The organism is Bradyrhizobium sp. SZCCHNR1002 (assembly GCF_032381435.1).
GTDB classification, from domain to species: Bacteria; Pseudomonadota; Alphaproteobacteria; order Rhizobiales; family Xanthobacteraceae; genus Bradyrhizobium; species Bradyrhizobium aeschynomenes.
Genome location: NZ_JAUHIS010000004.1, coordinates 517,806 through 574,605, shown reverse-complemented (window position 1 = coordinate 574,605; position 56,800 = coordinate 517,806). Strand labels below are relative to the sequence as shown.

Genomic DNA, 56,800 nt, shown 5'->3' with positions numbered 1-56,800 from the left:
TTCTCCATTGTCTCGACAATTCTCCCGAACCCGCTGACGAGTGGCAAACCATGCTCGTCGGCTGGGCCGCGGTGAACATGGGCTGGAACATCAAGCGGCAGCGCCCGGGCGCGTCATTGGTTCTTTCACCCTCGCGCCGGAGCCCGCTGGAGTCCTGGGTGTTCGACTGCGTCGAGGCGCCGGCGCTGGTGGCCGAACCGATCGAAGCCCGGCCGTTGCGGCGGCCGGACATCTGGCTCAATCCGCCGCGCGCGGCCTGATCGAGGAGGAGCTTTTTGCGGGAGCGGCGCGAGTTGGGTAAGGTCCTCACGTGAAAGCCGAACGAGGACTGCCGATGTATTACACCCCGCCCCCGCGCGATCCCAAGGCGCCGCCCTTGCGCGTCAATCTTCTGTCCGACACGCAGACGCGTCCCACGGCCGCGATGCGCGAGGCGATGGCGCGGGCCGAGGTCGGCGACGAGCAGATCGGCGACGATCCGACCGTGCACGAGCTGACCGCCCGCGTCGCTGCGCTGCTCGGCAAGGAGGCGGCGGTGCTGATGCCGTCGGGCACGATGTGCAACGTCGCGGCCACCTTGGTGCACTGTCGCCCCGGCGACGAGATCCTGGCGCACGAGACCGCGCACATCATCTCGCGCGAGGGTGGCGCACATGCCGCGCTCGGCGGCTTCCAGGTGACGCAGCTGAAGGGCCCCGACGGCCAGTTCACGCCGGAGACGTTCCGCGCCGCGCTGCATCCGCGCTCCCGCTATCAGCCGCCTCAGACCGTCGTCAGCGTCGAGCAGACCGCCAATATCGGCGGCGGCACGATCTGGAAGAAGGCCGATCTCGACGCAATCGTTGCGATCGCCAAGGCGAACGGCATGGCGACGCATATGGACGGCGCGCGGCTGCTCAATGCCACCGTCGCCACTGGCATTTCGGCTGCCGGCATGACCGCCGGCTGGGATTCGGCCTGGATCGATTTCTCCAAGGGTCTGGGCGCGCCGATCGGCGGCGTGCTCGCCGGCAGCGCGGCCTTCATCGACGAGGTCTGGCGCTGGAAGCAGCGCCTCGGCGGCGCGATGCGTCAGGCCGGCGTGGTGGCGGCCGCCTGCATCTACGCGCTCGATCATCACGTCGACCGGCTGGCCGAGGATCACGCCAATGCGCGCGCGCTGGCCCGAGGGCTGTCACAGATTCAGGGCGTCGAGGTGCAGGAGCCCGAGACCAATCTGGTGTTCTTCAAGCCGGACGGTACAGGCGTCTCCGGCGACAAGATGGTGAGTGAACTCCGCAAACGCGGTGTGCTGCTGGCGATGATGGATGGCCGCATCCGCGCCTGCACGCATCTCGATGTGTCAGCCGCGATGATCGAGGAAACGATCGGACATGTCAGGGAGATCGTGCGCGGCGCATGAGGATCAAGGCACGAGCGCCTCTAGATCAATCGGTGCACATCGCTCGCGACGCGCGCCGAGCTCGGCGGCCGTCTGCTGAGCAATGACCAGTTCACGGCGTTGATGATGGCGTCAACGCCGTGATGTCTGCTGCTGCGGACGGGATAGCTCAGGCGGACGCCGCCGTGCCGACCGGGATGCCCTTGTCGGTGAACAGCTGCTGCAGCTCGCCGCTCTGGAACATCTCGCGGACGATGTCGCAGCCGCCGACGAACTCGCCCTTCACATAGAGCTGGGGGATCGTCGGCCAGTTCGAGAACGTCTTGATGCCGTTGCGCAGCTCCGCGGATTCCAGGACGTTGAGGCCCTTATAGCCGACGCCGACATGGTCGAGGATCTGCACGACCTGGCCGGAAAATCCGCACTGCGGAAACTGCGGCGTCCCCTTCATGAACAGGACGACGTCGTTCGACTTCACTTCGTTGTCAATGAATTGCTCGATGCTCATCTTCGCTTCCTCTAGGGCGCCTCAAGGAACGCCTGGGGCTCGGTGCCGCTCTGATCGCGCCAGGTTGCAGGTCGTCCCGGCTCGACGGGTCACTGTCCTATATGTAGCGCAAACCGTTGTTCAGCCAAAGTAAAATGCCGAGGATCCGCGCGCAGCCCCGCCATCCTGCCGGACGATAGCCTGACGGCAGCAATATTATAGCCGGAACGAGGGTTTCATCCCGTAACCAAGCCCCTATTTAGGACGAACCGTCCAAAGGAACTTGTTCCGCCGAACGTCGTTTTCTGCAGGCATACGGAGACCCTCGTGACCAGTTCAGCCTCCGCCACGGCCCCGCTTTCCATCACAGACGTGCGACAGACCTCCCGCTCGGCCCCCCAGAGCGAGAGCTTGATCGAGGCTTTTCTGGCCGTTCGTGGCGAGACCGAGCGCCGTGCGGCGCCGCTAAGTCCGGAGGATCAGGTCATCCAGTCGATGCCGGATGCCAGTCCGGCCAAATGGCATCGGGCCCATACCACGTGGTTCTTCGAGCAGTTCGTGCTGGGCCAACACTGCCGAGGATACACCCCTTTTCATGCGGATTACGCCTTTCTCTTCAACTCCTACTACGTGAGCGCGGGCCCACGTCACACGCGGGGCGAGCGCGGGCTGATAACCCGACCGGGAGTGGCCGACATCGCCGCCTATCGGCGGCATGTCGATACGGCGATGGTGGACTTCCTGGGCAGCACCGATGCGGCCACATTGGCCGCCATCGCGCCGCTCGTCGAAGTCGGTCTCAATCACGAGCAGCAGCATCAGGAGCTGATGCTGACCGACATCCTGCATGCGTTCGCGCAGAATCCGATCGCCCCCGCCTACGATCCGGCCTGGACATTTCCGACCCCGACGGGCGCCGGCGAGGAGTGGGTCAGTCTCCCCGAAGGCATCCACACGGTGGGGCATGCCGGCGACGGCTACCATTTCGACAATGAACGACCGGCCCACCGGGCGCTCGTCGGCCCGGTCAAGCTGTCGCGCAATCTCGTCACCAACGCCGACTGGCTCGCCTTCATGGCGGACGGCGGCTACGCGACGGCGACGCTCTGGCTCATGGACGGCTTTGCCGCGGCCAGCCGCGAAGGCTGGCAGGCGCCAGGGCACTGGTACAAGGTCGAAGGCGAGTGGCGGATCATGACGCTTGGCGGATTGAAATCCGTCGATCCGAACGCACCCGTCTGCCACGTCAGCTACTACGAGGCCGACGCCTTCGCACGCTGGTCCGGCAGGCACCTGCCGACCGAGATGGAATGGGAGGTCGCCGCGCGCGGCCATCAGCTCAACGACGCCTTCGGCATTGTCTGGCAGTGGACGCGGAGCGCCTACAGCCCCTACCCGGGCTATCGCGCCATCGAAGGCGCGCTCGGCGAGTATAACGGCAAATTCATGGTCAATCAGCTGGTGCTGCGCGGATCGTCGCTCGCAACGCCGGCGGGCCACAGCCGCGTCAGCTACCGCAATTTCTTCTATCCGCACCACCGCTGGCAGTTCACGGGCCTCCGGCTCGCCGACTACGCCTGAACCGCCGGCAGCAAGGCCCGAGAGTCGCGCCTGTGCGCGTCCAGGAGAGTATCATGAACGTGCACGTCAACGCTTTGTCCGACGCCCATCTGCCCGACGACAAGACGTCGGCCTTCGCGCAGGAGGCGGTCGCAGGTCTCACGCAGCAACCCAAGCAGCTGTCGCCGAAATATTTCTATGACGCCGCCGGATCCGACCTGTTCGAGCAGATCACACGGCTGCCGGAGTACTACCCGACGAGGACCGAGCTCGGCATTCTCAGGGATCGCGGCGCCGACATCGCCGGGATCATTCCGGGAGATGCGGCCCTGGTCGAGTTCGGCGCCGGCGCCACCACCAAGGTGCGGCTGCTGCTGGAAAGCTGCCGCTTTGCGGCCTATGTGCCGGTCGACATTTCCGGCGACTTCCTGACGGCACAGGCCGACAGCCTGCGCCGCGATTTCCCCGATCTCGCCGTCCATCCGGTGATCGCCGATTTCACGACGGCGTTCAAATTGCCGGACGCCATCGAAGGCAAGCCGAAGGTCGGCTTCTTTCCGGGATCGACGATCGGAAATTTCGAGCCGCACGAGGCCTGCCGCTTTCTGCGCTCGGCGCGCGAGATCCTGGGCGTCGGGGCGCTGATGATCGTCGGCGTCGACCTCGAGAAGGATGAGCGCGTGCTGCACGCCGCCTATAACGACGCGGCCGGCGTGACGGCGCGATTCAACCTCAATCTGCTGCTGCGGATCAATCGTGAGCTCGGCGGCAATTTCGACCTGTCGGCCTTTGTCCATCGTGCGATCTACAATCGCGAGCAGCACCGCATCGAGATGCATCTCATCGCACGGAAGCCGCAGGCGGTGCGTCTTTTGGGAACGACGATCTCGTTCCGCGCCGGGGAAAGCATTCACACCGAGAACAGCTACAAATACAGCATCGAACGCTTCGGCGCGCTGGCGCGCGGCTCAGGCTGGAAGGTCCAGACGGTGTGGACCGACGCTGAGAAGATGTTCTCGGTTCAGGCGCTCGTCGCCGAGGCGTGAGGCTCTGGCTTGGCGCGAAGCGAGAGCGTTTCCCACACCGCGACGATCGCTAGCAGCGCGCTCGTCAGCGCCGAGAGAACCAGGGGCGACAGCTCGGTCGCGAACCAGCTGAGGCCTGCCAGCGCGAGCAGCCCGGCGCCATGTGACAGTTGAAGAAACCCGCGAACCTCGCGCTTGAACAGGATCGTTCCGACCAGAAAGACGAACGGTCCTCCAATCAGCACCGCGGCCGTCTTGACGTCATTGTGGCCGAGCGGATGTTTGAGCACGATCTCATCGGCCACCGCCGACACGATGATGCCGGCGACGATCGGCATGTGCAGATAGGTGTAGGCCGAGCGCGCGATGAGCCCGGACTGGCTGGAGCGCGAGATCATCTCCGAGCCAGCCTCGGCGCCGCGGTTGAAATACACCGCCCACATCGCGACTGTTCCAACGAAGGCACAGGCAAAGGCTGCGATGTTGGCGCCGGTCCAATCGAGCTCCGCAAAGGTCGCGCCGGTGACGACGATCGATTCGCCGAGCGCGATGATGATGAAAAGCGCACAGCGCTCCGCCATGTGGCCGCCCTCGACCATCCAGTCTTCCGCGGTCGACGCGCCGAGGCCCGGTATCCAGAAGCGCACGGCAGGCGAGATGTATTCGAGCGTGAGCGCGGCGCACCAGAGCGCCATCCGGACCGGCCCTTCGGCAAGTCCGCCGAGCAGCCAGAGCACGGCTGAGGCGCTGAGCCAGGACAGAATGCGAGCGGCGTTGCGGCGGACCGGCGCCCGCTGCGGCGGCGTGACCGTGAACCAGAAGGCGGTCCTGCCGACCTGCATAGCGGCGTAGGCGATCGCGAACCACAGACCGCGGTCCTCGAACGCGCGCGGGATCGACATCGACAGCACGAGGCCCGCCAGCATCAAGGCAAACAACAGGCCTCGCACGAGCGCCTTCTCGGGATCGAGCCAGTTGGTCACCCAGGCGGTGTAGACCCACACCCACCACACCGCGAGAAACAGCACCGCCGTCTGCGCGGCCCCCAGCGGCGTGAAATGGCTGATCAGATGATGCGAGATCTGCGTCACCGCGTAGACGAAGACCAGATCGAAGAACAGCTCGACGAACGTGACCCGGCTGTGCCGATTCGGCTCGAGCACGCGGAACAGCGCACCACGCGGATTGTCCAACGCCATCTCCCCCGGATGCGTGCTGCCGTCTGCGGCCTCGATCAGCGCTGGTCGGGCACCCCTGTCTGAAGCGCAAGCGCATGCAGAACGTCGCCCATCTGGCCGCGCAGCGACTGATAGACGAGCTGGTGCTGCTGCACGCGGGACTTGCCGCGGAAGGCCTCGGAGATCACGGTCGCGGCGTAATGGTCGCCGTCCCCGGCGAGATCACGAATCGTCACCTGGGCGTCGGGGATGGCGGCCTTGATCATCTGTTCGATATCGTGGGCATCCATGGGCATCCCGGTGCATCTCCTTCTGTCGGCGGGCCGCGGCTGCAGCTCCCCTTAGTGGCCCGTCGAACGGTACGAATCAAGGCGTTCTCGCGCGACCGTGATGGCCGAATCTAGCGCGGACGGGTTTCGAGGTCACGTTCGGAACCACTATATACCGGGACCGGCGAACGGACCCGGGACCGGGTGACGCACCCGAGAATGGGATGGCGAAGGGCTATGGCGTCGGCGTTTCGACATTGAGGGGTATGACATGAAGCTTCCAGGGCCGGACCACCCGATCAGCATCGCCCGCAACCCGAAGCGCGTGCGGGTGCTCGCCGATGGCGTCGTCATCGCCGACACCACGGGCGCACTCACGCTGAAGGAAGCGAGCTATCCGGCTGTTCAATATGTCCCGCGGACCGATGCCGCGATGGACGCGCTCAGAAAAACCGATCGCATCACCCATTGCCCGTACAAGGGCGACGCCAGCTATTTCAGCATCGTCGCGGGCGGCAAGACATTGGAGAATGCGATCTGGAGCTACGAGACGCCCTTCCCCGCGATGGCCGAGATTGCAGGCTATCTGGCATTCTACCCCGACAAGGTGCGGATCGAGGAAGTCGCGGTCGAGTGATGCTGAACTGATCGACCGCCGCTGGCCACACCGGTGCAGCGGTCGATCTGGAAATCCAATCCGATGACTTGCTACACCCTGAAGATCGTCAGTCCGAGGATCAGGAGCACGAGGAAGATCACCAGGAAGATGTAGAACAGGATCCGCGCAATGTCCGCGGAAGCTGCCGAAATTCCGGTGAAGCCGAGGATGCCGGCGACCACCGAAATCAAGAAGAACAGCAGCGCCCATTTGAGAAGAGTCACGGTATGGTCCTCCGGTGCAGCGCCGTCCCCGGCGCGTTCGCCTCACTAACGACGCCGCCGGGAACCGGTTCCTTGGGCCATTCAAACCGCCTGGAATTTACGCAACTTCGAGCGGCCCGGTCCGTAACTTCGTAGCCGGTTCGTTCGTATCGAGATCGGGTGTGAATAATCGGCGAAGCTTGAGAAAACGGCTTGCGGGCCGCTGCGCTTGCTGATTTGCAGCACCGACAACGACATCTGGTATTCCGGCGCCGTCATGCGCCTGCTCGGGGCCAACGCTCCAGCGCTGGCGGCGCCAAAATCACACGAGCTGATTCATTTTCGCTCGCGCAGCCTTGGAATCGACGTTCGCATCACGCCTCCGCAGCGAGACGATGCAGGAGTATCATCGGCTAAGCGGGCACGGCAGCAGCGGCGCTGGGGGGTATATGGTCATATCGGTTACGCAATCGGCGGCTGCCGCCAAGGTGGAGCTTCAGGCCCGCCCGCGGGCGCGGGCGCGCAACGCTGCGCTCGACCACGCCCGCACGTTCCTCACGCTGGTGGTGTTGCTGCATCACGCCGTGATTCCCTACACTTATTTCGGGCACACCGATTCGACCTCCTTCCTCGGCTTCGACGGCATCGTGCTGGCCACCGACAGCTTCTTCATGGCCATGTTCTTCTTCCTGTCGGGGCTATTCGTATGGTCGGGGCTTGCTCACAAGTCGATGATGCAGCACCTGCGCGACCGGCTCTTGCGGCTCGGTCTGCCGTTCGCCGTCGCCGCGCTGACAGTCATTCCCCTCGCTTATTATGCGATCGAGCTGCGCGCCAATCCGGAGGCCACCTTCTCCGCCTTCTGGTGGAAGACGGTCACCCAAGGTCCGTGGCCGAGCGGTCCGATCTGGTTCATCTGGGTGCTGCTGGCTTTCGACATATCGGCCGCACTGCTCTACAGACTCTCGCCGCGCCTGCTCGAGCCGATCAACCAGCTGTCGCTGCGGGCCTTCGACCAACCGCGCGATTTCTTCTTCGTCTTCCTGCTGATCACGGGCCTGCTGTACATTCCGTCCCGGCTCTATTTCGGGCCGACCCACTGGTTCGAGGCCGGGCCGTTCTCGGTGCAGGCCAGCCGCATCCTGCTCTATGCTGCCTATTTCTATGTCGGCGCCGGCATCGGCGCGGCAAATTTCGAGCGCGGCCTGCTGGCCGCAGAGGGGCAGATGTCGCAGCGGGGCCTCGGCGCCTGGATCGTGGTCACGATCGTGCCCTACGCGCTGCTGTGGGTGCTGATCACGATCAAGCGTCAGGTGCTGGGCAACCCGCCGGAGCTGCCGCAATGGTACGAAGCCGCCTACGGCTTCTTGTTCGTGATCTTCAGCGCCGCGATGATGTTCGCGATCCTGTCCTACTTCCTCAACCACCGCCGCTCGGAATTCTCCGTGCTCGACCGCATGCAGGCCGATGCCTACGGCATGTTCCTGGTGCACTACCCCATCGTGCTGTGGATCCAGTATTGGCTGTTCGACCTCAATCTACCGGCCGTCGCCAAGGCGACGATCGCATTCGTCGGCAGCGTGCTGCTGAGCTGGGGCGCGACCTGGGTGCTTCGACAGATCCCGGGTGCGAAGAGCGTGCTGTAGGCCCCGACGTCAATTGCGAGGAGCGCAGCGGCAAAGCAATCCAGAAGTCTCGCCTGAGCCCTGGATTGCGTCGCTGCGCTCACAAAGACGAAGGCTGACTACTGCCCGAACGGTGGGCTATGCGGCGCTACCGCCCATGTAGCTCGGCAGCCAGCTCTCGAAGCGGCTCTTCAGCGCGTCGACCTCGACCAAGGCCTCGCCCGCAATGGCCAGCGCTGCCCCGCCCGTCGTGCCGATCCGCGTGCACGGCACGCTGGCGCCGCGCATCTTGGCGAGCACGCGGCCGGCTTCAGTCTCCGGCACCGTCACGAGATAGCGGGCCTGGTCCTCGCCGAACCAATAGGCGTGCGGCACGATGGAAGCTGGTGAAGCCAGAAGCCGCGCGCCGATGCCGGAGGCCATGGCCATCTCTGCCAGCGCGACCAGCAGGCCGCCATCGGACAGGTCATGCGCCGCGGTGGCCGTGCCCGCGTGGATCATGCCGCGGACGACATCGCCGATGCGCTTCTCGGCGGCGAGATCGACCGGCGGCGGGGCGCCCTCCTCGCGGCCACAGACGTCGCGCAGATAGACCGACTGGCCGAGCCAGCCATGGGTCTCGCCGATCAAGAGGATCGCCTCGCCCTCGGCCTTGAAGGCGATGCTCGCCGACTTGGTGAAGTCGTCGAGCAGGCCGACGCCGCCGATCGAGGGCGTCGGCAGGATCGCCCGGCCGTTGGTCTCGTTGTAGAGCGAGACGTTGCCGGACACGACGGGGAAGTCGAGCGCGCGACAGGCCTCCGAGATGCCCTTCAGGCAGCCGACGAACTGGCCCATGATCTCGGGTCGCTCCGGATTGCCGAAATTGAGATTGTCGGTGATGGCGAGCGGCCGGCCGCCGACCGCGGTGATGTTGCGCCAGGCTTCGGCCACCGCCTGCTTGCCGCCCTCGAACGGGTCCGCCTCGCAATAGCGCGGCGTGACGTCCACGGTCAGCGCGAGCCCCTTCGGCCAATCCTGCACGCGCACGACGGCGGCGTCGCCGCCGGGGCGCTGCACGGTGTTGCCGAGAATGACGTGGTCGTACTGCTCCCAGATCCAGCGCTTCGAGCACAGATCCGGCGTCGCGATCAGCTTCTCCAGCGCCGGGACGATGTCCATCGGCGGCTTGACCTCGCGAGCATGGATCACCGGCAGCGCCGGCGAGGCGACATGCGGACGGTCATACAGCGGCGCCTCGTCGCCCAGCTCCTTGATCGGAAGATCCGCCATGACGTCGCCGCCATGCTTGACGACGAAGCGCTTGCTCGGCGTGGTGTAGCCGACGACGGCGAAATCGAGGCCCCATTTGCGGAAGATCGCCTCGGCTTCCTTCTCCTTCTCCGGCTTCAGCACCATGAGCATGCGCTCCTGGCTTTCGGAGAGCATCATCTCATAGGCGCTCATGCCGGCCTCACGGGTCGGCACGCAATTGAGATCGAGGTCGACGCCGAGGTCGCCCTTGGCGCCCATCTCGACCGCCGAGCAGGTCAGGCCTGCCGCGCCCATGTCCTGGATCGCGATCACGCAGTCGGCGGCCATGATCTCAAGGCACGCCTCCAGCAGCAGCTTCTCGGCGAAGGGGTCGCCGACCTGCACCGTCGGGCGCTTCTCCTCCGAGGAGTCGTCGAACTCGGCCGAGGCCATCGAGGCGCCGTGGATGCCGTCGCGGCCGGTCTTGGAGCCGAGATAGACGATCGGCATGTTCACGCCGGAGGCAGCCGCATAGAAGATCTTGTCGGCGTCGGCGAGGCCGACCGCCATGGCGTTGACCAGGATGTTGCCGTCGTAGCGGGTGTGGAAGCGAGTCTGGCCGCCCACCGTCGGCACGCCGAACGAATTGCCGTAGCCGCCGATGCCGGCGACGACGCCCGAAACGAGATGCTTGGTCTTGGGGTGCTCGGGCGCGCCGAACGACAGCGCGTTGAGGCACGCGATCGGGCGTGCGCCCATCGTGAAGACGTCGCGCAGGATACCGCCGACGCCGGTCGTGGCCCCCTGGTACGGCTCGATGTAGCTCGGGTGGTTGTGGCTCTCCATCTTGAACACGACGGCCTGGCCGTCGCCGATGTCGATCACGCCGGCATTCTCGCCCGGGCCCTGGATCACCCATGGCGCCTTGGTCGGCAGCCCGCGCAGATGGATGCGCGACGACTTGTACGAGCAATGCTCGTTCCACATCGCCGAGAAGATGCCCAGCTCGGTGAAGGTCGGCACCCGCCCGATCAGCTTCAGGATGCGCTCATATTCGTCCGGCTTCAGGCCGTGGGCGGCGACGAGCTCGGGGGTGATCTGCGGTTCATTGCGCATGGAGAGATGCCTTTGCCCCGTGGGCCGCTGGTCCCTTGAACCCTGCTTCATAGATACAGAGGCCAAGTGGGAAAAGGCCTTTTACGGCCCTATTCCGCCCTGTCCAGAGCTTTGGCCCGGACCGCCCCGTGGGATATTTGCAGAATGGCGACTGATCGGATTTAAGACGGTAAATCAACAATTAAAGGCCCCCACACGTGCACGACCTGTCCCGTTCCGCCTTCGAGAACCGCCCCGGTATCCACATCGCCACATCAGGCGAGTTCGCCGGCTGGCGCACCTGGATGCGCGACAGCTACGAATCCCACACCGGACCGTTCTGGCACCGGATGGAGGACGACGGCTCGATCCGCTGCGCCTTCCGGGTCGAGAAGAAGCACCTCAACGGCGCCGGCAACGTCCATGGCGGCTGCCTGATGACCTTCGCCGACTACTGCCTGTTCGCCTTTGCCGCGCCGATCCTGCAGGGGCCGGGCGTGACCGTGTCGTTCTCCTCCGAATTCCTCGACGCCGCGCGGGAGGGCGAATTGATCGAAGCCACCGGCGAGGTCACCCGCGCCGGCGCCTCGCTGATCTTCCTGCGCGGCATGCTGCATTCCGGCACCAAGCCGCTGTTCTCGTTCTCCGGCACGATCAAGCGGGTGAAGCGGCGGACGCCGGAGGCGGCGAGCTCGCCGTAGCGGGAGCCAATAGCTCGCCGTCATTCCGGGGCATTCGCGCACAAAATGGCGAAGCCATTTTGAAGCAGCGCGAATGAGCCCGGAATCCATACCCCCGAGCGGTGGTTGGGACGGAGATCGGCGCCACGCGCAGCTCGCGACACATGCCCGTTCGTGAGTATGGATTCCGGGCTCGCGCTGCGCGCGCCCCAGAATGACGCGTGGAGGGAGCGTTCGTCGCCAACCGCCCCCGCTACCCCGCGATCTGCTTTTCGGCGACGGCGATCCACTCGGCCTGGGCCTTGCGGACGTGGCGGGGTGAGCGCTTCATCTGGATCAGGAGCTCCGTGAAGACCACCTTGGCCTCGTCGACGCGACCGACTGATTTGAGCAGCGATCCGTAGCGGGCCTTGGCTTCGCTGCTCGGCGCGTAGTCCAGCAGCGCCTGATATTCCTCGATCGCCTCGTCAGTGCGGCCGGCGTCCTGCAAGGCGCGGGCATAGAGCAGATGCGCGTCGGACGAATTGTAGTCCGGCCAGGTCTTCTGCAGCTCGTCGAGCGTCGCCAGCGCATCCGCGGGACGCCGGCGCGCGAACTGGGCCCTGGCCTTGCCGAGGGCGAACAGCGGCTCGTGGCCCATCGGCAGGCTGAGGATGTGGTCGTAGTGCTGCTCGGCCTCGTCATAGCGACCGACGGCCACGCATTCCTCGGCCAGCGCGGCGCGGTTGGCGATCGTGTCCGTGACAGCGACGCGATCCGACAACTCGCGATAGTATTTTTCGGGATCGAGCTTGTTGGCGACGCGCTTGCGCGCCTTCTGCACGTCGTGACTGCCGAGCCATTCGGGGACCAGCTCGACCACGATGTAGGCCAGCGCGCCGATCATCGGCACCATCAGGATGATGAAGGCCCAGGGCTGCATGCGTCCGGTGCGCGATGCATGGTAGATCAGCGAAATGTCGAGCAGCAGTACGACAAGTGCGACGGGCACGGCAGATCCCCCACTCACGGCTTTACACGCCGACGTTGATAGCGTGGCCGCGCGCGGCCGACAATCCCGCCCTCCGCGCCGATCCGACCGACGATGCCAGTTTGACGCGTCCGGACAACAGAGGGTTCAAACCAAGGACGCGTGGCACGTTCGATGGTCGTACGGAACGCCATCCTTTGTATCAAAAAAGGGCGGAAGCGCGTCGCGCTCCCGCCCTCGAACCCGCGGACTCGCCGCGGGGTGTTACTGCTGCTGGTCGATGACCTGCACCACCTTCTGATCCCGCGGGTCGACCAGAATGACCTGCTCGCCGATCGCCAGATACTGATAGTTCGCGAGCTCCGGATTGGCCCGGGCGAGTTCGTCCGGCACGCGGCGCAGGCTCAGGCAGCTCGAGCCGGACGAGGTGGAAGACGACGATGTCGTCGAGCCCACGGTGCCCGTCTCGGTGGCCGCGCGACGCAGGATCTGGCGCTGATCATCCGACAGCACGATACGGGTCGAGCTCACGCCATAGCCGCCGCGGTCATAGCCCCGGTCGGCACGCACGCCGTTCTGCGGAATCACATCGACGATCTCGCGGCTGCGCGGATCGACGATCGCGATCTCGTCATGCACGACGGTGTACTCGTAGCCGCGATATTCCGGCACGATCGCGATGATGTCGGTCGGAAGCGGACGGGGCCGCACGCGCTCCGGCAGGCGCTCGCCGACATTGATGCGGATGTTGATGTCGGTGCGCGCGCGGTCGAGATCGCGATCACGGCGCAACCGATCGACGACCTGCGTTCGCTGCTGGTCGTTGACCTGAACCTGGGCGTTGGTGCGGTTGCCGTTCGGCTGGGCCTGATTGTTGGCCTGTCCGGTCTGCGGAGCAGCGCCGGCGGGACCGGACTGCTGGTTCTGTTGCGCAGTCGAGCTCTTGGTGTCCGCGCCACCGGGCTGATTGGCCTGCTTGTTGCGGTCGTTGTCCGGCTTGTCGGCCGCCTTGTCCGCAGCCTTGTCGGACGTGCCGGTCTTGCGTTCGTCCTGGCTCTGCCGGGTCTTGTCCTTGTCGGCGCCGTTACGGTCGCTGCGATCCGCTTCGCGGTCGGACTTGCCCCCCGATTTGGATTCTGCGGCACGGTCCTGCTGCGACTTGGACTCTGCCTTGGACTCTGCCTTGGATTCGGCCTTGGTCTTGCCGTCTGCTTGCTTGTCGGCCTGCTTGCTGTCGGTGGCCGACTTCGACTCGGCGCTGTCCTTGGCATCGCGGGCGCGCTCGGCGGCTGCACCGCCCTTGCTCTCGGCGCTTTGCTTGGCGTCATGCGCCGAACGCTCGGACGATCGTTCCTGCGCCTGCTCGCGCCCTGCAGCCGGCGAAGGCTCGCCGCGGCGCTGCTCCTGCGCGCTCTGCTTCGCCTCGGACCCCGCGCGCTCGGCGGCCGCAGCGCCACTCTTCACCTCACCCTTGGCCTCGCCCTTCGCCTCCGCGGCCGGACGCGTCGCCTCGCGCGCCGACGAAGCGGCGGGGCCGCCCTCGCGCTTCATCTCGGATTGGGCCGATGCAGCACCGGATGCCGTGCCGATCGCCAGAATGATTGCGGCCGTTCCCAGCCAATGTTTCGTCGTCATGAGAGAACCTCCTTGGTTCCCTGCCCCATTCGCGGGCGGACAACGCGAACAGCCGCTCGGCGTTGCCGGGCGGCTCAGAAAAATCGCGCGGAACGATTTCGATGAACGGCGCCTTCACCGAAGCCCAGGACCGCGTGCGGGCAAAGATGCGAAGCGTCGCGCTGCGGACCGCTGCGCTTACAGTCACTGCCGCGGCGGCAGCCCGAGCAGAACCAGGACCGGAACGGCAAACTGCGCAAAGTTGGTGGTGCTGCCTTTCTCGCTATCTGCCGAACTGATCAGGCTCGCACTGCCCTTCACCCCGAACAGCACGCCGCTGACCTGATATTCCCGGGTCCCGTCAGGTGCCACCTTCAGGCGCCTGACACGAAACACCCGCGGCACACCGGTGCCCTTGTCGCCATCGACGCCGAGAATCGTGGTGGTCTGGCCGGGCACGCGCCGGTCGAGCAGCTTGACGGTCTGCTCCTGAGACGCGCGGAATTGCTCGATCGTCATGGTCGTGTTGGGCGGGTAGAGCCGATAGCTCACCTTCGAGCCGGGGCCGCATTTGGCGTCCTCGCACAGGAAGAAGGTCACGTCGGCGCCATTCGGCCGCTGCGGTTTCCAGCCGCTCACCGCGAACGGCGCAGCGGCGGCCGCGGGCGCTGCCGCCGGTGTCTCAGCCCGAGCCGCGCCAATGCCGGGGACAACCGAGAGCAACGCGGACAAGAGCAGCCAGCGCAGGGCGCGCCAAGTGAGGGGCAGCGTCGACATCAAGGCACCGTCGGGATCGAGGCAGGGGCGGACGTCATGGACATCCGGGAGATGGAGGAACGTCCCGCAACCTCGATCACCAATCGGTCGTTTGTAGGTCCGGCCGGCGAGCGGCCGAACGACACATGACGGCGTTGCGAGGTGATCAGGCGGCGCGGTCGAGATGCGCGACGAGGCCGGCGAACAGGCCGCGGCCGTCGGTGCAGCCCATGATGTCCTCGACGTGATTCTCGGGATGCGGCATCATGCCGAGCACATTCCCGTTCTCGTTGACGATTCCGGCGATGGAATGCGCCGCGCCGTTGATGTTGCTGAGGTCGCCGACCTCGCCCTCGGCCGAGCAGTAGCGATAGAGCACGCGCCCGTCGCCATTGAGCCGCTTCAAGGTCTCCTCGTCCGCCGCGTAGTTGCCCTCGCCATGGGCGACCGGCACGCGGATCACCTGACCGGCATTGTAGCCGCGGGTGAACGGCGAATCCGAACGCTCGACGCGCAGATGCACGTCCTTGCAGATGAACTTCAGCCGGTCGTTGCGCATCAGCACGCCCGGCAGCAGGCCGGATTCGCACAGGATCTGGAAGCCGTTGCAGACGCCGAGCACGAGGCCACCCTTGGCGGCGTGATCGCGCACCGCATCCATGACCGGCGCCCGCGCCGCGATCGCGCCACAGCGCAGATAGTCGCCATAGGAGAAGCCGCCCGGGACGACGACGAGGTCGGTGCCCTTGGGCAGCGACGTCTCGGCATGCCAGACCATCGCCGGCTCATGGCCGGAGATCATTCGTAGCGCGCGCGCCATGTCGCGTTCGCGATTGATGCCGGGGAAGACGAGGACGGCGGATTTCATAGTGAAGGCACATCGTTGAGTTCGAGCCGCCGCTCGATACGATCGAGACGGCCCTCGTGGCGAACCAAAGTGGCGTGAATGGCAGAGATTTCTTGATATACGCCGGTGATATCTTGCCGAGTGGCATTCTGAGCTGTGCCCAATGCCATCATGCCCTGCTTGAGTTCATCGATCTTGCCGTCCATTTGCGCAAGTCGCGCCTGGATCGACCTCAATATCTCTAGCAGGAGCTCGCTGCTGACCTCGGCCATATCGTCCTACCCCAGCAGCTCCACCCGGTAATTCTCGATCACCGTGTTGGCGAGCAGCTTGTCGGCGGCCGCCTTCAGGGCCGCCTCCGCCTTGGCCTTGTCGGCGCCGGCGAGCTCGATGTCGAACACCTTGCCCTGGCGCACGCTGGCAACGCCGTCGACACCGAGCGATTTGAGGGCGCCCTCGATCGCCTTTCCCTGGGGATCGAGGATGCCGGATTTCAGTGTCACCGTGACACGCGCTTTCACGTCTCTGATTCCTTTAGCTCTTGACCAGAACCGGGCCGGAGCCAGCCGGGCGCTCGTTCTCCATGAGGATGCCGAGCCGCTTGGCGACCTCGGTATAGGCCTCCAGAAGGCCGCCAAGATCACGACGGAAGCGGTCCTTGTCGAGCTTCTCGTTCGACTTGATGTCCCACAACCGGCACGAATCGGGGGAAATCTCGTCGGCGACGATGATCCGCATCATCTCGTTCTCGAACAGCCGGCCGCATTCCATCTTGAAGTCGACCAGGCGGATGCCAATGCCGAGGAAGAGACCGGTCAGGAAGTCGTTGACGCGGATGGCGAGCGCCATGATGTCGTCGATCTCCTGGGGCGTCGCCCAGCCGAACGCAGTGATGTGCTCTTCCGACACCATGGGGTCGTTGAGCTGGTCGTTCTTGTAATAGAATTCGATGATCGAACGCGGCAGCTGGGTGCCCTCCTCGATGCCGAGGCGCTGCGACAGCGAGCCCGCCGCCACGTTGCGCACCACGACCTCGAGCGGAACGATCTCGACCTCGCGAATCAACTGCTCGCGCATGTTGAGACGGCGGATGAAGTGGGTCGGCACCCCGATGTCGTTGAGGTGCTGAAACAGGTACTCCGAGATCCGGTTGTTGAGGACGCCCTTGCCTTCGATCACCTGGTGTTTCTTGGCATTGAAGGCGGTGGCGTCGTCCTTGAAGTGCTGGATCAGGGTGCCCGGCTCGGGACCTTCGTAAAGGACCTTGGCCTTGCCTTCATAAATGCGACGCCGACGGCTCATTGGGATGTACCGTGTTTTGTTGAAATCCATGAAATTGGTGGGCTCCGGATGACTTTGGACAGGACCACGACGGAGCTGCCGCGAGGGCCTGGATCCATAGGAAACAGAACAAGAACCGGGCCTGTGGGAAACCTATCCCATTGGTGTCCCGAGCACAATCGATCCAGACCCCGGAGGAGGAGTTTTACCGCCCTTCCCTGCGGCCTCGTGCCCGTTGTATTGACAAGGTGTTCCAATTATTTAGGCGTGCGGCCACCGCCCCGCAACCGCCTCCGCGGTTAACCCTTTTCGGCAACACTGGAAGTTCCGACCATGACCACGTTCGACAAGCGCGAGGACGCGTTCGAGAAGCAATTCGCCCATGACGAGGAATTGAAGTTCAAGGCGGAAGCCCGCCGCAACAAGCTCCTCGGCCTGTGGGCCGCCGAAAAGCTCGGCAAGTCCGGCGCTGACGCCGATGCCTACGCCAAGGAGGTCGTCGCGTCCGATTTCGAGGAGGCCGGCGACGCCGACGTGCTGCGCAAGGTGCTGGGCGATCTCACCGCCAAGGGCGCGGCCGTCACCGAGGCGGATGTACGCGCGAAGATGAGCGAGCTGCTGGCGACTGCCGTGGCCCAGGTCAAGGCGGGACAGTGAAAGCAGTTGAATAGCGAATGGGCAAGTAGCGAATAGTGGAGAACCCCTATTCGCTACTCCCTATTCGCTACTCGCCCCTCTCCTACTCTTCCTTGAATCCGTATTCCGGCACGTTGCCGCTCGCGCCGTAGTATTTGTACGGCAGGAACTTGCCCGACATCGTGATCTTGACGCGGTCGCCCTTGGCGTTCGGCAGGCGCTCCATCACCATGTCGAAATCGATCGCCGACATGATGCCGTCGCCGAACTCCTCCTGGATCAGCTCCTTCCAGGCCGGACCGTTGATCATCACGAGCTCGTAGAAGCGGTAGATCAAGGGATCGGTCGGCGGCATCTGCACGCCCTCGCCGCGCATCGGCGTCTCGTTCAACATCGAGATTTCGCTCTTGGAGAGACCGAACAGCTCGCCGGCATTGGCGGCCTGCGGCTTGGTCAGCTTCATCTGGCCGAGAATGGCGCCGACGATCAGCACCTCGGAATAGCCGCCGATCTTTTCGCAGATGTATTTCCAGCTCCAGCCCTTCTCGCGCTTGATGTCGAGCAGCTTCTCGGTCAGGTCGGATCGCTTCATGCTTGGTCTCCCTTGATGGGCCTTCGTTGATGGGTTTCTTCTGAGCGTCAGCGCGCCACCGCCTGCGGTGCGTCGCTGTCGGCCGCCTTGGACGCCACGATCGTCGGTTCGGTCCGGCCGATCTTCACCACCGGCACCTTGCGCGGATCGTGGTCCGGCGTCTCCGCGGTGAAGGTCTTGCTGCGGCTGACCAGGAAATCGATGATGTGGTTGCGCAACGAATAATACAGCGGGTGGCGATGCAGATCGCCGCGCAGCCGGTCCTTCGGCAGCGGGTTCTCGACGATCTCGGCCAGCACCGCGCCGGGTCCGTTGGTCATCAGCACGATCTTGTCGGCAAGATAGATGGCCTCGTCCACGTCGTGCGTGATCATGAACACGGTCTGCCCGGTCTCGACGCAGATGCGCCGGACCTCGTCCTGCAGGGTGCCGCGGGTCAGTGCGTCGAGCGCGGAGAATGGCTCGTCCATCAGCATGATCTTCGGCGTGATCGACAATGCGCGAGCGATACCGACGCGCTGCTTCATGCCGCCGGAGAGCTCGGAGGGACGCTTGTGCTCGGAGCCGGCGAGGCCGACCAGCTCGATATATTTGAGCGCATGCGCCTTGACCTTGGCGCGATCCCATTTGCGCCATTTCGAGGAGACCGCATAGGCGACGTTGCCGAGCACCGTCCGCCACGGCAGCAGCGCATGGCTCTGGAAGATGACCGCGCGGTCGAGGCTGGGGCCTTCGATGGCCTGGCCGTCGACGATGACCGCGCCCTCGCTCGGCGCGTCGAGCCCGGCGAGAATATTGAGCACCGTGGTCTTGCCGCAGCCGGAATGCCCGATCACGCAGACGAACTCGCCGCGCGCCATCGCGAGCCAGAGGTTCTCGAAGATCGTCGTGCTCCGCGCCCCGTCGTAGCGCTTGGCGACCCCCTCGATGGAGATGAACTTGTCGGTCATGGCACGCCCTACTCCGGAAACGTCACGAGCCGCGACACGCGGGCGAGGAGCTGGTCCAGCACCATGCCGACGACGCCGATCAGCAGGATCGCGATGATCACGTTGGTGATCGAGAGGTTGTTCCACTCGTTCCAGACGAAGTAGCCGATGCCGGTGCCGCCGACGAGCATCTCGGCCGCGACGATGACCAGCCATGCGATCCCGATCGAGATTCGCATGCCGGTGAGGATCGTCGGCGCCGCCGCCGGCAGGATCACCGTGAAGGCACGTCGGAAATTCCCGACCTCGAGCGTGCGCGCGACGTTGATCCACTCCTTGCGCACGCTGGCGACCCCGAAAGCGGTGTTGATCAGCATCGGCCACACCGAGCAGATGAAGATCACGAAGATCGCCGACAGGCTGGAATCCTTGATGGTGTAGAGTGCCAGCGGCATCCAGGCGAGAGGCGAGATCGGCTTGAGGATCTGGATGAACGGATCGAGCGCCTTGCTCATCAAGGGCGACATGCCGATCAGGAAGCCCAGCGGAATCGCGATGGCGACCGCAATGAGATAGCCGAGCATGACCCGCCCGAGCGAGAAGGCAAGCTGGATGCCGAGCCCCTTGTCGTTCGGGCCATTGTCGTAGAACGGTCGCCGCAGATGCTCCCACAGCTTGGCGCCGATATCGAGCGGTCCAGGCATCGCCGACTTGCCCTGGGTCGCCGTCATGCCCATCAGCTTGGCGTATTCCGGGCTCATGTTGGCGGCCGTCCCGGTGCTGCGCGTGGCAATGTGCCAGGCGCCGAGGAAGACGGCGAGCAAAACGATGGAGACGACCGCGGCGCGGAGGCGGAGTGAGGCGGTCATCAGCAGCCCCACCCACCGCCGTCATCCCGGCGAACGCCGGGATCCATAACCACCGAACTCAGTGGATGGATAAGATTGCCGCTGCCGCCCCTGCCCCAAGCGAGGCCGCGGCGTATGGGTCCCGGCGTTCGCCGGGACGACACCGGTGGCGTGGTCAGCAGGGTGGCGTCCATCATCCCCATCACGACGCCTTCTTGATCTTGAAGCTGGCGACATAGTCGTCCGGCTTGGTCGGATCGAAGCTCTTGCCCATCACCGAGAACGACTTGTAGGAGTCCTTCGGGGGCGAGAGCCCCATGTCGGTCATGACCTTGCGGGTGTCGGTCGCGAGATAGATCTGCTCGGCCACGGCCTTGTAGTCGACGTCGCCCTTGATCTGGCCCCAGCGCTTCATTTGCGTCAGCATCCACACCGCGAAGGACTGCCACGGGAACGGATCGAAATCGACGCGCTTCGGATCGGTCTTCACACCGCCGAGGCCGTCGGCATAGGTGCCGGTCAGCACCTGCTCCAGCACGGTCACCGGCGCGTTGATGTAGTTGGCCGGCGCGATCGCTTCGGCGATCTGCTTGCGGTTCTCGGCCTTGGACGCATAGGCGGTGGCATCGACGATGGCGCGTGTCAGCGCAGCGAAGCTGTTCGGCGCCGTGGTGATGAACTCGCGGCTGGCAGCGAAGCTGCAGCAGGGATGACCGTCCCAGATCTCCTTCGACAGGATGTGGAGATAGCCGACGCCATCATAGATCGCGCGCTGGCAGATGTTGTCGGGCGCGAGGAAGCCGTCGATGTTGTCGGCCCGCAGGTTCGCCACCATTTCCGGCGGCGGCACCGAGCGCAGCTGCACGTCGGTATCGGGATCGATGCCGTGCTCGGCCAGGTAATAGCGCAGCAGGTAATTGTGCATCGAGTAGTCGAACGGAATGGCGAACTTCATGCCCTTCCAGTCCTTCGGATCGCGCTTGTCCTTGTGCTTCATCGACAGCACGATGCCCTGCCCGTTGATGTTCTCGATGGCGGGCACGGTGAACGGGATCGGCTGAGCGCCGAGGCCCAGCGAGATCGCGATCGGCATCGGCGCCAGCATGTGGGCGGCGTCGTATTCCTTGTTGATGGTCTTGTCCCGGATCACGGCCCAGCCGGCGGTCTTGACGACCTCGACGTTCAGCCCGGCCTTGGCATAGAATCCGAGCGGAGCCGCCATGATGATCGGGGTCGCGCAGGTGATCGGGATGAAGCCGACCTTGAGATCCTTCTTCTCCGGTGTGCCGGCCTCTGCGAACGCTTCCGTCGCGGTCTTCAGCGGGAAGAACTGCGAGACCGCAGCCAGCGCCGTGGCGGCGCCGACCGTCTTCAGGAACGCGCGCCGCGTGGCGGCTTCCGGAAACACCGCGCGCAGCACGGCCGATGCGACGACGTTCTCGTAGCGCTTCTCCTGGGAGTCCGCGACCGGCTCGCAGCGCAACGCCAGCATGGCGTGCTCGTGTTCGGCCGGGCTGCGATGCTCGCCGCAAATACAACCGGCATTCACCCGTGAATCGGCATCGAACGGATCATCGAAAATCGACATGTGCTGCGCCCCTTTGTCACACCTGCGCTGTCAGCGCCTCCGAACTGCTCATCCGGCCGCATTTTTCAGCGGCCGGACGTGCATCTCATGCAGCTTCTATGCCGCTTTGCTGGTCATCGCCGGCATCGGGAGACCTTCCTCGATCGGCAGCGACGGGTCGCGCGACCACTCGTTCCACGAGCCGAAATACATCCGCACATCCTTCACGCCGGCGTTCTTCAACGCCAGGAAGGTGTTCGAGGCCCGTGCGCCCTTGAAGCAGTAGAGATAGACAGGTGTGTCGACCGTGATGCCGACGGTGGCGCATTCGGCGAGGATCTCGTCCTTCGACTTGAAGCGCGGGCCTTCCGCGGTCGGCTTCATCATGCGGTACCACTCGAGCCACACCGCACCGGGAATGCGACCTTTGCGCGGGCAGAAGTCCTTGCCATACGGCGAGGACGAATCGCCGATCCACTCGTCGACGTCGCGGACGTCGAGGATCGCGATCGCGGGATTGCCGACCGCGGCCAACATCGCCTTGGCATCGATCAGGATGCTGCCCGCCTCCGGCACGATCGCGAACGACGCCTTGGCCGGCGACGGCACGTCGGTGGTGACGGGCATGCCGGCTCCGACCCAGGCGTCGTAGCCGCCATGCAGCACCTTCACCTTGGGATAGCCGAGCATCGTGAGCAGGAAGTAGCCGCGGCAGGACTGGCCGAAGCCGGAGTTCATCGACTGCTCGTAGACGACCGCGGTCTCGGCGCCCGACAGTCCGGCAGCGCCGAAGGCGTCCGCGAATTTCGTCTTCAGCTCCGCGATGCCTTCCGGCGTCGACGTGGCCAGATAGGTGAAGATCTCGTGGACGTTCACGGCGCCGGGAAGATGTCCCGCAGCGTAGGCATCGGGATTGCGGGTGTCGATCACGACACTCGGCTCGGTCTTGATGAACTCGGCGAGTTCGCCGGCAGTAATCAGAACGTCCGTCATGGCAGGCCTCTCCTGGTTGGGATTTGTTGGTTTGCCGTTCTCGCCGGCGTCAGCCGTCGGCGAGCATCTTGCGGAGCTGCTTGGTCGCGGGAGTTACGATCGCGACGAAATAGGCCTCGCGCAGGCGGCGTTCGGCGCGATTGCCCTTGAGATAGCCGCGTGCTCCGCAATGGAGCATCGCGGCATGAGCCGCAGCGACGCTGGCCTCGCCGGCACGCAGGCGGAGCGCGACGACCTTGCGCCAATAGATCTCGTCGGTGTTGAACGGATCGCTGGCGAGCGCGGAAGTCTCCTTTGCGAGCTCATCGGCGAGCGCATGAAAGTCGACCGGCTGCTGTGGCAGATAGCGGTTGACGTGGCCGAGCGGCGCCTCGACCTCCTGCATGATCTTGATGCAGTCCTTGATCAGCCCGAGCGCCATGCCGGCCTGCAGCAGGATGAAGCCGGCACGGATCTTCCTGACGAAGGGCCCCGCGGGATCGGCGAGGATCAATTCGTCCGGCACGAACAGGTCGCGGAACTGGATGCCGTAGGTGCCGGTGCCGTCCATCGCCAGGAACGGCTGGCACGGCTGTAACGTGACCGCCGCATCGGCGCAGTCGGCCATGAACATCACGATCTCGCCGGGCGCATCCTCACGCTCGAAGATCGTGCCGAACATGTGGTCCGGGCCGAGATTGGAGACCCAGGGCAGCACGCCGCGCACGACATAGCCGCCTTCGACCTTGCGTCCCCTGAGCTTGAGCTTCTCGATGCCGAAGAAGCTCTTCATCGGATTCGAGAGCCCGGTGCCGCCGAGCAGCTTGCCGCTCGCGGCATCGTCGAGCAGCCGATCGACCAGCGCCTTGTTGCCGGAATTGGCGATGTACCAGACCAGCGTGTTCTGGCACCACGCCATGAAGGCGGAGGCGCCGCAGACTTCGCCGATCGCCGCGATCGAGGCGATCGCGCTGTTGAGATCCGCCTTGCCGCCATCGGGCAAATGGCTGCTCCACGCCCCGACCTCGCCGAAGCGGCGGAGCACGTCGGCCGGATACACCGTCCCGGCGTCGATGCCAGAGGCGAGCGGCGCGAGCTCGTTGCGCGCGATCGCCGCCACCTGCTCCACGGTCGACGGCACGGGCATCACGCCCGCCCCATCGACCGCCAGATGCTGTCCGAGTGAACCCATGACGTCCTCCGCTGCTCGGGCGTTCAAGCCGAGATCAGATCCCGACCTCGAGATTGACGGGACGCGTGAAGGTGTTGGCGACCGGCGACCACTTCTTGACGTGATCGATCAGCGCCTTGACCTCCTCCTGCGGGATGCCCTCGCATTCCATGTCGACCTTGACGCGGACATCGGTGAAGCCGACCGGCTTCTCGCTGACGTCGCCGGTGCCCCAGACCGCGGTGATGTTGAGATCGCCCTCGAGCTCCAGCTCGAGCTTGTTGACGATCCAGCCGCGATGCACGGCGTTGGCGTGCAAGCCCACCGCCAGGCAGGATCCGAGCGCGGCGAGCGAGGCTTCCGACGGATTCGGCGCGGTGTCGTCCCCGAGCAGCCCCGGCGGCTCGTCGACGATGTAGGGCGCGAGGTTGCGGATGTAGTTGGCGTGGCGGAACTTGCCCTCCGCCACGGTCTTGCACTTAAGGGTCTTGATGACCTTGGGGTTGGCCTTGCCGTTGACGATGAGCTGTTCGAGCCCGTTCTTGTCGATGGGTGCGAGGCAGCCCGTCAGGGCCGTCTTCTGAACCACAGCCGTCATCTCATTTCTCTCCCTGGGATCGAGGATACCGAACGGTCTGTTTCCTGCACGAAGCGTGCCAGCACCCCAGGAATTCAAAAGGCGGAATGATCCTCGCGGCTTAGGCAATCGTGGCGAAAAGCGCCCACCCCGCGCCTGCCCAAGTGCGATGCAGAATGCTGCCGGCCGCGATCAAATTGCGCGCAACGCTGCCTCGACGGCATCAGCAGTCTTGCTGACTCACGCGCACAGCGACTAAGCTTGCGCACATGGGCAAGTCAGCTGCGGGCAAACAAACCGGCAAGAAGCAGGCGATCGCGCGGACGATCTCCGCCAGCGATGACGAATCCGCGCGGGGCCGGCTGCTCGGTGCAGCGACGCGGCTGTTCTGCAAGAACGGCATCAACGCCACCGGCATCGATGCCATCATCAGCGAGGCGGGCACGGCGAAGACCACGCTCTACAAGCTGTTCGGATCGAAGACCGCGCTCGTCACCGCCGTGCTCGAAAGCGAGGGCAAGCAGTGGCGCGAGTGGTTCATTGCCGAGATGGAGAGCGGCGGCGGTGATGCCGAGACCAAGCTGGCGCGCATCTTCCCGGCGCTGAAGAGCTGGTTCAGCGAGGAACGCTTCTACGGCTGCCCCTTCATCAATGCGGTCGGCGAGCATGACAAGGACCAGAAGCAGTTCCGCACCATCGCGATGCGCCACAAGAAGGTGGTCCTGGCGCATATCGAGAAGCTTGCCCGGGACATGGGAGCCGTGGAGCCCGAAAGCTTCGCCCATCAATTGGCGCTGCTAATCGACGGCGCGATCGTCGCGGCGATGGTATCGCGCAATCCGGAGGTCGCCGACACGGCGGGCCTCGCCGCCAGTGCGCTGTTCGAGCCCGCGAAGCTGAAGACGGGGAAGCGCGGCAGCAAGACGGATTCGCAACTCGCCGCCGTCTGAGCAGACTTGCTCCTGCCTATTTCATCTGCCTATCTCATCGTCGCGCTAGCGGAAGTAGTCGATCACCAGCTTCTGGTCGGCGTGGTCCGCGACGGCGCCATTCAGGCTTGCGTCGATCACGCGCCGGCAGGCTGCGACGGTTGCCTCATCGCCGAGCTCATTGGCCGCTTCGAGCACATGCCAGGCCGCATCGACCGCCGCGCGGTCCGCAGGCGCTTCGCGACGAACGAGCCCTCGCCCACCGCGAGGTTGGAGTCCCATGCCATTCATCCGCGACACCTCGTGCTTGGCTTCCCGGTCAATGCGCGAGCGCGCGCTGCTCGCGTCCGCCCTTGGCGGAGTTCTTGCGCGACTGATAGAAATCGATGACGCTGCGCGACGCCTGCACGTCGAGCCGCGCATAGTCTCGCTCCAGATCCTGCAGCTCGCCCGCCGTGATGCGGTGATCGCGCGCGCCGAGAAAGGCGAGCGCCATCGTCGTATCCCAGCCGAAATGCAACGCCTTGGCCAGCATCAGCAGCATCTCGCGGTTGCGGTCGAACAGAGCCCGCTCGACGACGTCGACCGGAAGGCCCGACAGCAGCGCGAGGCCGATCGTCACCTCCTCGACCTTGTGCGCGGTCGCATAGCCGGCAATGCTGCTCTCGTGCAGATTGCCGAGGCGATGCTGGATCGAGACGGTGCGCTTGGCGACGAAGTAGTTGCGTGAACCCGGGCCGAATTTCGATTGCAGGTCGCCCGCGATGTTGGCCACCGAGCTGTGGATCTCGCCGAGCAGCTCCGGCCGCTCCCCTGCCAGCCGCTTGCCGACGTCGTCCGAGGCCTTGGCGATCAGTTGCTGGAACAGGTGACGCGGGATGTCGAGCCGCCGGCCGAGGTGCTCGGCGAGGATCGAATCGTTCTCTGCCCGCTGGACCATGTGCAGGAATCCGGCGCCGGAAAACTGTGCGCCGTGATTGCGCGCCACGGCCGTGGCGACGTCCCGATTGCCGCGCGTGGCCAGCACGTCGGTGACCGCCGGGCTCAGCGTCTTGCGCTCGGCGATGGCGAGCAGATGCTCCTGGCTCTTGGTGCTGGCGTTCTCGACCAGCGTGGCATCGTCGAGACGTTCGGATTCGCGCAGCACCGGGCCGGCGACCCAGATCTCGTCATCGAAGGCGAGCTTGCGGATGACGCTGGCCGGTGAATATTCGATCTTGGCGAGACGATCAGCGAGTTTGGCACGCGCTTCGACCTCGATCTCGTCGGCCAGCCGGCCGATGACCTCGCCGAAGGTGGCGATCTCCTCCTCGCAGTACCGTCCCGCGATCAGCAGGTCGGTCGCATGCCAGAGCGCGCGCTCCCGGCTGTCGGCGGTCCCCCGCGCGATCGCATCCTCGAGGTCCCGCAACACCGATCTGGTTTCGTTCATGATGAAAGGCCGCACCGCTGCAAAGATGGAAGGGCAATGCGCAGATCATACCGTTCGAACCCGAGCGTTCCGTAACCCGCGCCGTGCGGATTTGACCGGGCATTTTCACTCAAATGCGCACGCGCGCGTTAAGCATGCGGCCGGCAATCAGGTCGCCGCGGGACTTGCCGGGCCTATTGTTCTTCCCGCGCGAGCGACGCATGACGCTTACGGCATGACGCTTACGGTATGACGCGGAGCGCGCGCGTCTCCGCCTCGGCGACCGACCGTTCGCGCGATGTCCAAGGACATTCGGCGACAGCCCGGTCGATCAATTGCATGGCGTCACGCTCGCGACTCTGGTCGAGCATCAGCTCGCCGGCGAAGAAGCTCGCCTCGCAACGCCGTGCCTTGCGCCTGGCAGGAGCACCGCGATCTGCCGCTGCAAGCACAGCCTCTGCCGTCTCCTGCCCGAGGAAGAGACGGACGATCGGTGCCGGCCATTTGCTCATGTCGAGCCGCTTCGCGTGGTCGGCGAGCTCGCTCGGCAGGCCGGCGCGGCGGCGGGCCAGATCCAGCCACAGAGCCGCCTCGGCATTGTTGGGGTCGATCTCGCTGAGCCATCTGAAGTCGTCCTGCGACTGCTCCAGGAGACCTGCCTGGAAGCTTGCGATGCCCAGCGCGCGATAGGCCTTCGCCCGGTAGCCGTTGCGGCCGAATGCCCGCCCGAAACCCGCCCCCGGCTGCGGCTCGCTCTCGCGCAGATCAGGAGCCGCGCGATCGAATGCGGCAAGAAGACCGGCCGAGGACTGCTCGATGACGATCTTGTAGTCGTCGATCGCATGCTCGACATCTCCCTTGCTGAAGTAGGCGCCGGCACGCGCGAAACGGGCTTCGATCACCTGCGGCGTCGCCGGCTTGCCGTGCTCGATCACGACGGTGCAGCCGGCAATGCGCTCGTCGGCGCCGAGATCGGCTGCGGTCGTGCAACGCTTCGCGGCCGCTGCGTGGGTGCTTGCCGACAAGCCGAAGACCGAACCGACGATCAACGCACAACACAAAAACGAATGCCATCGTCGCTTAGCCATGAATGCCCCCTTAGATCTTGCTCTTTGTGCTGCGATCTAATCAGAACCGATCGGATGAGCCACAATCTGCAATTGCGTTCACCAAACATCGTTCAGCCCGTGTAAACGGGATCGCAGACTCGGGCGTGCGGGCGCGAGATGAAGTTGCCGGGGCCGTGTGAGCCACGCGACAACTCAATCGACGATTGCGCGTGATGGACGGACGCGCGGAGCCCTTGGTAGCCGCCACGCGGCTCGCGATGAGCGGTTCGGCTACTTGGTCTCGGCGATCAGCCCCTGCAGCCTCACCAGCTCGGCTTCCAGATTGCTCTCGACATCAGCCGCCTTCACCTCGGTGACCCGATAGTTGCGGCTTTCCAGCCACGCCCGCCTTGCGCTGCGGTCGGCGACCACGCCCTCGCTCTCGTCGGGGCCGACGAGCTCGATGGCGAGGCGGTGGATGAAGGAGACGAAGTCGGGGATGTGGCGGCCGACAGGGGTCTGGCGCTTGAACTGGCCGGCGAAGCGGCGGTCGCGCGACAGCGCGTGCCACAACGCGCGCTCGGCGTCGGTCGGGTTGCGGCGGAGCAGCCGGGCGAGCCCGCGCAGCGAGCCGCGCGAATCCGGCAGGTTGGCGACCGTGCCCTGCTCGGCGATCAGCGCCCGCAAGCGGGTCGCCTGCTCGCTGTCGAGCACGCCGCCCTTGGCCGGCCCCTTGCGCCCCTCGGCGATCGCCACGATCACACCGTGCAGCGTGTGGATGTCCTGCCGGCTCGGCTCCATGCGGAAGAAGATGTTGCGCAGATTGACCAGCATGGTCTCGCGCTTCTCGGCCGGCCGCAGAAATTCGACCCGGTCGAGCTCGCGCACCAGGTTCTCGAAGAACGCCTCCATCTGCCCCTGGCTGGAGCGCTCGGAGCGTTCGGGCATCGCGAACGGCAGCGCGCCCGCGGTCACCAGCTTGAACCATTCGTAACCCATCAGCAGTACCGCCTGGGCGAGGTTGAGCGAGGCGAAGCCCGGATTGACCGGATAGGTGACGATGCGATTGGCACGGGCGACCTCCTCGTTGGTCAGGCCCGCCCGCTCGCGGCCGAACAGGATGCCGGCCCGGCCGCCGGCCACGATCTGGCCCTGCATCTCCCGCGCGGCCGCCTCCGGCCCCATCACCGGCTTGGCCTGATCGTGGGAGCGCGCCGTGGTCGCGAATACCAGATCGAGATCGGCGATCGCCTCCGGCAGGGTGTCGAACAGCCGGACATGATCGATGATGTGGTCGGCGCCCGCCGCCGCCCGCTGGGCGGCGATGTTGGGCCAGCCGTCGCGGGGATTGACCAGGCGCAGCTCGGACAGCGCGAAATTGCCCATGGCGCGCGCGGCCATGCCGATGTTCTCGCCGAGCTGCGGCTCGACCAGGACCACCACCGGGCCTGCGATCTCAAGTCCCACCTTCGTCTTGTCGGTGCCCGACACGATTGCCCCTCAACTTCCACGTCACGTTAACAGCGCCGACGCTGCGCCCTGCCCGATCCGTTGGCCCGGCTGGCGGGAATTCTCAAGTAAAATAACTGGCTTAGCCAAGAATTCTACGGTTTGCGCGAAACGGGAGGGGGCGAGGCGTCGATGGCATGGCAGGGCTACGAAAATCGGCACCGGGCGCCTACCGGCTCGGCTTCCGCCCGCGATGCAGCAGTGCTATGACGCGCTTGATTTCACAAGCGCTTTCCATTCCTGGCGCGCTGTTCCCAAGAAGGCCCCATCGATCATGGCAAAAATCAAGGTGACCAACCCGGTCGTCGAGCTCGACGGCGACGAGATGACCCGGATCATCTGGCAGTACATCAAGGACAAGCTGATCAACCCCTTCCTTGACATCGATCTGCAGTATTTCGACCTGGGGATGGAGAGCCGCGACAAGACCAACGACCAGATCACGATCGATGCCGCCAACGCCATTAAGAAGGTCGGCGTCGGCGTCAAGTGCGCCACCATCACCCCGGACGAAGCCCGCGTGAAGGAGTTCGGCCTCAAGGAGATGTGGAAGTCGCCGAACGGCACCATCCGCAACATCCTCGGCGGCGTCGTGTTCCGCGAACCGATCATCTGCAAGAACGTGCCGCGCCTGGTCCCCGGCTGGACCAAGCCGATCATCATCGGCCGCCACGCCTATGGTGACCAGTACCGCGCCACCGACTTCAAGTTCCCCGGCAAGGGCGTGCTGACGATGAAGTTCGTCGGCGACGACGGCACGGTGATCGAGAAGGAAGTGTTCAAGGCCCCCGGCGCCGGCGTGGCGATGGAGATGTACAACCTCGACGAGTCGATCTACGACTTCGCCCGCGCCTCGCTCAACATGGGCCTCGCCAAGAACTACTCGGTCTATCTGTCGACCAAGAACACGATCCTGAAGGTCTATGACGGCCGCTTCAAGGACATCTTCCAGGAAGTGTACGACAAGGAGTTCAAGGACAAGTTCGAGGCCAAGAAGATCACCTACGAGCACCGCCTGATCGACGACATGGTCGCCGCGGCGCTGAAGTGGTCGGGCGGCTATGTCTGGGCCTGCAAGAACTATGACGGCGACGTGCAGTCCGACACCGTGGCGCAGGGCTACGGCTCGCTCGGCCTGATGACCTCGGTGCTGATGACGCCGGACGGCCAGACCGTCGAGGCCGAGGCCGCCCACGGCACCGTGACCCGCCACTTCCGCGAGCATCAGAAGGGCAAGGAGACCTCGACCAACTCGATCGCCTCGATCTTCGCCTGGACCCGCGGCCTGTCGCACCGTGCCAAGCTCGACAACAATGCCGAGTTGGCGAAGTTCGCGACCACCCTGGAGAAGGTCTGCGTCGACACCGTCGAGTCCGGCTACATGACCAAGGACCTCGCCCTCCTGGTCGGCGCCGACCAGCGCTGGCTGTCGACCACCGGCTTCCTCGACAAGATCGCCGAGAACCTGACCAAGGCGATGGCGGCGTAAGTTTCGCCACTTTCGCCCTTCGGTTTCACCAATTTGCCACGGGCCGCGCCACAAGCGCGGCCCGTTTTCATGTGCAGGCCCCGAGGACGTGCCATGCAGTCCAAGCCCCGGCGGCAGTGCTCCCCCTCTCCCCGTTCTTCACACCGCAAAGGGCGGGAGGTTGCAGCGCGCTTGCTGACCGAGATTGCCACAATCAACAGCGGCCATCGTCACCGCGGGTATGGGGACATTTTACCCACGTACACGCGCGTGATCTCACTTCCGCCTTCGCGATCACCAACGATCAGCGAGGCCGTGCCATAAGCGCGACCCGTTTCCGTTTTTGATTGTCTTTGAGGGAATTCACCATGCGCGAGATCCCGACGGTATCGCTGTTGTTGCTGCTTTGCGCCCTGGGCGGCGCTGCCCAGGCGGCCGAAACTGCGATCCCCGATGCCCTGATCGCGGCTGGCGAGAAGCCGGCGCTGACGCTGCACGCCGAGGGTGCCCAGGTCTACGAATGCAAGACCGGCCAGGACGGCAAGCTCGCCTGGGCCTTCCGCGAGCCGATCGCCACCCTGTTCGAGGACGGCAAGACCGTCGGCCGCCATTACGCCGGCCCGAGCTGGGAGCATCAGGACGGCTCGATGATCGGCGGCCGTGTGGTAGGGACCGCGGTCGGCGCCAGCGACAACGACATCCACTGGCTGAAGCTCGCCGTGGTCTCGCATCGCGGCGGCAAGGGCGTCCTGTCCGAGATCACCGCGGTGCAGCGGATCAACACCTCGGGCGGCAAGCTCGAGGGCGCCTGCGAGACCGCCGGACAGCTCCGCAGCATCGCCTACGCCGCCGACTACGTCTTCCTGCGCAAGGAGTGAGCGAATGGGACCGCGCCTCGCCGGAAGAGCACGCGCGCATGTCCCAGGTCCGGCGACCCTATGCGCCTCGCTCCCGCCGCAAGCCACGGAGGGGGGCTGATGACGTCGCCGCTCACCGACTGGCCGCGTCCGCATTACGTTGCGGGCGGCCCCAATGCCTTCCTCTGCTATGTCGTCTATGGCTGGGTCGACATCGATCGCCCGTTCTCACGGGGGACCTATCGATCGCGCGGCCTCCCCGAGGGCCTCGATCTCATGGGCTACGGCCCGACCGTCCAGCCCATGGTGGTGTCGCGCTTTCGCACCGGCTACGCCTGGGGCAGGCTCGTCGCACAGGATCCTGATCTGGCCGCGGTCGTCGCCGCCCAGGACTTCTGCCTCGTCGTCAGGGGCGACGTCACCGATCCGCCGACGCTGAGCTATTTCCGCGACGTCATCGGTCTCCTGACCTTCTGCCTGGATGCCGGCGGGGTCGCGATCTACGACCCGCAGATCCTGAAATGGTGGAGCCCGGCAGAGTGGCGGGCGCGGGCGTTCGGCGTCGGACATTGCGAGCCGCGGCAGCACGTCGTCACCTTCGTCTCGCCGGAGCAGGACGGCAGCGCGTGGTTTCACACCCGCGGCATGCGCAAGTTCGGCCGTCCGGACGTCAGCATCCACAGCGTCCGCGCCGAGCACCGCGCCGCCATCATCGACCTCGTCAACCGCTTCATCGACCTGCTGGCCTTCGGCGGCCTGGTGCCCGACGGCCAGGAGATCCGCATGAGCACGCTGCCGGCCGGGATGACCTGCTGGCGTCGGGGCTCGGAGGAAGACCCTGCCTTCAACAACGAGCATCTCGAGATCGAGTGGCCCGGCGGCAAGAGTTGTTAGCCACGCGCTGCTAGCCCCAACCTCCTCAGCGCGCAGATGCGCGGACGCGGCCATCACCAGGAATAGCAGCGGCCCCAGCTGAAGCGCTTGATCAGCGCCAGCACTGCGATCAGCATGAAGAAGACGCCGGCCAAGCGGCACCTCCGGCAGCGCGACGAGGCCCCCGGCCCTGCCCCCACGGCATCCCGGAACAGCAAAATTTAGGGTCGAATCATCAAGGACTTCGCGGTATGCCTCCGGCATCTTTTGCCGCCCGTCCGGCCGCCGCGGCCAGCCGCCCCGCCTGCCGGACCAACATTGCCAGTCCCGAGGAACCGCCGATGCCCGCCTATCGCTCCCGCACCTCCACCCATGGCCGCAACATGGCCGGCGCCCGCGGCCTGTGGCGGGCCACCGGCATGACCAACGAGGATTTCGGCAAGCCGATCATCGCCGTCGTCAACTCCTTCACCCAGTTCGTGCCGGGCCATGTCCACCTCAAGGACCTCGGCCAGCTGGTGGCGCGCGAGATCGAGAAGGCCGGCGGCGTCGCCAAGGAGTTCAACACCATCGCGGTCGATGACGGCATCGCGATGGGCCATGACGGCATGCTGTACAGCCTGCCGTCGCGCGAGCTGATCGCCGACAGCACGGAATACATGGTCAACGCGCATTGCGCCGACGCCATGGTCTGCATCTCCAACTGCGACAAGATCACCCCGGGCATGCTGATGGCCGCGATGCGGCTCAACATCCCGGCCGTGTTCGTCTCGGGCGGGCCGATGGAGGCCGGCAAGGTCAACATCCAGGGCAAGCTGCGTAAGGTCGACCTGATCGACGCCATGATCACGGCCGCCGACGACAAGGTCTCGGACGCCGACGTCGAGGTGATGGAACGCTCGGCCTGCCCGACCTGCGGCTCCTGCTCGGGCATGTTCACCGCGAACTCGATGAACTGCCTGACCGAGGCGCTCGGCCTGTCGCTGCCCGGCAACGGTTCGGTGCTGGCGACGCATGCCGACCGCAAGGGCCTGTTCGTCGAGGCCGGCCATCTGATCGTCGATCTCGCCCGCCGCTACTACGAGCAGGACGACGCGTCGGTGCTCCCGCGCAGCATCGCCAACTTCAAGGCGTTCGAGAACGCGATGAGCATGGACATCGCGATGGGAGGCTCGACCAACACCGTGCTGCATCTGCTCGCCGCCGCGCATGAGGGCGAGATCCCGTTCACGATGACCGACATCGACCGCCTGTCGCGCAAGGTGCCCTGCCTGTGCAAGGTCGCGCCCGCCGTGGCCGACGTGCACATGGAGGACGTGCACCGCGCCGGCGGCGTGATGGGCATCCTCGGCGAGCTGGCCCGCGCCGGCCTGCTGCATACCGAATTGCCGAGCGTGCATTCAGCCTCGCTGGCATCGGCGCTGGAGCGCTGGGACATCCGCAGCACGGCCAGCGAGAGCGTCAAGAACTTCTACATGGCCGCGCCCGGCGGCGTGCCGACCCAGGTCGCTTTCAGCCAGGACCGCCGTTACCAGGAGCTCGATCTCGATCGCGAGAAGGGTTGCATCCGCGACATCGACCACGCCTATTCCAAGGACGGCGGCCTCGCGGTGCTGACCGGCAACATCGCGCTGGACGGCTGCATCGTGAAGACGGCCGGCGTCGATGCCTCGATCCTGAAATTCGCCGGTCCCGCCCGCGTCATGGAGAGCCAGGATGCCGCGGTCGAGGCCATCCTGACCAACAAGATCAAGGAAGGCGACATCGTCGTCATCATCTATGAAGGCCCGCGCGGCGGCCCCGGCATGCAGGAGATGCTCTATCCAACGAGCTATCTGAAGTCGAAGGGCCTCGGCAAGGCCTGCGCGCTGATCACCGACGGCCGCTTCTCGGGCGGCACGTCGGGCCTGTCGATCGGCCACGTCTCGCCGGAAGCCGCCGAAGGCGGCCTGATCGGCCTGGTGCAGGACGGCGACCGGATCGAGATCGACATCCCCAACCGCACCATCCATCTCGCGGTGTCGGATGCCGAGCTCGCCCAGCGCCGCGCGGCGATGGAGGCCAAGGGGGACAAGGCCTGGAAGCCCAGGACGCGCGCCCGCAAGGTCTCGACCGCGCTGAAGGCCTATGCGGCATTTGCCTCCAGCGCCGCCAAGGGCGCGGTGCGCATCGTCAAGGGGTGAGGCGCCACGGTTTGAGTATTGGTTGCGGGCGGCGAAACGTGTATCACGACTGGAGGCAGAATGAGTTCATTCTGCCTCCAAGCTTTCGACCGGCCGCCATGCCGGTCCAATCCGATGATCTGGAATATCATTGATCGGCGGCAGCATCCTTACCGCTGGAAATGCGTAGACGCGATCGTTGAAGCTACCGAGCACGACAACAGTTGTCGCGACTCCGATTGGGCCGACGAGGCACCTCCGCACCTGGTCGTCGACTACGACATCAGGCGCAGCATTTCGCTTCGTGACGCGATCAACTGGGCCAACCAACAACGTTGTCCCGTGACGCTGTACATCTACGACGCCGCCCCAACGACGCAAGAGCGCCACATCAGAGCGACCGACAGCCGCTTTCCGACTGACTGACCGGGTCTCCGTTGCACTTGAAGTCGAACGGCACCGGGCGAAGCACCCGACGCCATCCCGGATTCGAGTTAGCTTCAATACGCCTTCGGATCCCCGCTATCGCTCGGGTTGGCGAACGCCTTCTGCAGCACCGCCGTCATCGGGAAGTTGAAGTTGACGCCCTTCGGCGGCACCGGGGTCATGAACCATTTCGCGTAGAGCGTCGCGATCTCCGGGCTGGTGTAGAGCTTCGTGGTCGCGCGGTCGACCACGGCCTTGAAGGCGGGGTCGTCCTTGCGCAGCATGATGCCGTAGGGCTCGGGCAACGAGAACTGGTCTGGCGAGATCGCGAAGTCCGACGGCGTCTTGGCGCTTGCGACGAGACCTGCGAGCAGGATGTCGTCCATCACATAGGCATCGGCGCGGCCGTTCTCGACCATCAGGAAGCCCTCGGCGTTGTCCTTGGCGGCGACGACGTTGAGGCCGAGCTGGCGGGCGGTGTTGGCCTCGTAGAGCTGCTTGATGTTGGTGGTGCCCGAGGTCGAGGCCACCGTCCTGCCCTTGAGATCGTCGATGGTCTTGAGTCCGCTCGCGGCCTTGGCGACGAAGCGGCTGGCGGTGAGGAAGTAGGTGTGGGAGAACGACACCAGCCGCTGCCGATCGATATTGTTGGTGGTCGAGGCGCATTCGAGGTCGATGGTGCCGTTGGTCATCAGCGGAATGCGCGTGGCCGACGACACCGGCATCAGCTTTACCTCGAGTTTATCGAGCTTCAGCGTCGCCTTGATCTCGTCGACGACCTTGCTGCAGATGTCGAGTGCGAAGCCGAGCGGCTTCTGGTTGTCGTCGATGTAGGAGAACGGCAGCGAGGTTTCGCGGTAGCCGACCGTGATGACGCCGGTCTCCTTGATCTTCTGCAGGGTGCCGGTGAGCTCCTCGGCAACGGCCGGAATCATCAGCAGTGGCGCGAGCAGCGCGCCGGCAACGAGACGTGTGATCTTCATACGGTTCTCTTTCCGAGAGGATGCGGGTTGCGTCACGGAAGCAAGGACTGCGCCAGGGCATCATGACGGCTGCCGAGACGGCAGGCCAGCGCGGCGGCCCCCTCCCCGGGCCGACCTTGCTTTGTCGATATTGCCGGATAGTCTGCCCCGGCTGCGAGTCAGGACGATCGTCTGGGGCAACCATGTCGGCATTGCGCTACCTCTTAGTCCTCGTTCTGCTGCTGAGCGGCAGCACGGCCGCGTTGGCCGAGAAGCGCGTCGCGCTGATCATCGGCAACGCCACCTACAAGACGGTCGCCCGCCTATCGAACCCGGCCAATGACGCCCGTCTGGTCGGCGACATGCTGAGGACCGCCGGCTTCGAGCGCGTCGATGTGAAGCTCGATCTCGGCGTGCAGGAGATGCGCCGCGCCTTGCGCGAGTTCGGTGCCCGGGCGCGCGAGGCCGAGGTCGCGCTGATCTACTACGCCGGGCACGGCATCGAGCTCGACGGCGTGAACTACCTGATCCCGACCGACGCCGCGCTGGAGGCGGACAGCGACGTGCTCGACGAGGCGATCGCGCTGGAGCGCGTGCTGTTTGCGATCGAGCCCGCCAAGCAGCTGCGCCTCGTCGTGCTCGATGCCTGTCGCGACAACCCGTTCGCCAAGACGATGAAGCGCAGCGTCGCCTCGCGCAGCATCGGCCGCGGCCTTGCCAAGGTCGAGCCGCCGAGCCCGAACACCATGATCGCCTTCTCGGCCAAGGCCGGCTCGACCGCCGCCGACGGCGACGCCAGCAACAGCCCGTTCGCCACCGCGCTGGTGGCGCATCTGCCGAAGCCCGGCCTCGATTTGCGCCGTGCCTTCGGCTTCGTCCGCGACGACGTGCTGAAGGCGACCGGCTATCGCCAGGAGCCGTATGTGTACGGCTCGCTCGGCGGCAACGACGTGGCGCTGGTGCCGGCTGCGCCCGCGGCCGCCGCGGCGACCGATCCGGACGCAGCGATGCGGCGTGACTATGAGCTGGCCGAGCGCATCGGCAGCCAGGCCGCGTTCGACGCCTTCCTGGAGAAGTACCCGACCGGCTTCTACGCCGCGCTCGCCAAGGCGCAGCGCGCCAAGCTCTCCTCGTCCGTCACCGCCGCTCCTGCGACCCGGCCCGCCGATCTCCGCGACAAGCCCGTGGACACCGCCCGGGGGCCCGAGCCGCCGGCGGCCGAGGTCACACGCAGCCCGCCGGAGCCGGCGCCGCGAGCGGAGAAGTCGCCCGCACCGGAGCCGACGGTGGTGGCGGCGCTGCCATCGCCCGCCGAGAAGCCCGCCGCGGCGGTGCAGCCGCCGGACCTGCCGCGCCTGCTCTTCGGCGAACTGCGCCGCGTCGGCTGCAGCACCGCCAACAGCGACGGCGCTTCGAACGGCACGTGGGACGGCAATGCGCGCCGCGCGCTGGAGCGCTTCAACAAGCAGGCCGGCACCCGGTTCGACGTCAAGGTGGCGAGCCTCGACGCGCTCGATGCGGTGAAGGCGAGAACGTCGCGCGTCTGTCCCCTGCTCTGCGACAAGGGCCAGCGCGCCGAGGGCGAGAGCTGCGTCGCCATCGCCTGCCCGGCCGGTCAGGCGCGCGACGAGGACGGCGACTGCGTCAGGCGCAAGGACGAGCCTGTCGCGCGGAAGCAGACCGAGCCGGTGAAACGCGAGGAGCCGGCGCGCAAGAAGGAGCCGGCGGTGGCGATGCGCACCGAGCCGGAGCCCAAGCGCGTCAGCGGCGGCGGCCGCTGCACCAGCATCAGCCAGCGCTGCGCCATCGAGATCGGCGGCCGCTGCGATGCCGCCACCGGCAAGTGGGAATACGGCCGCAACGGCGCCGGCGGCAACACGATGTCGTTCAACAACTGCATCGGTCGGATGATGGCCGGGCGAAGGTGAGCCGGCACATCCGACGTTCGTACCTGCCGCACGATCGCCTGCGGACGACGATGTTGCGGCTCCCGGGAAACGCAACACGTTCTCATCGTTTGAGCATGAATCTCCGCAAACACCTTTGGCGTCTCATTGCGAGGACGCTGATTTTCGCTTCGGACCGATGCACTAGTGCGGCAAGGCCGCTCTGTAGCGCTCCTGCGCCGCCTGCCACGCTTCCTGGGCTTTCTGCAATTCCGCACTGGCCCCGGCCTTCCTGAGCTCCGCGACACGCGCACCGAGCGCAGAAACCTCAGCCGCGAGCTGCTGGATAAGGGGATCGCCGGCAGGATGGCTGCCGAGCGAGCCCGTTGGAGGACTGCGCTCAACCTTGGGATCGCCAGTCGCGGTGCGATGCGATGCCTCCGGCGGATCGCCGGGCCCGCCCCACTCTTTCCAGCCACCGGGATCGTCGGGCAACTCCTCGGCGAGGATGGCCGATTTCTGCGTCATGGTCCAGACGCCCTGGCCCTCGTTGACGACGACCTGCACGCCCTTGTCCTTGTCGAGATAGATCTTCAGCAGCGCGTGCGCGTACCCCTGCTCGGCATTGGGATCCACGACGGTCGGAACGATCGCCCCGCTGAATTGCGCGACCCAGATGGCGCCGACGTCCTTGTTGTAGACGCGTGTCAGGCCTTCGACCTTGACCCGCACGGAGAAATTCTCATGGCCGAGCTTGGCCCGGCCGAAGCGCCGCTGCGCCACCATGAAACGCTCGATGTAGTCGTCGATGGCGCGCTGTGCCTGCCAGGGCGCCACGCCTTCCACCGCACCAGCGCCTTGCGCCCGCGCGGCGACGATGCCAACGCCGAAGTCGAGAGCCGTCACGCCGCCCAAGAGCAGAGAGACGCCGAACACAGCCCTCGCAAGCCGGTGGCTGAGCCGTTCACTTCCGATGATCGCCGCCATTGTCCCCTCCGTGGATCGACCGTGGCGGCGATATCATTCTAATATTGCGTGTATTTCATTGCGCAAGATCAATGAGCGTGTATCGCAAATGCTCAACCTCTGGCACATCAACGTCCGGACGGGAAATGGAGCCATCGGCCATCCCAACATGGGCCGCCAGGCGACTGGATGTCCGCATCAATCCCGCCCAAGATGCGCCGCGACACATTTCGGAGCGACGCATGCTGTTCATGGTGATCGAACGTTTCAAGGACCGCGACCCGATCCCGGTCTACCGCCGCGTCCGCGACCCCGGCATCAAATTTCCCGACGGCCTGACATATCTCGGCAGCTGGATCGAGCCGAATTTCGACCGCTGCTTCCAGCTGATGGAATGCGACGACGCCCGCCTGCTGCAGCAATGGATCCTGGCCAACGCCCGCGACACCGGCATGACCTTCGAGATCGTGCCGGTGGTGACCAGCGCCGAGACCCGCGAGGTGGTGGCGCCGTATCTCGACCAGGCGTGAGCTGGAAGGAGCAATGGTGGACTGGTTCGAACGACTGACTGGCTTCAAGGAGACCGATTATGCCTCCACGCGAGCCAGGCTGAAGGTCGAGAACGGACGCCTGGCGTCCCTCGTCAACGGCCGGAGCTACGCGACCGGACGGCTCGAGCTCCCGAGCTTGTCGGACTTGCGCCGACAGGCGCGGCAATCACCGTGCAGGCCAGGACGGCTGCGCGTAAGTCCCGTCAGCGGTGACATCCGCGAGCTTCATCTGTTTCCGGAGTTCGCCGGCGCCCTGTTCCAGGTCGCCTCGCAGTTCAATCTGCTGGAGATGATCGGACCGCACGCCACCCCCGAAGATGGCGTGACGATCTACCAGCACGATTTGACGCAGGGGCCGGCCTGCGCGATTGCCGCAGGCGCCGCGACGATCTACCGGAACTACTTTGCCCCGGTCGGCGGCCAATCGGGCCAGACCCGCGAGCGTCAGATCGATGCGCTCGCAGATGTCGAGGCGGCTCTGAAGCGCCGCCTGCCGCGCGGCGGCGAACTTTGGGCGATGACCAACGGCTATGCCCTGTGCACGCGCACCGGACTCGACAGCATCACGGCCATCCTCAATGCCAGCGACGACGACGAGATCGACGCGTTGCGCGGACAGCTTCGGATCGGCCTGCATTCCGACGTCGAGCTGACCGACGCCGACGAGCCGCGACCGACGGTGTCGCAGGCCTTCTGCTCTGCGCTTCCCGTGGCCTATTGCTCGCCCGCTCCCCGATATTGGGAGAGCTTCGCTCGCCTGGTCCTGGAGGCCAGCTACGAGGCGACGATCTGGGCGGCCGTGCTGAATGCCACACGCGGCTCGAACATCGTCCTGCTCACCAGCGTCGGCGGCGGCGCATTCGGAAATGAGGACAGCTGGATCGAGGACGCGCTGCGCCGCGCGCTGTTGCTGGCGTCGAGCTTCGAGCTCGACGTCAGGCTCGTCAGCTATGCTCGCCCGACCGAGACGTTCCTGCGGCTTCAGGCGGAATTCGGCCGCTGAGCCATGCCGTGAGCACGGCACAGCTCGTAGATCGCAGCACGATGCCCTACCCTTCGAACGCAAACAGCTCGATCGGGTCGCTGAAGCCACGCACCGGAAATTCGCCGACGCGCTCCAGGGCGAACGGTCCTTCGACGAGCTCAGCGAAGGCGCGTGACATCAGCACCGGGCGGCCGACCTGCTTGGTCAGCGCCTCCATGCGCGAGGCCATGTTGACCGCCGGTCCAATCACGGTGAAATCGAGCCGCGAGCGCGAACCGATGTTGCCATACATCACGTCGCCGACATGGATGCCGATGCCATAGCGCAGCGGTGCACGGCCGCTCTCGGCATGGCGTGCGTTCAGCTCCGCCATGGCCTGCCGGGCGCCGGTCACCGCGTGCAACAGGTTGGCGCAAGCGTCGGGCTGGCTGAGCGGAAAGATCGCCAGCAGGCCGTCGCCGATGAATTTCAGGATCTCGCCGCCATGCTGGGTGATCGGCTCCACCATTGCGTCGAAATAGCCGTTGAGCAGATCGATGACGTCGTCACGTGGCCAGTTGTCGGAGATCTTGGTGAAGTCGCGGAGATCGCAGATCATGATCGCGGCGCGCACCGTCTCGCCGCTGCCGCGCCGCGTCGCCCCGGCCAGCACCATCTCGCCGGCATGTGGCCCGACATAGGTCTCGAGCAGGGTCCGCGCCAACCGGTTCTTGATGCGGATCTCGCTGACCAGCGCCAGCACCGGGACGAGCCGGCGCAGCGCATCGACATGGGCATGGTCGAAGCCGCCGTGGCGGTCGGTCGCAAACGTCACGATGTGGCGCTTGCCCAGCGTGTGGTAGATCGGCCAGGCGACATAGTCGGTCAGGCCCATGGCGCGCATGTCGTCATAGACGGCATGCTGGCGGCCGAGCTCCGGGTCGCGTGCCAGATTCTCGCGGATCTCCTCGGCGCCGTCGACGATCTCGCTGGCCGGGCTGCCGATATATTCCGACCGCTCGCGCACGTCGTAGTCGACGCGCGCGATCTCCGCCCCCTCCATGCCGTCGCTCCACAGCATCCGGGCGCCGAGCCATTGCGGATGATTGATCTGGACATGCAGCGAGGCGCGCATCACCGGAATGCCGGCGCGCTGCAGCCTGACGCACATCTGGCCAAAGATGTTGTCGATGAAGCGCTCGTCGCGGGTGCCGTTGGTGAGCCAGTCCACGACCTCGTCGCCCAGGCGCTGGCCCGGAGCGAGGTGGGCGTCAGATGCGGTCATGGCAATCTCCTGGGCGGCCTCGGCTGGCGGTGCAGGAGATGTCGTGTCGCAATGCAAAAGAGTCAATCGACATCATCGCCGGGTGCCCTGCCCTGGTGGGCAGGGCTACAGCCCACGCGATCGGCCGATGCCCTGCCGCACAGCGAGTGACGGGCGGATGACGCATCCGCCCGCTCCGATTCGTCTTCGGATCAGAAGTGCACCACCGTACGCAAGCCGAGAACAAACGCATTGCCGGTCTTCACGCCGGCCGCGTTGAACCCGCGTCCGCCCGGATTGATCACATACTGCGCATCGAACTTCAGGTTCATCCAGCCGGTGGCCTGCCAGCCGTACCAGGCCTCGATCGGCACTTCGTTGCCGCCGGCATTCGGCGTCAGCGCCGCCGAGTTGACATGCGTGGTGCCGACCGCGAAGCCGACCTCGTCCTCGGGACGGAACGAGAAGGTGCCGGTGTGCTTGATGCCCCAGGAGATCTGGTAGTCCTGATAGGACGTGCGGTGATCGGCGACGCTGGTGTTGAGGAAGGTGTACCAGCCCTGCGCCTTCGGACCCTCGACGGTCAGACGCTGCAGGATCGACTCGTAGAAGCCATAGCGGCCGCGCTGGCTGCTGAGGTTCTGATCGCCCACGCCGGGACCGCCGGGAACGACGGCGACGATGCCGGGCAGACCGCCATCGATCGACGACGCGCTGTCATACCAGCCGCCGAAGCGCCAGGTGCCGTTGAGCGGGCCGCTCGGCTCCCACACCACTTCCACCGGCACCAGCACGCCCGCGGCCGGATTCGAGCGCGGAATGCCCGGCGCCAGATAGACGCCGGCGTCCGACGTCGTCAGATAGTTCGGGTTGGCGTCGTAGACGCCGACCGACAGCTTCCACTCCTTGGTGAAGTTGTAGTGCACCACACCGGCCCACTGGCTGACCGGCCAGTTGTAGATGTAGCCACCCTGGATGTTGCCGGGCTGGCCGCCGCAGAAGGTCAGGTTGATGAACTCGCACTGGCCGAAGAAGAAGTCGGAGCCGACCGGAAGACGGCCGCCCTTCAATTCCAGGCGATCGTCGAACAGTTTCTGCGAGTAGTACAGTTCGGTCAGGCGCAGGATGTTGCCGCGGCCGAACACCTCGTTGGTGAGCTGCAGCGCGGGGATGCCGGCCTCGCTGTTGAGGTTCTTGCCGAAGCGATCGACCAGCGTCAGGCCGATCGTGCCGCCGTGGATGCCGGCGAGCTTGGCCATGTCGAACTTGGCCTGAAACCACAACTGCCCCGCATTGGCAGATGTATTTCGCGCGCCGCCCGACAGGTTGGTGACGGCCTCGTCACCCAGCGTGAGCGCGAGCGAGATGCCCTGCTCCTTCAATCGGGTCCGGCCGAGATCGCCGAACAGATACGGCCGCGTCCAGAAATCATCGACCCCGGCATAGGGAATCGGCGCCTTGGTCGGCATATCCGCCGCATACGCCCCACACCCCAACAGAGACAAAGCAACACCCACGCCGCACATGCGTGCGGTCGTCACATAACCACTCATTTTCCTGCTCCTCGCAGCGCCCCAGGCTCCGGCTGTTGTTCTGTCGCGTCCGGCCCGGAGCCCTCCGTCCCGGCACGCGCTTCCCCTCGGCTCACCCCCGGCCGCCGCCCATTCATTGGGCGAATTCGTCAACCTGAGATTGGATGGGGACCCTAGCAAGCGCCAAGGTGCCTTTGAATAGTCATATTATATTGTGGAGTCGGTATAAAAGTAACTGTGACATGGACGTCACATACTGCGGTGCGGAATATCGGTCCCGCATGGTAATTGCTCTGACGCCTGGAAGCGTCCCGCGGAGAGCGACGCGACAGAGTTCGGCGGCCGTTTGTCGTGGTTGCGGACCTGTGCTCTTGGCTGACAGTGAGCCCATCTCGACGAGATTCGCCGCATGAAGATGTCCGAGCTTGATTTGTCAGAAGAGCGCTGGACCAGCCTCCACGGCGGCTATCGCGTCCCCTACGATCCACGCCTGGCCCTGCAACGCCTCGAACGTGGCGACGCCTCCGCCTGGGACGAGCTCTGGAATGAGCTGCACCATCAAGGCGACATCGGCGAAGCATCCTTCGCTGCCGTGCCCGGTCTGGTCCGAATCCACGAGCGCCGCAGTGTTGCCGACTGGCAGACCTACGCGATCATCGCGACGATCGAGCTGGCGCGAGACGACGCTCGTAATCCTGCAATGCCGGCCGACCTGCGGGAGAGCTACGACGCCGCTTGGCGCCGACTGGTGGACATCGGTCTGCGAGAGCTTACCTCGGCCAATGACGCGGCGCTGATCGACAGCATCATCGGGGTCATCGCGATCGCCCGCGGCCAACGCGCACTGGGTCGCATCGCGGCCGACTTCACGGAAGACGAACGGCGTACGATGCTCGACGGCGAATGGCCTCCATGAATCTCGATGTGGCCCCACGGGTAGAAGCGCTTTAGGAAAGTATCGATCTCGTCGTCATCTGCGCGCCAATCGCTGCCGCGCTCCATGTACATCAAAGCAAGGCCAAGCAGTTGCAGGGGGCTCTCGGCGACGAGTTCAAGCGTCCCCTTCGTTGCGCTCCACAGTTCGCCATCGCCCCGATGGCGACGATTGATCTCGCATCCGAGCTTGATGAGCGTCAGATATGCTGGAATTTCCGCGTTGCCTGCCGCCGCGATGGTCTGCATGGACACGGCGTTCTCCAATTGGAAGGGAACACAGCCGAACGACTGCTTCAATCAAACAAACAACTCCTCGCGGCTCTCCACCGCCGGCGAGACGCCGAGCTTGGTCGATTTGCCCGGCGGGCACTATCGCGCCAACGAAATCACGAGACCACTCTGATCACGGGTCAAGATCGTCTGCGCCAATCCTTCCATTTCAGCATTCAGTTCAACCACATCGCCCATTTCAAGAGCCCCCCGCAAAAATAAATCACTTCCGAAAATCAGCAAATCATGTCTATTCTCTCCGCGTTCCGGTCCGGATGAGGGGCGTACGCGTCGTCACGACACGTTGGATCGGCAATGCGGTGGACGTGAGGATATCAGCGCGCTTCAAGGGCGCGGACGAGTGATGTACTCGCGGACGTGAAGTCGCGTGGTCCTGGCACCCCGAAGCTGGTGTCCTGCGGCAATGCGCTCGAAGCGCAGGGTCGCGAACGGTGGCCAAAAGCCGGCGCACCGGGGAGATCGCGTATAAGCGTTAAAACCATCGCGCAGGGAATGCCGGGTCGAATCGGCTGAACCTGTGGTACCTGCCGCCTGCATTCTTGTTCGCAGGCGGGCCATGGGTGAGGCCTTCACCCGGCATTCCCTGCGCCCTCATCGTCTTTCGAGGGCGGACGCCTTCCGCAGTCTCCGGGCGCGATCGCGCCGCGGACGCGCTGGCGCTTGCCCGGCTGTTTGAACGGTTGAAGATGGTGGATGAAGCGCGCAGCCATGCTGCCTGCGCGAGGTTTGCCCCGCGATCACGGCTCGAGCAGCGCCGTAAACACGCGGCGTACCTCGCTCTGCGTCTCTCGGACGCGCGCCTCCAGCGCCGAGAAGTCCGGCGCGTCGCCGGCGCGCGCCATCACCCGCAGGAGGTCCTCGCCGGCCTGGTCCGGCTTGAACTTGTCGCTGACGCACAGCCGCAGGATCTGCGTCAGGTCGTGATAGAGCCGCGCGGCCTGGCGCAGGATCACGGCTTCCGCCCGCGGCAGCACGCCGAGCCGCTCGGCATTGTCGAGCACCGCGAGCGAGCTGACGTCGAGGATCTCGGGCGTCGTCGCGGCGTGGACGAGCTGCAGATATTGCGCGACGAAGTCGATGTCGACCATGCCGCCGGCGGCGTGCTTGAGGTCCCACAGGTCGGCCTCGCCCTTCTCGGCGGCGATCGCGCGGCGCATGTCGGCGACGTCGCGGGCGATGGCGGCCGGATCGCGGGTGCGGCGAAGCGCGGTCTGGATGATCCCTTCGATGCGGGCGCGGAACGACGGCGACGCCGAGATCACCCGCGCCCGCGTCAGCGCCATGTGCTCCCAGGTCCAGGCCTCGTGCTCCTGATAATGCGCAAAGGAATCGATGTGCGAGGCGAGCGGACCGGCGCGGCCCGACGGCCGCAGCCGCATGTCGATGTCGTAGAGCACGCCGTAATTGGTGCGCGACGTGAAGGCCGAGATCAGCCGCTGGGTGAAGCGGGCGAAATAGTGCGCGCCCTGCAGCGCGCGCTCGCCGTCGGAGTCGGGTGCGTCGGCGTCGAAATCGTACAGCAGGATCAGATCGAGATCCGACGACGCCGTCATCTCGCGGGCGCCGAGCCGGCCCATCGCGACGATCGCGGTCTCCTGCCCCTTGATGCGGCCGTGCTGCGCGGCGAAGCGCTCGGTGACGAGGTCGTGCACGGTGTGCACGATGCCCTCGGCGACGTCGGCGAACGCGGTGCCGGCCTGCTGCGCCGACACGGTGCCGGAGAGAATGCGGGTGCCGATCAGGAACAGGCTCTCCTGGCCGAACTGCCTGAGGCGATCGAGAAACTCCTCATAGGTGCCGGCATCCTGCAGGGTCGCGGCCAGGCGCGCCGACAATTCGCGGCGATCGGGGATGGCGCCGAAGAAGCGCGGATCGATCAGGCCGTCCATCAGCCGCGGCTGCCGCGCCAGCATGTCGCCGAGCCGCGGCGCCGCGCCGAGCACGAGCGCCACCAGCGCGACGAGGTCGCGGTTCTGCCCGAGCAGGGTGACCAGCCGTCCGCCGAGCTGCAGCGCCTGCAGGAAACGGTCGAACGCGACGACCGCGCGATCCGGCTCGTCGGCATGCGCGAGACCATCGATCAGCGCGGGCAGGAAGTCGTTGAAGGCAGCGCGTGTCGCCTCCGCGCGGAACACGCGGTACTCGCCCGCCTGCCATTGCTGCAAGGTTTTCGCGACCATCACCGGATCGCGGAAGCCGAGCCCGGCAAGGTGCTCCATCAGGCGCGGCTCGTCGGGCCCCGCGCCGTAGTTCACGGCCGGCAGGCTGACGGTGCCGGTGGGATCGCCCTCGAACAGCCTCGCATAGTGTCCCTGCACGATGTTGAGGTGGAACAGCAGGTCGACCGCAAAGCGCTCGCGGCTGTCATAGCCGAAGAAGCACGCGAAACGGCCGACGCCCTCGACGTCGTCCGGCAGGCTGTGGATCTGCTCGTCGGCCATCATCTGCAGCCGGTGTTCGACGCGGCGCAGGAACTCATAGGCGACGGTGAGCTCGTCACGCGCCTGCGCGGTGATCCACTTGCTGGTGGTGAGCACGTCGAGCGCCTGCAGGGTCGGGCGCACGCGCAGCTCGGGGTGGCGGCCGCCGGCGATCAGTTGCTGGGTCTGGGCGAAGAACTCGATCTCGCGGATGCCGCCGCGGCCGACCTTGACGTTGTGCCCCTCGACCGCGATCTCGCTGTGGCCGCGATAGACCTGCATCTGCCGCTTCATGTCGTGGACGTCGGTCAGCGCCTGGAAGTCGAGATGCTTGCGCCAGACGAACGGCGACAGCTCGGCCAGCATCGCCTCGCCGGCGGCGATATCGCCGGCGCAGATGCGGGCCTTGATCATCGCGGCGCGCTCCCAGGTGCGGCCCTCGCGCTCGTAGTAGTGCAGCGCCGCCTCGGTCGACATCGCCACCTGCGTCGAGGCCGGGTCGGGCCGCAGCCGGAGGTCGACGCGGAACACGTAGCCGTCGGCGGTGCGGCTCTGCAGCAGCCGCGCCAGCGCCTGGGTGACGCGGACGAAGAACGGCTGCGGCTCGATGTCGCGCGCCAGCGTCGTGGCGTCGGGATCGAAGAACACGATGAGGTCGATGTCGCTGGAGTAGTTCAGCTCGCCGGCCCCCATCTTGCCCATCGCGAGCACGAACAGCCCGCAGCCCCGCTCCGGCTGCGCAGCATCCGCAGGCGACAGCCGGCCCCGCGCGGCCTCCTGCCGCAGCAGATAGCGCAGCGCCATCTGCACCGAGGAGACGGCGACATCGGTCAGCCCGGCCGTCACCTGCATGACCGGCCAGACGCCGCCGATGTCGCAGAGCGCGATCAGGAGCGCCGCCTCGGATTTGAGCTGCCGCAGCAGCCGCATAACATCCGCTTCGCTGCTCGCCGCAAACACCTCGCGGCCGGTACGGGCGATCAGCTCGGCGAGATGCGTCTGCGGCTCGCAGCGCAAAAGGCGGTCGAGCCGGTGGCCGTCGGCGCGGACGAGGTCGAACAGATAGGGCGAGCACTCGGCGATGCCCAGCAAGATCGTCCGCGGCCAACCGTCGGCGAGCAGCGCGCGGAGCGATGCGGCCAAAGGCGGCTCGAGCTCGGCGAGCCACTCGGTGAGGCGTTGTTCGGCTTTGTCGGGCGCACGGACATGCGGGCCGGCGACGAAACGCCCGGCCAGGTTCTGCCCGTCCGCGTTTCCCGGCGCGGAGGAGGTCATGCGGCCTTCTGTGGCACATCCCGCGTCGGCGCCGCAAGCTTGGCGGACAGCCCCGTCCCCGCCGGCAGCACCAGGGTCGCGACCAGCCCCGGCCCGGCGTCGCCGAGGCGCAACTCGCCGCCGTGGAGCGTGGCGACGGCGGAGGCGAGGCTCAGGCCAAGGCCGGAACCGGGCAAGGTGCGGCTCGCCTCGAGCCGCACGAAACGCTCGACGGCGTGCTTACGCTCGGCCTCCGGGATGCCCTCGCCGTGATCGGTGACGCTGAGTAGCACCTGGGAGCCCTCGCGCCGCGCCTCGATCAGGATCTCGCGGCTGCCTGCAGGCCCCGACTCGGACGGCACCGCGGCCGGCTTGCCGTATTTGATCGCGTTCTCGACCAGGTTGGCGAGCGCCTGGCTGATCAGCTCGCGATTGCCATGCACGGGTGCCGCAGCGGCCTTGACGCGCAGGGTCATCTCGTTGTCCTCCGCGAGCGGCTCGTACAGCTCGTGAATGCCTGCGGCGACATCGGCGACGTCGAACTCGACCATGTCGCCGCGCGCCTGTCCGGACTCCGCACGGGCGATCATCAAGAGCGCATTGAAGGTGCGGATCAGGCCGTCGGATTCCTCGATCGTCCGCTCCAGCGCGCCGCGATATTCCTCCTCGGAGCGCGACTTCGCCAGCGCCTCCTCGGCGCGGTTGCGCAAGCGCGTCAGCGGCGTCTTGAGGTCATGGGCGATGTTGTCGGAGACCTCCTTGAGGCCGGTCATCAGCGCCTCGATGCGCTCCAGCATGGCGTTGAGATTTTCCGCCAGACGATCGAGCTCGTCGCCGCTGCGTCCGACCGGCAATCGCCCGGACAGATCGCCATCCATGATACGCCGCGTCGTGCCGGTCATCGCGTCGATCCGGACCAGCACGCGCCGCGCGACGAAGATGCCGCCGCCGATGCCGAGCACCACGACCACCAGCACCGACCATTGCGCCGCCTTGGCGACGATGCCGAACAGCCGGCGGCGCTCCTCGAGATCGCGGCCGATCAAGAGCCGAAAGCCGCTCGACAGCTGCGTGACATAGACCAGCGCGCGATGGTTCTGATCGCCGCCGTCGTCGAGCCGTCGATAGAACGTCTCCGACCAGCCGGACGAGCCCATCACGCCCGGCGCCAGCGCGTCGACATTGCCGGCGACCTGCTGTCCGGTGGGCGTGGTGAGCAAATAGAGATTGGCGCCGGGGCGCAGCGCGCGGCTCTGGATCGTGCCGACGATCCAGCGCAGGCCGCCACGGGTGTAGATGTCGGTCAGCTCGCCGATCTCGGCGCTGACCGTGGTCGAGATCTGCTCGGTGATGAGGCGGCGGGTGTTCCAGGCGAAATAGCCGAGCAGCGAGGCGGCGAACAGCGCAAACAACAAAAGATAGACCAGCGTCAGCCGGAACGCCGTGGTGCGGATCAGCTTACCGAAGGCCGTCACGGATCATGTACCCCGCGCCGCGGATGGTGTGGAGCAGCGGGCGGTCGAACCCCTTGTCGATCTTGGAGCGCAGCCGCGAGATGTGGACGTCGATCACGTTGGTCTGCGGATCGAAGTGATAGTCCCAGACGTTCTCCAGCAGCATTGTGCGCGTCACTACCTGCCCGGCGTGCTTCATCAGATATTCGAGCAGGCGGAACTCGCGCGGCTGCAGGGTCAGCTCGTCCTTGCCGCGGGCGACGCGATGCGACAGACGGTCGAGCTCGAGATCGCCGACCTTGTAGGTCGTCTCCTCCGCCGGCCCGCCATGGCGGCGCGACAGCACCTCGACGCGGGCGAGCAGCTCGGCAAACGCATAGGGCTTGGGCAGATAGTCGTCGCCGCCGGCGCGCAGGCCCTTGATTCGGTCGTCGACCTGGCCGAGCGCGGACAGGATCAGAACCGGCGTCCTGTTGCCCTTGTCGCGCAGCGCGCCGATCAGGGACAGGCCGTCACGCTTGGGCAGCATGCGGTCGACCACCAGCACGTCGTAATCCCCGCTCTCGGCCATGGCGAGCCCCTCCTCGCCATCGCTGGCGAGGTCTGCGACATGTCCGACCTCGCGGAACGCCTTGACCAGATAGTCGGCGGATTCGCGGTCGTCTTCGATGATCAGGAGGCGCATTGCGGAAACGGGGGCGATCACGGTTCGATGTCCATCTACATGGACCGGCCGCCGTTTCCGTGCAAGGCGGCGTGGGCCCGGGGATGATCAACGGGAAAGTGGGCGGCGAGGCTGGGGGACCTCACCGCCCGAGTTCCTTCCGACGGAGGGGGGCGTTGTTCCTACGGAAGGTGTGGAGGGAGCGGGACTTGAAGCCCGCCCCCAGGAAGAACCGCCGACGCGGGGGCACATGCCGGCGATCCTCCATCTCGAATGGCCTTAGCCCTTGGCCAGCGGCACCGCGACGAAGCGCGACTGGCCGCCGCTCTTCACGCGCATCAGCACGCTGTTCTTGTTGTCGGACTTCGCGGCATTGATGGCCTCGCGCACGTCGCCGGCCGAGGTCACCGACTTGCCTGCGACCTCCAGGATCACGTCGCCTTCCTTGAAGCCGCGATCGGCCGCCGCGCTCTTCGGATCGACCTCGGTGACGACGACGCCTTCCTTGCCGGCGCCGGCCACGCTCGACGCCGGAGCGACGGTCATGCCGAGCTTCGGCACGTCGGCGCCACGCGAGGAGCCGCCATTGTCGCCGCCGCCGTCGGCCTTGGCTTCGACCGTGTTCGGCAGCTTGCCGAGCGTCAGGTTGATGGTCTTCTCCTGGCCCTTCGACAGCACGTTGAGCTTGACGGCGGCGCCGGGCGCGATGCCGCCGATGGTGCGGGCGAGCTCACGCGCGTCCTTCACCGGCTCGCCATTGACCGCGGTGATGACGTCGCCCGACTGGATGCCCGCCTTCGCCGCCGGACCATTGGCCTGGGGCTCGGCGACCAGCGCACCTTCCGCCTTCTTCATGCCGAGGCTGTCGGCGATGTCCTGCGTCACCGGCTGGATCTGCACGCCGATCCAGCCGCGGCTGACCGAGCCGTTGTCCTTCAGCTGCGCGATCACGCTCTTCACGGTCGAGGCCGGGATCGAGAACGCGATGCCGACGCTGCCGCCGGACGGCGAGTAGATCGCGGTGTTGACGCCCACGACGTTGCCGTCGACGTCGAACGCCGGGCCACCGGAATTGCCCTTGTTCACGGGCGCGTCGATCTGGATGAAATCGTCATACGGGCCGTTGCCGATGTCGCGGCCGACGGCCGAGACGATGCCGGCCGTCACCGTGCCGCCGAGGCCGAAGGGATTGCCGACCGCCAGCACCCAGTCGCCGATGCGCGGCTTGCCGTCGGCGAGTTTTGCGAACGGGAAGTTCGAGCCGCCCTCGACCTTGATCAGCGCGAGGTCGGTGCGCTGATCGGTGCCGATCACCTTGGCGCTGTAGGTCTTGCCGTCGTCGGTCGTCACCTCGACCTTGTCGGCGCCGTCGACCACGTGGTTGTTGGTCACGGCATAGCCGTCGGCGGAGATGAAGAAGCCGGAGCCCTGCCCGGTCACCGCGCGACCACCACGGCCGCCGCGCCCGCCCGGCATGCCGGGAATGCCGTTCTCACCGCCGAAGCGGCGGAAGAAGCGCTCCATCGGCGAGCCCGGCTGGAACGGCGTGTCGTCGTCATTGTCGTTCTTGGCGACCTTCTCGGCGATGTTGACCTTGACCGAAATCACCGACGGCTTCACCCGCTCCACGATGTCGGCAAAGCCGACCGGACGCGCGACCTTGCTGACCTCGTTTGCGACCTGCGCATGCGCCGCGGTCGAGAACACATCGAGCGGCGCGCCCTGCGGCGACAGGCCATAGGCGGCCACGCCGAGGCCCGCGACGACGGAGGCCATCAGCGCGAATTTGCGCGCCGAGAACAGGCCGCGGCGGGGCTTCTGATAGGAAGGAAGCGAGGACAAGTCGGTCGGACGGTCAGTCATACGGTTTTCTCCGCAAGCGATTTTGGTCAAGGTCGAAATCGTGTGTCCCGGGCTGTTCGCCCCGTTCGCCAGTGAACATGGGACTTGCCGCCTTACGGCGTGCTGGCTGCGGCGTTAAACTTCTGTAATGGACGGACACGATGACTGCGGCGGAATGGCGCAGATGCGGGAGCGCGTGGCAAAAGGCATTTTGGTTCAACAGCTTACCAAAGTCCCGGCCGCCCGATGGTCGCCATCTCAATGGCCATCCCCGCCAAAAGTCGTAATCCTCGTAGGGCGGGTTAGCCGCAGGCGTAACCCGCCGCCGCTTCGACGACGCCGGAGCCAGCCGCCCCACATCCGCCCGCACCGGAGCCAGCCCCCGGCGGATGACGCTGCACTAATCCGCCCGACCCGCCCGGTGCACCCGGCTGGTCGCGTGTCCCGACCACCGGTCGACTCCAGCTGGACCATACGGCGCAAGCTCCCGCCTCACATCCACCTGTCATTCCCCGCGAAAGCGGGGAATCCAGTACGCCGCGGCCTGTCTGCTCAACCACGACGGCCGCGGCGTACTGGATCCTCCGCCTTCGCGGAGGATGACAGCGGAGTATGAAGGCACGCTGCCCGCGCCAAACTCCGTCATTGCGAGCGAAGCAATCCAGAGTCGTGGGCGGGACTCTGGATTGCGTCGCTACGCTCGCAATGACGCAAGCCGCGCCCCTCCCGATCCACATTGTCAAACAGCACGTGGAGAAAACTAACAGCAACCCGAGCGGCATCGCCCTCGCGACGCACTCCGCGCCCGAGCCATGCCCGACATCTCGCCCCCAGCTAAGAGAGGGCGCAGGGAAGACCGGGAGCTTGCCGCCCCCATGGCCCCCGTGCAGACAAAAAGCACGGGGTAGGAACCACAGGTTCGGCTGAGACATCCCGGCCTTCCCTGCGCGATGGTTTTAACATTTATACGTGCTCTCCCCGGGGACCGGCTCATTGACCCCGTCGCCAGCGGATCATCACCACCAGCTTGGCCTCGGCACCGGGAGGCCAGGACGACACGATTTCCTGTCCGCAGTCAGCCGTTCGTCGGCGAGGCCTAAACCCCGCTTGCAGCCGCCCGCATCCATCGCATTCCGCAACCCGCGTCCGTGACGATCGCGATACGCTCCCTCAGCGGTACGGAACGCGGTGGAGGATAAGGGTGATTTGGGGTGGGAGGCAAGAGGATTTTTGATTTTCGGAAGACTTAGCCAATCTTGCTGATTTATTCGTTTGGTCTAGGCGCTCGTCCAACGGCCAGCAAATCAGGAAGGTGTCCGTCATCGATGAAGCCAGCCTCCAAGGCAGCTGCCTTATTCAAAATCGCGGTTTGCGCGTGACGCCCCCAAGTACTGCCTTGTGCTGTTTCAGGCATCGCGAATCTAATCTGGTGCTGAACGGCGGCTCCAGATTTGGCCCCAACGGCCAATGCAAACGCAGAACAGAATTCTTTGAATCGTTGATCTAGGCCACGCCCCGGAAGCTGCCTCTTCTCCCAATCATTAAGCGGCCCGAATTGTTGCACTAATCGCTTGTATAGAACTCTTCGCACGTCTCCTGTCCATATTTCTGGCTGCCATGGCATCCCGCGCTCTCCCAATCATTCGAAAATCTTGCACAGCACGAACGAACTCTCTCACTTGGCACGGCGAGAACAATCATCGAATATTCGAGCATCCGTCAATCTTTAGAGGTGCCGGGCGGCTGTTCGCCCGGGAAAATTGCCGTTTTGGAGAATTTTCGATCGGCGTCAGTTCGTAACGGCGTAACTCACCTGGGATATGGTGTTGTTTTCCCCCATACCGCTATTGTTGTTCACCTCTAACCACCGTGACGGCACGCAAGGCCCTCGGTCTCTGTCCCCCGTCACGGGCGATCTGAACTGATGCCGCGGGCGAGGACCAACAAGCGTAGTCCCGATTAGCCTAACGATCCGGCTTCATCCTTAGAAACTCATCCGAACTCGGATGCCGCTAGGATCATACGGGCTACGGAAGCGGTAGTCAGATCAACGGCGCTCAGGGCGGCTTAGCGGGGGGCGTAAGCCGCCGTCGTTCTCCGGCGGGGATGGCGGATTTAGCTGCACTGAGGCCCTCTGATCTTCAACCCGAAGCTCATCATTCCCGTTTGCCCCTTCCCTCGTGCGGTCAGCTGACGATCTCGTTCCGCGCCTCCCCGCACGCCACCCGCCGCTCACGCGACGACTCCTCCCAGCAGAGCGTGTGCGCGATGAGGGGGATTTGCTAATGGCCGGTTAGAGTGGTTAGCGGAATTCCGCGAAACCGTGGTGTTGTCGACAACTAGCACGCCGGATCGTGGACGGCTCAGCCGCAGGCGTATGCCGTCGCGGGCGGTTGTGAGGATGCTGCGGATGTGGCGGGAGCTGCCTCGGCACACGCCGCTGTCGTCCCGGCGAACGCCGGGACCCATACTCCGCGGCGGTCGTTGTGAGACACGACGGGTCCGGCATCCCGCCCGATCGCATCCTGGGGTTATGGGTCCCGGATCGGCGCGTGCTGCGCACGCTTGTCCGGGACGACAGCGGAGGACTGCGTGGCGTCCTCGAAACAGGACTGAGACGACACCCTCTCCGCCGTCATTCCGGGGCGCGCGTCAGCGCGAGCCCGGAATCCATAGCCATAGCCACAGCTGTCGGTGTTGGAGCGAGATGTCGCGACAACCGCCGTCACCACAACCGCTCGTGGTTATGGATTCCGGGCTCATTCGCGTGCCGCGAATGCCCCGGAATGACGGTGGAGATGATGGCTGGCTGTTGTCGTTGGCGCAGGTGGCGGGATCAGCTCGCCTTCACGCTCACGATGAACGCATCCACCTCGCGCTTCAAGGTCTCGGCCTGCTGCGACAGCTCGCCGGCGGCGTCGCGGGCGTCGGTGGCGAGGCGGCCGGTTTCGGCTGAGGTGGAAGAGATCTGGGCGATGTGGTTGGAGACGTCGAGGGTGCCGCGGGCGGCTTCCTGGACGCTCTTGGAGATGTCCTGGGTGGCGTTGCGCTGCTGCGAGGTGTCGACCTCAATGCCGGACATGATGGCGCTGATCTCGCTCAAGGTGGTCGAGATGCCGTCGATGGCGCCGCGGGTCTCGGCGGTGATGCCCTGGATGCTGGCGACATGCGCCGAGATCTCGTCGGTCGCCTTGCTGGTCTGGTCGGCGAGGTTCTTCACCTCGGAGGCGACGACGGAGAAGCCCTTGCCGGCCTCGCCGGCGCGCGCGGCCTCGATGGTGGCATTGAGCGCGAGCAGATTGGTCTGCGCGGCGATCGCCTGCACCAGCTGCACCACGGTGCCGATCTTCTCGGCGGCGTCCGACAGCGAATGGATGGTGTTCTTGCTCTTCTCGGCCTGCGACGCCGCGCCCTCGGCGCGCTGGGTGGCGTCGGAGACGCGGCGGCTGATGGTGCCGATCGAGCTCGACATCTCCTCGGCCGAGCCGGCCACGGTCTGCACGCTGCGATTGGCGTGATTGGCGGCGGCCTCGACCGCATTCGCCTTGGCCGAGGTGTCGTTGGCTGCGCGCGACAAGGTCTCGGCATTGCTCTTCAGCCGCACCGCCGAGGCGGCCACGCTGCCGACGACGCTGGCGACGAGCTCGTTGAACGAATGGATGCGGCCGTCGAGATAGCGCGAGCGCTCGCCCTGGCGCTGCGCCTCCTGCAGCTCCCGCTCGGTGAGGCGCTGGCGCTCGATGCCGTTGGTCTTGAACACCTCCAGCGCGCCGGCCAACTGGCCGATCTCGTTGGTGAGGCCAAGGCCGGGAATGCGGGTGTCGTATTTCTGGTCGGCGACGTCGCGCATGGCGCTGACCATCGCGGCCAGCGGACGCAGGATGCCGTTCTGCACGGCGGCGTAGGTCATCAGGCAGACGGCGCTGGCGAACACGGCGATGGCGACGCAGGCGATCAGGAACCAGGAGAATGCCGACTGCGCCTGCTGATAGGTCATGGTGGCATGGTCGCGCGCCGGGCCGCTGAGGCTGGCGAAGTCCGCCGACAGGCTGGTGATCTGGTTGTTGAGATAGAGCACCGCGATGAAGCCGGTGCCGCCGCCGATCGCCAGCAACATGAGGAGAGACGCCACGACGCCTCCCACGAGGAAGCGGATCGTCAGATTGCTGTTGGAGAACATTGGCTTTGCCCGGGCACGTCAGACGGAATGTCAACGCACATTTCCAGACAATGGTAAAATAAGATGAAAGCCGGCGGGCGGGAGGAGCACGGGAGAGTGCGGGGGCGGCGGGTGATGACGGCGTCCAGACTTGCTGAGAACGGCTTGCGCTCCTCGCTCGCAACAGCGAGATCTCGCATCCCCTCCGTCATTCCGGGGCAATCGGCAACGCGCGAGCGCGTTGACGATTGAACCCGGAATCTTGAGGTGATGAGCACGCGCAAGCCAAGCTCGGGATTCCGGGTTCAAGGCCTGACGGCCTTGCCCCGGAATGACGGTGGACCATCGCACGCGACGATCGGACTTTGCGCCCGTCTGTCCCCATGTCGTCGCTTGACCCGGCCATCCACGTCGTCCGGCACTCTGGGAACCACGTGGATGCCCGGGTCAAGCCCGGGCATGACGGAGTAACTAACTGGCGGGGCGGCTCGTAGCGTGAGGGCGCACTCAAGTCGCCGGCGGCTGCTTCTCGGCCGCCATCAGCGCGGCGAGCCGCGCTTCCTCTTCCGCCGTCAGCCTCAGTGTCGTCTCCGCGCCGCGCTGGCCGCGGCGGCGGACCTGCCACCACAGCGCGAGGCCGCCGCCGAGCAGCAGCACCGGCGGCAACAGCCAGAGCAGCAGGGTCTGGCGCTCGAAGCGCGGTTTGAGCAGCACGAACTGGCCGTAGCGGGCGACCAGGAAGTCGAGCACCTGATTGTCGCTGTCACCGGCGGCGAGACGCTCGCGCACCAGCAGGCGCAGGTCGCGCGCCAACGGC

General features: G+C 65.6%; 53 protein-coding genes (2 of these 53 only partly in view). 19 read left to right on the top strand and 34 right to left on the bottom strand.

The window, feature by feature from the left end; all coding sequences use genetic code 11:
* Positions 1-260, top strand: the 3' end of a protein-coding gene (locus QX108_RS22200) for a hypothetical protein (RefSeq protein ID WP_315782314.1). It extends 280 nt beyond the left edge of the window; only the last 260 of its 540 coding nucleotides appear in the window; its start codon lies off the left edge, out of view; it ends in the stop codon at positions 258-260.
* 74 nt (positions 261-334) lie between these two features.
* On the top strand, positions 335-1,402 hold the full coding sequence (locus QX108_RS22195; protein ID WP_315782915.1) for a threonine aldolase family protein: 1,068 nt from the start codon (positions 335-337) through the stop codon (positions 1,400-1,402).
* 148 nt (positions 1,403-1,550) lie between these two features.
* Here QX108_RS22195 and grxD read toward each other — a convergent pair whose 3' ends face one another.
* Entirely contained in the window at positions 1,551-1,889 is a 339-nt protein-coding gene (grxD, locus tag QX108_RS22190) for a Grx4 family monothiol glutaredoxin (RefSeq protein ID WP_006609190.1), read from the bottom strand.
* Positions 1,890-2,195: 306 nt separating this feature from the next.
* On the opposite strand from grxD, the gene egtB reads away from it, so the two are divergent.
* Positions 2,196-3,449 (top strand): ergothioneine biosynthesis protein EgtB, encoded by a 1,254-nt coding sequence (egtB, locus tag QX108_RS22185; protein ID WP_315782317.1) that lies wholly within the window; start codon positions 2,196-2,198, stop codon positions 3,447-3,449.
* Positions 3,450-3,502: 53 nt separating this feature from the next.
* The gene (gene egtD / locus QX108_RS22180; protein ID WP_315782319.1) at positions 3,503-4,474 is read left to right on the top strand and encodes an L-histidine N(alpha)-methyltransferase; all 972 of its coding nucleotides are present in this window, start codon (positions 3,503-3,505) and stop codon (positions 4,472-4,474) included.
* On the opposite strand, the gene QX108_RS22175 is transcribed toward egtD, so the two are convergent.
* Both QX108_RS22175 and QX108_RS22170 read right to left on the bottom strand, forming a co-directional pair.
* Positions 4,450-5,652 carry a low temperature requirement protein A gene (locus QX108_RS22175; RefSeq protein WP_315782321.1) on the bottom strand — a complete coding sequence of 401 codons (1,203 nt, stop codon included), beginning with the start codon at positions 5,650-5,652 and terminating at the stop codon, positions 4,450-4,452. The genes egtD and QX108_RS22175 overlap by 25 nt on opposite strands.
* A 35-nt stretch (positions 5,653-5,687) precedes the next feature.
* A complete protein-coding gene (locus tag QX108_RS22170; RefSeq protein ID WP_315719345.1) occupies positions 5,688-5,927 on the bottom strand; it encodes a BolA family transcriptional regulator in 240 nt (79 codons plus the stop codon).
* A gap of 244 nt (positions 5,928-6,171) precedes the next feature.
* Here QX108_RS22170 and QX108_RS22165 point away from each other — a divergent pair, with 244 nt between their 5' ends.
* Positions 6,172-6,537 carry a DUF427 domain-containing protein gene (locus QX108_RS22165; protein ID WP_315782323.1) on the top strand — a complete coding sequence of 122 codons (366 nt, stop codon included), beginning with the start codon at positions 6,172-6,174 and terminating at the stop codon, positions 6,535-6,537.
* A gap of 71 nt (positions 6,538-6,608) precedes the next feature.
* Here QX108_RS22165 and QX108_RS22160 read toward each other — a convergent pair whose 3' ends face one another.
* Positions 6,609-6,782: a DUF1328 domain-containing protein gene (locus QX108_RS22160; RefSeq protein ID WP_315719343.1), complete on the bottom strand. Its 174-nt coding sequence runs from the start codon at positions 6,780-6,782 to the stop codon at positions 6,609-6,611.
* A gap of 81 nt (positions 6,783-6,863) precedes the next feature.
* Positions 6,864-7,040, bottom strand: coding sequence for a hypothetical protein (locus QX108_RS22155; RefSeq protein WP_315782326.1), 177 nt, complete (start codon positions 7,038-7,040; stop codon positions 6,864-6,866).
* 170 nt (positions 7,041-7,210) lie between these two features.
* Here QX108_RS22155 and QX108_RS22150 point away from each other — a divergent pair, with 170 nt between their 5' ends.
* The gene (locus tag QX108_RS22150; protein ID WP_315782328.1) at positions 7,211-8,407 is read left to right on the top strand and encodes an acyltransferase; all 1,197 of its coding nucleotides are present in this window, start codon (positions 7,211-7,213) and stop codon (positions 8,405-8,407) included.
* 117 nt (positions 8,408-8,524) lie between these two features.
* On the opposite strand, the gene purL is transcribed toward QX108_RS22150, so the two are convergent.
* Positions 8,525-10,735, bottom strand: a complete 2,211-nt coding sequence (gene purL / locus QX108_RS22145) for a phosphoribosylformylglycinamidine synthase subunit PurL (protein ID WP_315782330.1) — start codon at positions 10,733-10,735, stop codon at positions 8,525-8,527.
* A 197-nt stretch (positions 10,736-10,932) separates the two neighbouring features.
* Between purL and QX108_RS22140 the strand changes: the two genes are divergently transcribed.
* Complete coding sequence (locus tag QX108_RS22140) at positions 10,933-11,415, top strand: PaaI family thioesterase (protein ID WP_315782332.1); 483 nt, start codon at positions 10,933-10,935, stop codon at positions 11,413-11,415.
* A 232-nt stretch (positions 11,416-11,647) separates the two neighbouring features.
* Here the strand turns inward: QX108_RS22140 and QX108_RS22135 are convergent, their stop codons facing one another.
* The 7 genes from QX108_RS22135 to purC form a co-directional block, all read right to left on the bottom strand.
* Positions 11,648-12,385, bottom strand: a complete 738-nt coding sequence (locus QX108_RS22135; protein WP_315782334.1) for a tetratricopeptide repeat protein — start codon at positions 12,383-12,385, stop codon at positions 11,648-11,650.
* A gap of 243 nt (positions 12,386-12,628) precedes the next feature.
* On the bottom strand, positions 12,629-13,915 hold the full coding sequence (locus tag QX108_RS22130) for a DUF1236 domain-containing protein (protein ID WP_315782917.1): 1,287 nt from the start codon (positions 13,913-13,915) through the stop codon (positions 12,629-12,631).
* Between the two features lie 267 nt (positions 13,916-14,182).
* Positions 14,183-14,755, bottom strand: coding sequence for a hypothetical protein (locus QX108_RS22125; protein ID WP_315782336.1), 573 nt, complete (start codon positions 14,753-14,755; stop codon positions 14,183-14,185).
* A gap of 145 nt (positions 14,756-14,900) precedes the next feature.
* Positions 14,901-15,602, bottom strand: a complete 702-nt coding sequence (gene purQ, locus QX108_RS22120; RefSeq protein WP_011925794.1) for a phosphoribosylformylglycinamidine synthase subunit PurQ — start codon at positions 15,600-15,602, stop codon at positions 14,901-14,903.
* Positions 15,599-15,853: a hypothetical protein gene (locus QX108_RS22115; RefSeq protein WP_315782339.1), complete on the bottom strand. Its 255-nt coding sequence runs from the start codon at positions 15,851-15,853 to the stop codon at positions 15,599-15,601. Before QX108_RS22115 ends, purQ begins: the two co-directional genes overlap by 4 nt.
* A gap of 6 nt (positions 15,854-15,859) precedes the next feature.
* On the bottom strand, positions 15,860-16,102 hold the full coding sequence (gene purS, locus QX108_RS22110; protein ID WP_315706343.1) for a phosphoribosylformylglycinamidine synthase subunit PurS: 243 nt from the start codon (positions 16,100-16,102) through the stop codon (positions 15,860-15,862).
* Between the two features lie 13 nt (positions 16,103-16,115).
* Positions 16,116-16,883 (bottom strand): phosphoribosylaminoimidazolesuccinocarboxamide synthase, encoded by a 768-nt coding sequence (gene purC, locus QX108_RS22105; RefSeq protein WP_008974302.1) that lies wholly within the window; start codon positions 16,881-16,883, stop codon positions 16,116-16,118.
* A gap of 312 nt (positions 16,884-17,195) precedes the next feature.
* Here purC and QX108_RS22100 point away from each other — a divergent pair, with 312 nt between their 5' ends.
* A complete protein-coding gene (locus QX108_RS22100) occupies positions 17,196-17,519 on the top strand; it encodes a DUF1476 domain-containing protein (protein ID WP_315719335.1) in 324 nt (107 codons plus the stop codon).
* Between the two features lie 82 nt (positions 17,520-17,601).
* Here the strand turns inward: QX108_RS22100 and cynS are convergent, their stop codons facing one another.
* The 7 genes from cynS to QX108_RS22065 all read right to left on the bottom strand — a co-directional run bounded on the left by cynS (position 17,602) and on the right by QX108_RS22065 (position 24,175).
* A complete protein-coding gene (cynS, locus tag QX108_RS22095) occupies positions 17,602-18,090 on the bottom strand; it encodes a cyanase (protein ID WP_315782342.1) in 489 nt (162 codons plus the stop codon).
* A gap of 47 nt (positions 18,091-18,137) precedes the next feature.
* Positions 18,138-19,040 (bottom strand): ABC transporter ATP-binding protein, encoded by a 903-nt coding sequence (locus QX108_RS22090; protein ID WP_315719333.1) that lies wholly within the window; start codon positions 19,038-19,040, stop codon positions 18,138-18,140.
* Between the two features lie 8 nt (positions 19,041-19,048).
* On the bottom strand, positions 19,049-19,888 hold the full coding sequence (ntrB, locus tag QX108_RS22085; RefSeq protein ID WP_315782345.1) for a nitrate ABC transporter permease: 840 nt from the start codon (positions 19,886-19,888) through the stop codon (positions 19,049-19,051).
* A 181-nt stretch (positions 19,889-20,069) separates the two neighbouring features.
* Complete coding sequence (locus tag QX108_RS22080; protein WP_315719331.1) at positions 20,070-21,455, bottom strand: CmpA/NrtA family ABC transporter substrate-binding protein; 1,386 nt, start codon at positions 21,453-21,455, stop codon at positions 20,070-20,072.
* A 96-nt stretch (positions 21,456-21,551) separates the two neighbouring features.
* Positions 21,552-22,427, bottom strand: coding sequence for a sulfurtransferase (locus QX108_RS22075; protein WP_315782347.1), 876 nt, complete (start codon positions 22,425-22,427; stop codon positions 21,552-21,554).
* Between the two features lie 49 nt (positions 22,428-22,476).
* Positions 22,477-23,598, bottom strand: coding sequence for an acyl-CoA dehydrogenase family protein (locus QX108_RS22070; RefSeq protein ID WP_315719329.1), 1,122 nt, complete (start codon positions 23,596-23,598; stop codon positions 22,477-22,479).
* A gap of 34 nt (positions 23,599-23,632) precedes the next feature.
* Positions 23,633-24,175 carry an OsmC family protein gene (locus tag QX108_RS22065; RefSeq protein ID WP_172113730.1) on the bottom strand — a complete coding sequence of 181 codons (543 nt, stop codon included), beginning with the start codon at positions 24,173-24,175 and terminating at the stop codon, positions 23,633-23,635.
* A gap of 248 nt (positions 24,176-24,423) precedes the next feature.
* On the opposite strand from QX108_RS22065, the gene QX108_RS22060 reads away from it, so the two are divergent.
* Positions 24,424-25,104: a TetR/AcrR family transcriptional regulator gene (locus QX108_RS22060; protein WP_315782349.1), complete on the top strand. Its 681-nt coding sequence runs from the start codon at positions 24,424-24,426 to the stop codon at positions 25,102-25,104.
* 45 nt (positions 25,105-25,149) lie between these two features.
* Here QX108_RS22060 and QX108_RS22055 read toward each other — a convergent pair whose 3' ends face one another.
* The 4 genes from QX108_RS22055 to QX108_RS22040 form a co-directional block, all read right to left on the bottom strand.
* Positions 25,150-25,365, bottom strand: a complete 216-nt coding sequence (locus tag QX108_RS22055; protein WP_315719327.1) for a hypothetical protein — start codon at positions 25,363-25,365, stop codon at positions 25,150-25,152.
* Between the two features lie 37 nt (positions 25,366-25,402).
* Positions 25,403-26,515: a DUF2336 domain-containing protein gene (locus tag QX108_RS22050; protein WP_315719326.1), complete on the bottom strand. Its 1,113-nt coding sequence runs from the start codon at positions 26,513-26,515 to the stop codon at positions 25,403-25,405.
* Positions 26,516-26,736: 221 nt separating this feature from the next.
* Positions 26,737-27,519, bottom strand: a complete 783-nt coding sequence (locus QX108_RS22045; RefSeq protein ID WP_315782352.1) for a hypothetical protein — start codon at positions 27,517-27,519, stop codon at positions 26,737-26,739.
* A 315-nt stretch (positions 27,520-27,834) separates the two neighbouring features.
* Positions 27,835-29,034 carry a TrmJ/YjtD family RNA methyltransferase gene (locus QX108_RS22040; RefSeq protein WP_315782353.1) on the bottom strand — a complete coding sequence of 400 codons (1,200 nt, stop codon included), beginning with the start codon at positions 29,032-29,034 and terminating at the stop codon, positions 27,835-27,837.
* Positions 29,035-29,326: 292 nt separating this feature from the next.
* Between QX108_RS22040 and QX108_RS22035 the strand changes: the two genes are divergently transcribed.
* The 5 genes from QX108_RS22035 to QX108_RS22015 all read left to right on the top strand — a co-directional run bounded on the left by QX108_RS22035 (position 29,327) and on the right by QX108_RS22015 (position 34,838).
* The gene (locus QX108_RS22035) at positions 29,327-30,541 is read left to right on the top strand and encodes an NADP-dependent isocitrate dehydrogenase (RefSeq protein WP_172131025.1); all 1,215 of its coding nucleotides are present in this window, start codon (positions 29,327-29,329) and stop codon (positions 30,539-30,541) included.
* 347 nt (positions 30,542-30,888) lie between these two features.
* Positions 30,889-31,398 (top strand): DUF3455 domain-containing protein, encoded by a 510-nt coding sequence (locus QX108_RS22030; protein ID WP_315719323.1) that lies wholly within the window; start codon positions 30,889-30,891, stop codon positions 31,396-31,398.
* 99 nt (positions 31,399-31,497) lie between these two features.
* A complete protein-coding gene (locus QX108_RS22025; RefSeq protein ID WP_315719322.1) occupies positions 31,498-32,271 on the top strand; it encodes a hypothetical protein in 774 nt (257 codons plus the stop codon).
* 320 nt (positions 32,272-32,591) lie between these two features.
* On the top strand, positions 32,592-34,433 hold the full coding sequence (gene ilvD, locus QX108_RS22020; RefSeq protein WP_315782356.1) for a dihydroxy-acid dehydratase: 1,842 nt from the start codon (positions 32,592-32,594) through the stop codon (positions 34,431-34,433).
* Between the two features lie 60 nt (positions 34,434-34,493).
* Positions 34,494-34,838 (top strand): hypothetical protein, encoded by a 345-nt coding sequence (locus QX108_RS22015; RefSeq protein WP_315719320.1) that lies wholly within the window; start codon positions 34,494-34,496, stop codon positions 34,836-34,838.
* A gap of 74 nt (positions 34,839-34,912) precedes the next feature.
* Here QX108_RS22015 and QX108_RS22010 read toward each other — a convergent pair whose 3' ends face one another.
* Positions 34,913-35,821 (bottom strand): amino acid ABC transporter substrate-binding protein, encoded by a 909-nt coding sequence (locus QX108_RS22010; RefSeq protein ID WP_315719319.1) that lies wholly within the window; start codon positions 35,819-35,821, stop codon positions 34,913-34,915.
* A 182-nt stretch (positions 35,822-36,003) separates the two neighbouring features.
* Here QX108_RS22010 and QX108_RS22005 point away from each other — a divergent pair, with 182 nt between their 5' ends.
* Positions 36,004-37,728, top strand: coding sequence for a caspase family protein (locus QX108_RS22005; RefSeq protein ID WP_315782359.1), 1,725 nt, complete (start codon positions 36,004-36,006; stop codon positions 37,726-37,728).
* A 162-nt stretch (positions 37,729-37,890) separates the two neighbouring features.
* Here QX108_RS22005 and QX108_RS22000 read toward each other — a convergent pair whose 3' ends face one another.
* Positions 37,891-38,673 carry a hypothetical protein gene (locus QX108_RS22000; RefSeq protein ID WP_172180544.1) on the bottom strand — a complete coding sequence of 261 codons (783 nt, stop codon included), beginning with the start codon at positions 38,671-38,673 and terminating at the stop codon, positions 37,891-37,893.
* A 221-nt stretch (positions 38,674-38,894) separates the two neighbouring features.
* Here QX108_RS22000 and QX108_RS21995 point away from each other — a divergent pair, with 221 nt between their 5' ends.
* Positions 38,895-39,182, top strand: coding sequence for a DUF3303 domain-containing protein (locus QX108_RS21995; protein WP_172180546.1), 288 nt, complete (start codon positions 38,895-38,897; stop codon positions 39,180-39,182).
* A gap of 13 nt (positions 39,183-39,195) precedes the next feature.
* On the top strand, positions 39,196-40,206 hold the full coding sequence (locus tag QX108_RS21990) for a hypothetical protein (protein ID WP_315782361.1): 1,011 nt from the start codon (positions 39,196-39,198) through the stop codon (positions 40,204-40,206).
* A gap of 46 nt (positions 40,207-40,252) precedes the next feature.
* On the opposite strand, the gene QX108_RS21985 is transcribed toward QX108_RS21990, so the two are convergent.
* Entirely contained in the window at positions 40,253-41,452 is a 1,200-nt protein-coding gene (locus QX108_RS21985; RefSeq protein ID WP_315782363.1) for an adenylate/guanylate cyclase domain-containing protein, read from the bottom strand.
* Positions 41,453-41,643: 191 nt separating this feature from the next.
* Positions 41,644-42,984, bottom strand: coding sequence for a carbohydrate porin (locus QX108_RS21980; protein WP_172113716.1), 1,341 nt, complete (start codon positions 42,982-42,984; stop codon positions 41,644-41,646).
* A 388-nt stretch (positions 42,985-43,372) separates the two neighbouring features.
* Here QX108_RS21980 and QX108_RS21975 point away from each other — a divergent pair, with 388 nt between their 5' ends.
* Together QX108_RS21975 and QX108_RS21970 are read left to right on the top strand one after the other, a co-directional pair.
* Entirely contained in the window at positions 43,373-43,879 is a 507-nt protein-coding gene (locus QX108_RS21975; protein ID WP_315782365.1) for a hypothetical protein, read from the top strand.
* 179 nt (positions 43,880-44,058) lie between these two features.
* Positions 44,059-44,391: a hypothetical protein gene (locus QX108_RS21970; RefSeq protein WP_315782367.1), complete on the top strand. Its 333-nt coding sequence runs from the start codon at positions 44,059-44,061 to the stop codon at positions 44,389-44,391.
* 536 nt (positions 44,392-44,927) lie between these two features.
* Here QX108_RS21970 and QX108_RS21965 read toward each other — a convergent pair.
* From QX108_RS21965 to QX108_RS21940, 6 genes are all read right to left on the bottom strand, one after another.
* Positions 44,928-47,885, bottom strand: coding sequence for a bifunctional [glutamine synthetase] adenylyltransferase/[glutamine synthetase]-adenylyl-L-tyrosine phosphorylase (locus QX108_RS21965; protein WP_315782369.1), 2,958 nt, complete (start codon positions 47,883-47,885; stop codon positions 44,928-44,930).
* A complete protein-coding gene (locus QX108_RS21960; protein ID WP_315782371.1) occupies positions 47,882-49,339 on the bottom strand; it encodes an ATP-binding protein in 1,458 nt (485 codons plus the stop codon). The genes QX108_RS21965 and QX108_RS21960 overlap by 4 nt, the downstream gene beginning before the upstream one ends.
* Positions 49,323-50,003, bottom strand: a complete 681-nt coding sequence (locus QX108_RS21955) for a response regulator transcription factor (protein ID WP_315726077.1) — start codon at positions 50,001-50,003, stop codon at positions 49,323-49,325. Before QX108_RS21955 ends, QX108_RS21960 begins: the two co-directional genes overlap by 17 nt.
* A gap of 258 nt (positions 50,004-50,261) precedes the next feature.
* A complete protein-coding gene (locus QX108_RS21950; protein WP_315782373.1) occupies positions 50,262-51,845 on the bottom strand; it encodes a Do family serine endopeptidase in 1,584 nt (527 codons plus the stop codon).
* A gap of 2,815 nt (positions 51,846-54,660) precedes the next feature.
* Entirely contained in the window at positions 54,661-56,004 is a 1,344-nt protein-coding gene (locus QX108_RS21945; RefSeq protein WP_315782376.1) for a methyl-accepting chemotaxis protein, read from the bottom strand.
* Between the two features lie 486 nt (positions 56,005-56,490).
* Positions 56,491-56,800: the 3' portion of a cytochrome c-type biogenesis protein gene (locus QX108_RS21940; RefSeq protein WP_315782378.1), read on the bottom strand. 179 nt of this gene lie beyond the right edge of the window; only the last 310 of its 489 coding nucleotides appear in the window; the start codon falls outside the window, past its right edge; the stop codon is at positions 56,491-56,493.

What these genes read in the sequence shown, in the direction of transcription:
- QX108_RS22195 (WP_315782915.1), top strand. Translation starts at nt 335, where the DNA reads ATGTATTACACCCCGCCCCCGCGCGATCCCAAGGCGCCGCCCTTGCGC.
- grxD (WP_006609190.1), bottom strand. Translation starts at nt 1,889, where the DNA reads ATGAGCATCGAGCAATTCATTGACAACGAAGTGAAGTCGAACGACGTC.
- egtD (WP_315782319.1), top strand. Translation starts at nt 3,503, where the DNA reads ATGAACGTGCACGTCAACGCTTTGTCCGACGCCCATCTGCCCGACGAC.
- QX108_RS22175 (WP_315782321.1), bottom strand. Translation starts at nt 5,652, where the DNA reads ATGGCGTTGGACAATCCGCGTGGTGCGCTGTTCCGCGTGCTCGAGCCG.
- QX108_RS22170 (WP_315719345.1), bottom strand. Translation starts at nt 5,927, where the DNA reads ATGCCCATGGATGCCCACGATATCGAACAGATGATCAAGGCCGCCATC.
- QX108_RS22165 (WP_315782323.1), top strand. Translation starts at nt 6,172, where the DNA reads ATGAAGCTTCCAGGGCCGGACCACCCGATCAGCATCGCCCGCAACCCG.
- QX108_RS22155 (WP_315782326.1), bottom strand. Translation starts at nt 7,040, where the DNA reads ATGACGGCGCCGGAATACCAGATGTCGTTGTCGGTGCTGCAAATCAGC.
- QX108_RS22150 (WP_315782328.1), top strand. Translation starts at nt 7,211, where the DNA reads ATGGTCATATCGGTTACGCAATCGGCGGCTGCCGCCAAGGTGGAGCTT.
- purL (WP_315782330.1), bottom strand. Translation starts at nt 10,735, where the DNA reads ATGCGCAATGAACCGCAGATCACCCCCGAGCTCGTCGCCGCCCACGGC.
- QX108_RS22130 (WP_315782917.1), bottom strand. Translation starts at nt 13,915, where the DNA reads ATGAAGCGCGAGGGCGGCCCCGCCGCTTCGTCGGCGCGCGAGGCGACG.
- QX108_RS22125 (WP_315782336.1), bottom strand. Translation starts at nt 14,755, where the DNA reads ATGTCGACGCTGCCCCTCACTTGGCGCGCCCTGCGCTGGCTGCTCTTG.
- purQ (WP_011925794.1), bottom strand. Translation starts at nt 15,602, where the DNA reads ATGAAATCCGCCGTCCTCGTCTTCCCCGGCATCAATCGCGAACGCGAC.
- QX108_RS22115 (WP_315782339.1), bottom strand. Translation starts at nt 15,853, where the DNA reads ATGGCCGAGGTCAGCAGCGAGCTCCTGCTAGAGATATTGAGGTCGATC.
- purC (WP_008974302.1), bottom strand. Translation starts at nt 16,883, where the DNA reads ATGAGCCGTCGGCGTCGCATTTATGAAGGCAAGGCCAAGGTCCTTTAC.
- QX108_RS22100 (WP_315719335.1), top strand. Translation starts at nt 17,196, where the DNA reads ATGACCACGTTCGACAAGCGCGAGGACGCGTTCGAGAAGCAATTCGCC.
- cynS (WP_315782342.1), bottom strand. Translation starts at nt 18,090, where the DNA reads ATGAAGCGATCCGACCTGACCGAGAAGCTGCTCGACATCAAGCGCGAG.
- QX108_RS22090 (WP_315719333.1), bottom strand. Translation starts at nt 19,040, where the DNA reads ATGACCGACAAGTTCATCTCCATCGAGGGGGTCGCCAAGCGCTACGAC.
- ntrB (WP_315782345.1), bottom strand. Translation starts at nt 19,888, where the DNA reads ATGACCGCCTCACTCCGCCTCCGCGCCGCGGTCGTCTCCATCGTTTTG.
- QX108_RS22080 (WP_315719331.1), bottom strand. Translation starts at nt 21,455, where the DNA reads ATGTCGATTTTCGATGATCCGTTCGATGCCGATTCACGGGTGAATGCC.
- QX108_RS22075 (WP_315782347.1), bottom strand. Translation starts at nt 22,427, where the DNA reads ATGACGGACGTTCTGATTACTGCCGGCGAACTCGCCGAGTTCATCAAG.
- QX108_RS22070 (WP_315719329.1), bottom strand. Translation starts at nt 23,598, where the DNA reads ATGGGTTCACTCGGACAGCATCTGGCGGTCGATGGGGCGGGCGTGATG.
- QX108_RS22065 (WP_172113730.1), bottom strand. Translation starts at nt 24,175, where the DNA reads ATGACGGCTGTGGTTCAGAAGACGGCCCTGACGGGCTGCCTCGCACCC.
- QX108_RS22060 (WP_315782349.1), top strand. Translation starts at nt 24,424, where the DNA reads ATGGGCAAGTCAGCTGCGGGCAAACAAACCGGCAAGAAGCAGGCGATC.
- QX108_RS22055 (WP_315719327.1), bottom strand. Translation starts at nt 25,365, where the DNA reads ATGGGACTCCAACCTCGCGGTGGGCGAGGGCTCGTTCGTCGCGAAGCG.
- QX108_RS22050 (WP_315719326.1), bottom strand. Translation starts at nt 26,515, where the DNA reads ATGAACGAAACCAGATCGGTGTTGCGGGACCTCGAGGATGCGATCGCG.
- QX108_RS22035 (WP_172131025.1), top strand. Translation starts at nt 29,327, where the DNA reads ATGGCAAAAATCAAGGTGACCAACCCGGTCGTCGAGCTCGACGGCGAC.
- QX108_RS22030 (WP_315719323.1), top strand. Translation starts at nt 30,889, where the DNA reads ATGCGCGAGATCCCGACGGTATCGCTGTTGTTGCTGCTTTGCGCCCTG.
- QX108_RS22025 (WP_315719322.1), top strand. Translation starts at nt 31,498, where the DNA reads ATGACGTCGCCGCTCACCGACTGGCCGCGTCCGCATTACGTTGCGGGC.
- ilvD (WP_315782356.1), top strand. Translation starts at nt 32,592, where the DNA reads ATGCCCGCCTATCGCTCCCGCACCTCCACCCATGGCCGCAACATGGCC.
- QX108_RS22015 (WP_315719320.1), top strand. Translation starts at nt 34,494, where the DNA reads ATGAGTTCATTCTGCCTCCAAGCTTTCGACCGGCCGCCATGCCGGTCC.
- QX108_RS22010 (WP_315719319.1), bottom strand. Translation starts at nt 35,821, where the DNA reads ATGAAGATCACACGTCTCGTTGCCGGCGCGCTGCTCGCGCCACTGCTG.
- QX108_RS22005 (WP_315782359.1), top strand. Translation starts at nt 36,004, where the DNA reads ATGTCGGCATTGCGCTACCTCTTAGTCCTCGTTCTGCTGCTGAGCGGC.
- QX108_RS22000 (WP_172180544.1), bottom strand. Translation starts at nt 38,673, where the DNA reads ATGGCGGCGATCATCGGAAGTGAACGGCTCAGCCACCGGCTTGCGAGG.
- QX108_RS21995 (WP_172180546.1), top strand. Translation starts at nt 38,895, where the DNA reads ATGCTGTTCATGGTGATCGAACGTTTCAAGGACCGCGACCCGATCCCG.
- QX108_RS21990 (WP_315782361.1), top strand. Translation starts at nt 39,196, where the DNA reads ATGGTGGACTGGTTCGAACGACTGACTGGCTTCAAGGAGACCGATTAT.
- QX108_RS21985 (WP_315782363.1), bottom strand. Translation starts at nt 41,452, where the DNA reads ATGACCGCATCTGACGCCCACCTCGCTCCGGGCCAGCGCCTGGGCGAC.
- QX108_RS21980 (WP_172113716.1), bottom strand. Translation starts at nt 42,984, where the DNA reads ATGAGTGGTTATGTGACGACCGCACGCATGTGCGGCGTGGGTGTTGCT.
- QX108_RS21975 (WP_315782365.1), top strand. Translation starts at nt 43,373, where the DNA reads ATGAAGATGTCCGAGCTTGATTTGTCAGAAGAGCGCTGGACCAGCCTC.
- QX108_RS21970 (WP_315782367.1), top strand. Translation starts at nt 44,059, where the DNA reads ATGGCGACGATTGATCTCGCATCCGAGCTTGATGAGCGTCAGATATGC.
- QX108_RS21965 (WP_315782369.1), bottom strand. Translation starts at nt 47,885, where the DNA reads ATGACCTCCTCCGCGCCGGGAAACGCGGACGGGCAGAACCTGGCCGGG.
- QX108_RS21955 (WP_315726077.1), bottom strand. Translation starts at nt 50,003, where the DNA reads ATGCGCCTCCTGATCATCGAAGACGACCGCGAATCCGCCGACTATCTG.
- QX108_RS21950 (WP_315782373.1), bottom strand. Translation starts at nt 51,845, where the DNA reads ATGACTGACCGTCCGACCGACTTGTCCTCGCTTCCTTCCTATCAGAAG.
- QX108_RS21945 (WP_315782376.1), bottom strand. Translation starts at nt 56,004, where the DNA reads ATGTTCTCCAACAGCAATCTGACGATCCGCTTCCTCGTGGGAGGCGTC.